A 56,723-nucleotide genomic window follows, 5' to 3' on the forward strand; every position below is an offset into this window, starting at 1 on the left:
TTATACCAAGCGATCCAGTGCGATCTACCGAGGGGTGCTCAACTTGATCGGCTACGCAGCCCAGGGACTCAGAGACTGGCGCAGCGCTCAGCGAATCGACCCGTCACGGCCACTGGACGACCACCACATCTTCCCGAAGGCTTATGTCGCTGCGGGGTCAGACTTGGACGTTGAGCGGGTCGAGGCCTTGCAAATGGTCGATTGCGTTGTCAACCGTACGCTGATCCCAAAGAACCTCAACCTCCGCGTAGGGAAGCGCCCGCCGCATGCATACCTTGGGGAACTGAAGAAGTCCAACTCCGAGCTGGAGGACTCGCTGATCGACCACTTGGTCCCGCCCGAACTGAGTTCGGACCCTGGCTGGGATCGGAAGTTTGGGGAATTTCTGGACTTCCGATCAAGGTCGATTTTCGCACTGGTCGAGCGGTTCGTTCTCGAACCTGCCGGTGAGATGGAGCAACGCCATCTCCTTACACACGGCTCTCGGGAAGCAGCGGGGACTCTGCAAGGTCAGCGACTTGACCAGGGGCTTCGTACACCCGAGGAGGCCTTCGTTCTCCCCATCCTGGAGGTCCTCATCGGGTTAGGGGGCCGGGCGCCGATGCACCGGGTGCTGGACGGTGTCGGCCAACAAATGAGGGATCGTTTCCAGGAGGTCGATCAGCAGAGTCTGATGTCAACGCCCGGACAACCTCGCTGGCGCAATACCGCACAGTGGGCCCGGAATACGATGGTGAAGAAGGGCCTGCTGAGCCGGTCGAGCCCCCGAGGAATCTGGGAGGTCACTGAGACAGGCCGGCGTCACTTCGAGGATCAGAGCGGTCACACTCGACGTTGAGCAACCGGGGTCACCCGGCAACCGGGGGGCCATGCTTATCAGCCTTCTCCCGAGACCATGCCAAAATCCCATTTTGAGTGACTGCCGCGGCCTCCGTTTTCGATGATGTTGTCATGGAGGATCTGCCGATCTCGTTTCCCCCTTCCCTGAGCGGTCGGCTCGGGGCGTCCTCTTTGGCAACCTGAGATCATACTCCCCTGCTCCCGCCTCAGCGCACCGAGGGGCGTACCCAGAGCGCACCGAGGGGCGCACCCGAAGCGCACCAAACAGCCACCAACGGGCGCACCGAACAGCGCACCAATCGGCGCACCCGAACAGCTCGTTGAGGGATAACCCCCCTTCGGTCAGCCGGATGGCGAGCCAACCGTTGAGGGAGGTTGGTCGTTCAAAGCCTTGTTGTTGCAAATGGTTACGTATTTCATTCCTCGCGTTGCGAAACGAACCCATCGCTCCCGAGTTTGCCCTTCGAAACGAACCCATGCCCCGAAGTTCAACACACGAAACGAACCCATTCCCACCAAACGCACCATGACGAAACGAACCCATTCCCCCCGAACGCGCCGTGACGAAACGAACCCGTTCCTCCCGAATCTCAACCCACCCAACCGTTCCCCATTTCGCCGTTCCCTCTCATCCGTGTTCCATCCGTGTTTCATCCGTGGCTCAAAACCTCCCCTCCCCTCCCTTCAAACCCGACGTAACCCCTTGGCAGCGGGCCGACTCAGCGTTGTGGACGCCAAGGATTTCGGGTACAATGGGCCTTCACTCTTGTTCACCACGCCAGGGCTCCAGATCGCTGGCCCCGGATCGCCCCGACGGGTTGAGGGATCGTACCAACCGTGAGCACCGCATCGCCGACCGAAGGGCACCTGCCGACCCCGCCGCTGAACATCGAGGACGAGCTCAAGGAGAGCTACCTCAACTACGCGATGTCGGTCATCGTCAGCCGGGCCTTGCCCGACGTCCGCGACGGCCTGAAGCCCTCGCAGCGCCGGATCCTGGTGGCGATGCGCGACCTCGGCCTCTCCCCCGGGGGCGGCACGAGCAAGTGCGCGGGCATCGTCGGCGAGACGATGAAGCGCTACCACCCGCACGGCGACAACTCGATCTACCCCACCCTGGCCCGCATGGCCCAGTGGTGGAACATGAGGCACCTGCTTGTCACCGGTCAGGGGAACTTCGGCTCGATCCACGGCCTGCCCCCGGCCGCCATGCGGTACACCGAGGCGAAGCTCAGCCCCGTCGCCGCCGAGATGCTCGAAGACATCCAGCTCGACACGGTCGACTTCCAGCCGAACTACGACGAGAAGTTCTCCGAGCCTCGCGTCCTCCCCTCGAAGTTCCCGAACCTCCTGGTCAACGGATCGGGCGGCATCGCCGTCGGCATGGCCACGAGCATCCCGCCCCACAACCTGGGCGAGGTCTGCGATGCCCTCGTGGCGATGATCGACGACCCCGAGATCGACCTCGCCGGCTTGATGGAGCACCTCCCTGGCCCCGACTTCCCGACCGGCGGCACCATCTGCGGCCGCTGGGGGATCATGGAGGCGTATCGGACCGGCCGAGGCCGCATCACCCTCCGGGCCAAGTACGAGATCGAGGAACTCCGCGACGGCCGCAGCCAGATCATTTTCACCGAGATCCCGTACCAGCTCACCAAGGAAATGCTCCTGAAGAAGCTGGCCGATCTGGTCAACAACGCCCGGATCACCGGCGTCTCCGGCGTCGACGACCACAGCGACCGCAAGCAGCCGGTCCGGGTGGTGGTGACGGTCAAGCGCGGGGAAGACCCGAACGTCGTCCTCAACCAGTTGTTCCGGTATTCGCCGCTTCAGGACACCTTCAGCGTCATCATGCTGGCGCTGGTCGATGGCCGGCCTCGGACCTTGCCCCTGAAGGAGATGCTCCGGCTGTTCCTCGAACACCGGGTCGTCGTCATCCGCCGCCGGACCCAGTATCAGCTCCGCCAGGCTCGGCAGCGGGCGCACGTGGTCGAAGGCTTGCTCATCGCCCTTCATTATATTGACGAGGTGATCCGGGTCATCCGCTCGTCGGCCAACCCGAGCGAGGCCCGCGCCCGCCTGATGGGCCTGGAAGTCTCCGACCAGATTCTCCGCCGCGCCCTCGACAACCCCGACGCCCAGGCCACCGGCCCCCTGACCCGCAACCAGGCCGACGCGATCCTCGCCATGAGGCTCCAGCAGCTCACCGGCCTGGAGGCCGACAAGCTGGCCGACGAGTACCGGAAGCTCCGCGAGGACATCAACCGCTACGAGGCCATTCTCGCCGACGAACGCCTGATCTACGACCTCATCCGCGCCGACCTCCGCGAGCTCAAGCAGAAGTACGCCAACGCTCGCCGCTCGGAACTCTCCAGCGAGGAACTCGGGGACTTCGACAAGGAAGCCCTGATCCGCGAAGAGTACATGGTCGTCACCATCACCAACGCCGGCTACATCAAGCGCCTGCCCCCCAGCACCTACCGGGCGCAAGGCCGAGGCGGCCGGGGGATCTCGGCCACGAGCACCCGCGAAGGCGACTTCCTCGAGCATATGTTCGTTGCCTTGACCCATGACTACATCCTCTTCTTCACCGACCAGGGGAAGGTCTACTGGTTGAAGGTCTACGACGTGCCCGAGGTCAGCCGGACCGCCGCCGGCCGCGCCGTGGTCAACCTCCTGCAGCTCGACGAGGGGGAACGCATCACCGGCTTCCTCCCCGTCCGAGAGTTCGCCGAAGACGAATATCTGATGATGTGCACCCGTCGCGGCACGGTGAAGAAGACCCCCCTGACCGCCTACAAGCGGCCGCTCGGGCGCGGGATCATCGCCCTGGGCCTCGACGACGGCGACGAGCTGATCGCCGTCGGCCGGGTGAAGGCGGGCGATCATGTCTTGATCTCCACGAAGGAGGGCATGGCGATTCGCTTCGACGAGTCCGACGCCCGGAGCATGGGCCGCACCGCTCACGGCGTCCGCGGCATCAAGCTCGAAGGGGACGACGAGGTCGTCAGCATGATCGTCGCCAACGGCCAGGACGACCCGGCCAGCCTGTTGACCGTCTGCAACAACGGCTACGGCAAGCGGACCGCGTTGACCGAGTACCGCTCTCAGAACCGTGGCGGCAAGGGGCTCATTGATATCAAGACCACCGAGCGCAACGGCCCGGTCGTCGCCATTGCCAAGGTCACCGACGAGGACGAGGTCATGATGACCACCGTCGGCGGCAACATCATCCGGACTCGCGTGGCCGACATCAGCATGATCGGCCGAAATACCCAGGGGGTCCGCCTGATCCGGATCGAGGAAGGAGACTCGGTCGGCTCGCTCGCCAAGCTGCCCGAGGAGGAACTGAACGGCTCGAACGGTGACGAGATCCTCGATGAGGCCGTGGGCGAGGCGATCGCCGAGGGCCCCCTTGATGGCGACGCCGACGCCGACGACGCCCGACCCACCCCTCGACCAGACCACCTCCTCAACGATGGGGTCGGCCCGGCCGAGGCGAGCGATCACATCGACGACCTTGACGCCGACGGCGAGCCCGACCGTGAGTAATGCCTCGGCTGTTGTTGGACGAATGGGGGGCGGGCCTGGCCGCCCCTCGACCTTCATGCCTTGTCCGGTTCGACCGAGACGATTACCCTTTGGCAACGGCTCGTCGGGAGCAGGGTGATTCGAAGGGAGTCGAGGGGAGAACCGGCCATGCGAGCGCTGATTTCCGGCATCACCGGCTTTGTCGGCGGCCATCTGGCCGAGCACTTGCTGGACCAAGGGGACGCGGTCGTCGGCCTGTCGGCCTCGGGACGATGGCCGGACTCGACCGCCCATCTGGCCGAGGCCGTCCGGCTCGAAACGTTCGACCTGCTGGCCGACTCGGTCGGCTCGCTCGCCCGGATGCTGACCCGGAAGCGTCCGGAGGCGATCTACCACCTGGCCGCGCAGGCCAATCCGCACGCCAGCTTCGACGACCCGAGGGCGACCTGGGACCTGAACCTCGGCGGCACCCTCACCTTGCTCGAAGCGATCCGGCAGGCCGAACTGGACGAGAAGCCCCGGGTCGTGCTGGTCGGGTCTGGCGTCTCCTACGGCAACCCGAGCCCCGAGGATCTGCCCGTCACCGAACGCTGCCCCTTGCGGCCGAACAACCCTTACGCGGCGAGCAAGGCGGCGGCCGACCTGCTCGGCATCCAGCACTGGCTGGCGCACGGCACGCCGGTGGTGATCGCTCGGCCGTTCAACCATGCCGGGCCGAGGCAGGAAGACCGCTACGTCCTGAGCAGCTTCGCCCGCCAGGTGGCCGAGGTCGAGCGCGGCGATCGCCCTCGGATCGAGGTCGGCAACCTTCAGGTCGTCCGTGACTTCACCGACGTCCGCGACATCGTCCGCGCCTATCGCCTGCTGGCCGAATCGGGCCGACCGGGCGAGGTGTACAACATCGGCACCGGCCGCAACGAGTCGCTCGCCCACTTGCTCGACATCCTTCGAGGGCTGGCCGATCGGCCGGTTGAGGTGGTGGTCGATCCCGCTCGCGTTCGGCCGGTTGATCAGCCCTTGCTCCTGGCAGACGCCTCGAAGCTCCACGCCGATACCGGCTGGGAACCGCGCTGGACCAGTGAGCAGACGCTGGCCGATATGCTCAACTTCTGGCGATCCCACCTTCCGGCCCCGGCCTGACGCCCCGAGCCATCAGGCGACATCTCCCCTCCCTCCGAACCGAAAAAAGGTTGCAAGAATCTCCCGGATCGAGCGAATAAGCATTCCTGGACATCAACGATCACACCGTCGCCAGGTGCGGACACGATCCCGAGGGAGGCCGATGGCAATGAAGGCTGACTTGTCGACCGATGATGATGTGATGGGTCAGAAGCCGGGGGCTCTGGGGGGCGGCAGCGGCCGGTCGTTCGCTCGGGGGCTGGCGCTGGGGCTCGCAATCGGGGGGCTTTGCACCTGGTTCGTCTTCCGACCCTCGAACGAGACGGCAACCGCGGTGATTGCTCCCGTCGAGCGTCCGAACTCGCCCGTGACTCGCGAGACCTACACAAAGATCAGGCCGGGGATGTCCTCCTGGGAGGTCCACGACATGCTCGGCTCGGGCGAGGTGATCGGCGAGCAGGGGATGATCGTTGACGAGAACGGTCAGTACCGGAAGTGGGAGAATCTCGGCCGGCGCGTGTCGAACTCCTCGGGAACCGTCTCCGACCACGACGGCCAGCCGCGCGAGGACGTGCGCAGGACCGTCCGGTGGTCGAACGGCAAGCGAATGATCACGGTGGTCTTCCATAACGACTCGGTCGTCGAGAAGATCGAGGAGAACCTTTACTGAGCCAGCCATTTCCCGGCGGCCGAGCCGTTGGAGCGGCGGTTGAGTTTGGGCCTTTGGGCCACTTCCGTGCTGGTGTGTTCTGGGGATCATTCCCCGGCCGAGTCTGCTCATGATCCTCAACCCATTCCGACGACAACCGCTTCGATCCCGCCGATCGGTCGGCCTGGTCGGCCTCTTTTACAGTGGCAAGACGGTCCTATTGACCTCTTTGATAGCGCACCTGCGCAATCATGATCCTGACCGTTTTCCCCTTGGGTCCGGACCCGATGCGCCCGAGATGACCCTGCTGGGCGAACTCCCCCCTGCCCTTTGCGTCGAGCGGTTCGACGTCGACGACCACTACAACCGCCTGATCGACTCCGACTGGCCCGCCAAGACCGACCGCCTGAACGAGTACCGGGCCGAGCTGGTCGTTGGGAAAGGGAGCTGGTGGACGACTGACCTGTCGCTCGTCGATCTGCCGGGCGAACGCCTGGCGGACATGGTGATCGCCTCGCACCCCACCTTCGACGCCTGGAGCGATGCCGTACTGGGTGTCTTGCGCAACGAGGCCGAGTTTGCCCGCATCGCCCGGCCATACCTTGAAACGGCCGAGCGGCCCGGCGCGACCGAGCCCGACATCCTGGCCGCCTACCGAACCGTGCTGGCCACCTTGCACACGCGGTTCATGCCGTTCATCTCGCCGTCAAGCTTCGTGCTCGACCCCGAAGGCGTCTCGCTCGACGCGAAGCTCGGCCCCGACCGCCCGGCGACCGAGGCCGATTGGATTGCCTTGAAGGCCGATCGCGGCATGTGCGGGCTGGCTCGGTCGGAGGAATTCGCCCCGCTGCCCCCGGCGGTTCGGGAGCGATCCCCCGCCCTGGCATCGACCTTTGCCGGGCGGTACGCCCGCTATCGCGAGGCAGTTGTCTTGCCGTTCGCCAACGCCTTGAGTCGGTGCGATGATCTGGTGGTGCTGGTTGATGTGACGGTCCTGCTCGAAGGCGGGCACGGGATGGTCAACGCCTATCGGGCGTTCCTGGAACAGGTGCTGGCCGCCGTCGATCCAGGGTTCACCCCCGCGCAGCAGGTCGTGGACTGGGGGCTGTGGACCCTGTCTCTGTTTCAAGCGAAGTATGCTCATGTGCGTCGAATTGTGTTCGTTGCCACCAAGGCCGATCGGGTGGTCCGGGACGACCGCGACCGGCTGCTCGACCTCCTGACGCAACTGACCCGGCCGATCATCCGGCCGCACCAGGCGAGAAAGCATCTGACGGTGGAGCACCTGATCGTTGCGGCCGTCCACTCCACCTGGACCCAGCCGGGCGACCCGGCCGATACGCTCCGCTACAACTCGCCGAAGGGGGAGGTGCAGGCCACCGTCTCGCGGCTCCCGGACCAGTGGCCCGACCACTTCGAGCCGGGCCGCTTCCGGTTCCCTCGGCCTGAGCCTTCGTTGCCTCGTGCTCGGGTGCGGGTGCCTCCTCAGATCAATCTCGATCGGTTGACGCGGTTTTTGCTTGATCTGAAATAAGACATTCTGAATCGAATCAAAGGATGAGATTGTCTCCTCTCTTGAGAAGGAGCCCGCCATGAGTCATCCCTCGGGCTACGGCCCATCCTCCGGGATTCCCGGCGGCGAGGAGCAGGAGCGCGGACCCGGCCCTGCGCCCGAGACGCGGTCGGAGCCGACCTCCACACCGACCCCCGAGCTGGAACCCGCCAGGGAGCGGCGTTCGCGCCCGGTTGACTCGGGCATTCCGGTTCCCGTGCTCGATGAGTCGAGGGTCGGCCCGCCCCGGATGTTCCTCGAAGATCTGCCGCCAATCGACGACGATGAGCCGATCCTTGAGGAACGCGATCGCCCCTGGGTGGATCGCGGGACCGGGGCCTTGATCGTCGTGCTGGTGACGGCGGTGCTCCTGCTGGTCGTGGCCTCGCAGGCGGCGAGCTTCCTGGCGGCGCTGGCGGTCTGGCCGCCGGTGGTGCAGGCGATTGGCTACGGGGTGGCGGCGGTTTTGGTGGGAATGTTTGCCATCGCGGCAGTCGGCCTGATCTGGAAGTACTTCACGCTGCCGATCTCGCCGGGGGTGCGGGTCGATCGGGCCGATTCGCTGAGTCATCGCCGGTCGGTCCAGGCTCAGGCCCGCCGCAATCGGGCAATCGCCAAGCGTCAGTTGCTCACATTTCTGGAAGGCTATCCGACCGACCCTCGCCACACGCGCGTTCTGGTGTCGATTGCCGGACCCGAAGCGGCCCAACGATTGCTCATTCAGCGGACCCGCCTGCTCTCGCACGACGCGGCGACCGATGACGACTGGGTCCGCGAGTTCGAGGCCCGCTTCCTCGAACCGCTGGACGAGATGGCCCGAACGCTCGTGAAACGCCAGGCCGTGGCCGTCGGGGTGAAGACGGCGATTGTGCCGAGCGGATTCCTGGATGGGTTGATCGTGGTCGCCAACGCTTATCAACTAATCGGCAGTCTTTGCCGGCTCTACCACCTGCGGGCCGACAACTGGTCGACCATCAAGATCACCGCACACGTCTTCGGCAACACGTTTGTCGCCGCCCGCCTGGAGGAATTCACCGACCAGGCCGCCGACGCCTCGTTCGATCAGATGCACGACCTGATCCACAGCCAGGTTGCCCGAGGCGTGCTCTCTCGTCTCTCGTCCGGCGTGACCCAGGGGACGGTCAACGGCTTGCTCCTGCGCCGGTTTGGCCGCTACGCGATCCGGGCCTTGCGGCCGATCCGGGGGTGAGTGGTGCGGGGCGATTCTCCTGGATTTGCCCGTAATCGAGTCATTTCGATCCAATGAATCAACGGTCGAATTCGGTTTGTGCGACGAGGGTCGACAGATGGCACACTTGACGACGATCTCGGGGACCTATCGCGATGGTGTGATCGAGCTATCGGAACGTCCGGCCGGAGTCTCGGCAGGGGCTCGGGTGCTGGTGACGTTCCTGGACGAGGCCTCAATCGCTCCCGAGGAACGCGAAGCCCTGCGTCAGGAAGCCTTTGCCGACATGAGGCGGGGGATTGATCTGGGGGGGGCTCCCTACCCGACCCGGGAGGAACTGAATGAGCGGAACCGATGACCCTGCACCGGTGATGGTTGATACCAATGTGGTTGTTTACGCGTATGATCCAAGTGACCTCGCGAAGCACAACCAGGCCATTGAACTTCTCGCGGCACTTTCGGAGCAAGGACGACTGATGATGAGTGCCCAGGTGTTCAACGAGTTCAGTAATGTCTTGATGAGCCGACGCCGGGAGCAGCCGCTGGCCCCGCCTGAAGTTCCAACGATCCTGAGGCGGTTGCTGATGATTGGAAAGGTCGTGCCCTTGACCGCCTCGATGACGCTCCGTGCCCCCGACGCCATCCCCCGGCATGGCTTCTCGTTCTGGGATGCCCTGGTCTGGGCTGCCGCCAAGGAGCACGGCGCAACGGTTCTCTCCACCGAGGACTTCCAGCATGGCCGGCAGATCGAAGGGGTTCGCATCGTCCACCCGTTCGAGGTGTTCCCGGCCTGAGGTCGGGGCTTGCCGGGTCAGGGGTTCGGCTCGGGCGTGTCTTCGTCCTCGGTATCCTCTCGGTCTTCGTCCTCGGTATCCTCTCGGTCTTCGTCCTCGGTATCTGGGTCCTCGGCGTCGTCGTTCCCGGGATCATCCGGGAGGAAGGTGATGGACCGGAGCTTGTAGGGGTCGAGAATCAACGGGCCGAGGTTCGTGGTCATCTTCAAGGGGGCGAACAGGTGGAGCGGTCCGGCAAGTTCCTCGCCCGATTTGGCGACGACCGCGCCGGGGACCGTCATGGTCCAGACGCCGCTCACCACCATCACGTTCATGTTCATGGAAGGATTCCCCTCCGGGATGTCGAAGCGGAGGGCGCGGAGCTTCTCCGGGGGGATCTCGTAGCGGCCGAAGTCGCTGTCGATGGCAATGGGGCCGAGTCGAAGCGGGCCGGACACGCGCTTGCCGGTTGACGATTCGACCTCGACCATCCGTTCCGAAAGTTCCGGGGGCTCCTGGCCCTGCATCATGCCGCCGCCCAACGGCCCGAGGCCCCCGCCGCCGAACTGGGCCGAGGCGATCCCGGGCAGGAAGGCCAGGGTCATGACTGCGCACAAGGGCCGCAAGTTCGATGGAATCATCGGAGCATCCTCGACAGAACGGGAGGATTGAACAATCGACGTGAACGGCTCGATGCCGAAGCGTCACTGTACCGAGGGCGGTAACCCTGCATCAATTCATTTCTCTCCGATGACGTGATCTGGGAATCAAGATGGAGCGCCGCAGATGGGCTTGGCTCGGAAGAATCCGCGCAATCCGAAGAATCATTCAATTCGGACGAGGGAGCGGGCCGAAGATCCGAGATGAGCCGGACCCCTTGCCGGGCGTCTGCCTTCGGAGATCGAAGCCGAAGGGGAACACCCAAATCGGCGCGGCGGGTGAGGGGTCGGGAAGGGCTTGGGGCACGGACAGGCCGGAAGCGGGGTGCTTCGGATGACTGCGATCGGATGGAAGCGAGGCGGGGCGGTCGTCGGGCGTCCGGGCAAGGCGGCTCGCAGGAAGACGGCGCTGGTCGGAGCGATCGAATCGCTGGAGCCTCGGGTCGTGATGGCGACGTTCATGGTGACGAGCGCCGCCGATACCGGGCCGGGGACGCTCCGGGATGCGATTGAGCAGGCGAACCGGGTGCCTCGTGAGGCGCACATCATTAACATTGCGCCGGAAGTTCCGGGGCCGATTGTCCTCAACAGCGCCTTGCCGAGCTTGATCGGTGAGGTCGAGCTGGCCGGTCCCGAGGGGTCGCAGGTGGCGATTGTCCGAAGCAGCGTACCGGAGACGCCGGAATTCCGGCTCCTGACCGTCGGCGAGACGGCCACGGTGACGGTCAAGCACCTGGCGTTCTCGGGCGGTCAGGCGCAGTTCGGCGGCGGCATCCTGAACGATGGGGAACTGAACCTGCTGTTCAGCGACGTTTCGGGGAACGTGGCCGGAGCGAAGGGAGGGGGAATCTACAACACGGGGGTTCTCTCGATCGGCTCGTCGTCCATCCGGGACAATGTGGCCGCGGGGGAGCGGACGATCGGCCTCGGCCCGGCTGGGATCGGCCGAGGAGGAGCGATCTTCAACGCGAACAGCCTGACGCTTTCGACCAGCTCGGTGACCGGAAATTCCACGAACCGAGAAGGGGGAGCGATCTGGAACTCGGGCTGGACGAGCATCAACACGAGCCTCCTGGCCGAGAACTCGGCCGAGGCCTTCGTGCTGGCTCCCGGCCGGGTGCCGATCGGCCGCGGTGGGGCAGTGTATAACACCTCCATCCTTCACATCAACGGCAGCACCCTGACCGACAACCTCGCCAATCAGCAAGGGGGAGCCGTCTACAGCAACGTCACGCGCCCCCGGATCGAGCCGTCGTCGATCACCTCGTCGATCGTCGCCGACAATGTCGTGGATGACGTGTTTGTGCGGTTCGGGCCGTTCGAGTTCAAGGGGCCGAATCTGGTCGGCAAGGTTTCGGGGAAGACGACCGGCGCGGTTTCGATGCCGGGTGTCGATCCGATGCTGGGGCCGCTCGGGCTGTACGGCGGTTCGCTGCTGGTCCGCCCTCCCTTGCCGGGGAGCCCGGCCATTGGGGCGGGACTCTACAACGCGGCCTTCCAGACCGACCTGCGAGGGACCGCCCGCTCGGCCGAGTCGACCGACCTGGGAGCCGTCGAGTCGATCCCCTTTTCCCTGCTCGTCGAGTCGGGAAGCGGCCAGGAGGCGATGCCGGGCCAACCCTTCACCGCGCCGCTCGTCGTGCGACTCGCTTCCGACGTTGGGGGATCGCTCGAAGGGGGCCAGGTTGTCTTCCGGGCACCCGCGGAAGGGGCTTCGGCGGTGCTGGTCGGGAACCCGGCGCGGGTCAATACCGAGGGGGTTGCCCAGGTGCAGGCCATCGCCAACGGCATCCCGGGGACGTATGAGGTGATCGTCGAATCGGCCGGGGCCAAGGAACCGGTGATTGTCACGCTCACCAATGGGGGGACGGAGCCGGATCTCGGTGAGAGGATCGCGGCGGTGGTGGACCCTGAGCCGATCGTAGCCGCCGCTCGACAGGCGGTAGACGACCTGAGAACGGCCCTGCCGAGACCGTCTCGGGTGGCTCCGGCCGTGCAGGATCGGGCGGCGGCCCTGGGACGAGCGCTCCGGCAGTCGGTCGAATCATCGAGCGAGTCGGGGCGATCGTTGCATCCGGCGATCGCTCGGGTGCTTGATCAGATCCGGGAGCGGAACGGATCGAGCAGCAGGCCGGGCACGCCGATCTCGACGACCTGAACGGCCCCGGTCCAATCGGAAGCGCCCGGCGCGTCGAAGCCGCGTTTGCGGGCCACGAAGCTGGTGGTGCAACGGGCTCGGATGGCCACCCCGAGCGGCCGGCCGGTGTCGCAGTCGAGGCCCGAGGGCAGGTCGAGCGCGAGCACCGGTTTGCCCGAGGCGTTGACGGCCTCGATCACATCGCGGAGCGACCCTTCGACGGCTCGGGTCAGGCCGGTGCCGAGCAGGCCATCGACGACCCAATCGGCCCAGGAGAGCTGGGGGTCGAGGTCGTTTGCGTCGGTCAGTGAGCGTTGATCAAACCCGGCCCGGTCGAGGATGGCGTGCTGGGTGGCGGGGTCGCCGCGAAGCTGATCGGCCAAGACGGTCCAGCGAACCCGGACCGGCCATCCCCAGGCGTCGAGATGCCGGGCGACGACCGCGCCATCGCCGCCGTTGTTGCCCGAGCCGCAAAGGATCAGCACGCGCTTCGGCTCGGGGCCGGCGGCGACTCGAAGGCATTCGGCGGCCCCTCGGCCGGCGTTTTCCATCAAGACGAGGGTGGGGAGGCCCAGCTCATCGGCGGCCCGCGCGTCGATGCTTCGGACCTCGTCGCGAGCGAGGGGGCGAAGGGGAGTCATCTGGCGTCGTCTCCTCGACCGAGGCGAAGGGAAGCCGCCGGGGAGAGCCTTTGCGTTGACGGCCCGGCAACGTCGGCCCCTATAATACCGGCATGCCCACCGATCCGACGACCGACCCCCTGCTCGGATTGATCGGGCCGATCCCGCCAGCAACGCGGAACCTCACTTAACGATCCGGCCGGAGCGTTTGACGACCATGCCTCTGTACGAATATCACTGCGATGCCTGCGATCGAGACTTCGAGGCGCTTGTCCGCTCGGCGTCCGACACGCCGAAATGCCCGTCGTGCGGCGCCTCGGAATTGACGAAGCAGTTCAGCGTTCCGGCCTCGGCCCGGTCGAGCGGCTCGGCCTCCTCCTCGCTTCCCGTCTGCGACGCGCCGATGCCCGCGGGTGGTTGCGGAGCGATGGGCTGCGGCGGGGGTTTCTGCGCGATGGACAATTAAGCCCGAAGGGATGCCGGATCACGAACATCCGCTACGTTGGAAAATCGCCAAAAAAAACAGAAGACCGATGGCCGGGCGCGCCGTACGGTGAATTCCAGTCACCGTGACGCGATGCGGCGTTGCCCGGTTCGATGCTGAAGACACCCTCCTCCCGCGATCGAGGCGGAAGGGGCCGGGATCGCCGTCCGTCTGCTCGGCTCGCGCGAAGCCGCAAGAGCTACGAAGGAGGGAGATCCGATGGCCCTTTGGTTTGCATGGCTCCTGGACGTCCGGTTGCATTTGAGCCTGTTCGTGGTGTTTCTGTTGACGATCATCCTGGGAGATCGGTCGGAGACCAAACCGCAACCGGTCTGGAGAGTGGAACGCCTGGTCCAGCGCCAGCAGGAATATGAGCGGGCGAGGGCGCTGGCGCTGGCCGCTTCCGGAGACTCGCACAAGGAAACGCTCAGGATGGCCCCTGGCCCGGCCGAACGGCCGTGAGGGCGCCCGGATCGCGCCAGCCGGACCGCGCCGGAGGCCTTGCCGTAAGTCGGCGCGAGCGCTCGACTTCCTATTCGCGCCAGGTGGCGCCAGCGCCCCTCGAAGCCGATTGACTTCGAGGGGATCCGGGCGCATATCCCCCTAGGTTCGTCGTGCCGTCCTGAAGATCGGGCGTGCCGATGGCGATCATTGGTTGGTGATCGTCACGCGTCGGCCGATCGGTCGTTCCAGGAAGTTCCGGCGCGTGATGCTCTCGCGGATGAAGGGGGAGAGGTCGATCATGGTCGATCGGCGGTTCGAGCATGAGCCGGCCCTGCGGGCGGCGGTGGCCGAGCGAGTCGGCGAGTCTCGCTTTGGGCTCTGGTTCGGCGACGAGGTCCGGCTCGGCGTCGAGGGCGACTGCCTGACCGTCGGCGTTCCGAATCGGTTTTTCCGGGATTGGATCCGAGGGAAGTACGCCCGCGAGCTGTCGGCCGTGGGAGAACAGATCGCCGGCCGTCGGCTGGATCTGGCCTTCGAGGTGGCCGATGAGCTGGAGCCGAGCGTGGACGAGGTCGCCCCTGGGCCTCCCGATCGCTCGAAGCCGGACGATCGGAGGCGAGGGCCGTCGGTGCCGCTACCGACCTCGTCTCCCGCGGCCCCCGTGGATCAACCCGCGCCGAGGCCGCCGGTCGATCATCCCCGCTCGCGACGGGCGAGAGCCCCTCGACGGCTCGATCAGTTCGTGCCCGGTCCCGGCAGCCGCCTGGCTCTGGCCGCGTGTATCGAGATGGCCGAGTCGCCCGGTTCGGCGTTCAATCCGCTGGTGATTCACGGCGGCATCGGCCTGGGGAAGACGCACCTGCTGGAAGGCCTGGCCGAGACGATCGCACGGCGACACCCTGGCATGAGGGTCATTCATCAGACGGCCGAGGCGTTTACCAACAGCTTCCTCGAAGCGATGCGAGCCGGGACGCTCAACGGGTTTCGCTCACGATACCGGAGCGCAGAGCTGTTGATTCTCGATGATGTGCACTTCCTGACCTCAAAGCGGGCGACGCAAGACGAGTTTCAACACACCTTCGACGCCCTGATCGCCGCCGGGGCGGCCGTGGTGCTGGCCAGCGATCAGCACCCGAGGCTTATTCCGAAGCTCTCCGACGAGCTGGCCACCCGGTTGCTCGGTGGCATGGTCGTGAAGCTCGACGCTCCTGATCCGACCACCCGGCGTGCGATTCTCAAGGCGAAGGCCGCGGCTCGCGGGGTCGAATTGCCCGAGGCGGTGGCCTCGTATATCGCCGAACACCTGCGCACGAGCGTCCGAGAGCTGGAAGGGGCCTTGCACAGCGTTCTCGCCCACGCCACCCTGACCGGCAAGCGGCTCGACCTGAACCTGGCGAAATCGGCCCTGCGCGACACGATCCGACACACGGCGCAGGCGGTGGCGCTGCGCGACATCGAGCGGGCCGTGGCCTCCTTGTTCGACCTGCCGCCCGATGCCCTGAAGTCCGACGGCCGCTCCCGAGCCGTGACCCACCCCCGAATGATGGCCATGTACCTGGCCCGCAAGCATACCGGAGCGGCCTACAGCGAGATCGGTCGCTACTTTGGCGGCCGGAATCACTCGACGGTCATCTCGGCCGAGAAGAAGGTCCGCGCCTGGCTGCAGGACGAGCAACGCCAGTCGCTCCTGGCCGGGTTCGAGACGATGGGCGAGATCCTCTCGGCCGTCGAACGGGCGCTGGGGACCTGAAACGGATCCTGGCCACCGAAGCGAATCGAGGTCACGTCGAGAACGTGCGATGCGTTTCGAGGCGATCCAGTTGTTTCATGGAGAGATGTGAGAATCCTTTCGCTCGCCATGGTGACGCCAGAGAACGCCGGGGCAACGCCAGCGACGTTGCGATTGGCGTTGCCCCTGTCTGGGACTCGAAGTATAGTCCGCCGCTGCCTCTCTCGATTGGGCCGGTGTGTTCTGTCATGAGACACTGCCGGCAGGATCGAGCGCGATTTGCTCACGGAGGAGCCGGATCATGGGAGCGTTGGCAGCGGCGAAGATCGGCCGTGAACAGCCTATTCGTGTGCATCGTCCCGAGGCCACTCTCGTTTCGGGCTTTCCTCTCCGACCGGCGATCGCAGCCAACACCGCCGAGGCAACCGCCCTCTGGGACGAGTTCTTCGGCTCATTTTTTGACCGGCAGGCCGCCGTGCGGCTGGTCCATGAAACCAATCCGCGCGTTCACAATCGTTGGAGGCCGAAGCTCGCGCTGGTCCTCCCGCCGGACTTCTCGGTCGATCGCCCGTCGCACCGGGCCGATCTGACCGCCGCGCTCGAAGTGCTGGCAGCGACCGTTGAGCAGTACAAGATTGAATGCATTAGCAACAGTCCTGATGCGTCTCGCCTCTTTGCCGAGGTTCGTCCGTATTCGGCCGAAGCCGTGGCCGGGTGCGTCGGCGCACTGGTGCTCGGCTCAAGGGCCCTGAACGACGAGGTCGCGGCGATTCGGCCGAGCCGTCGGGTGACGGCCGACCCGTGCGCCTTCCGAACCGAGGGACACCGGATCGTCTTTGAGCAAGGTCGGCTCGACTGGCCCTTCGCGCCGGCCGAGGATTCCGAGGTGATCGGGTCGTGTTCGCAAGGCCTGATTTCAGCCTTCGTGGATGAGAACGACGACACGCCTGCCTTTCTCGATGCCCTCATGCGGTTCGCCTCGGGAGGCTCAGGTCTGCGGGTCACGCTTTCGTCCCGATCGGACGAGGTCTTTGCCGAATCCGTCAGGACAGCCCTGGCCGACGTTCCTCAGATCGAGGTGGAGCCGGCCCCGGCAGAAACGACCTCGGAGGCCAAGGCCGGGGTTGGGCCTGCCGGGTTTGTCCTCGGCAATGAACCGATCGCGCTGCTTACCCGTCGCGACCCGAGCCGACCGGCCTTTCTCTTTCACGAGGGGCGGTTCTTTCGGTGTGACTGTGAGGGGCTTTCCCGGACCTCGCTCTACCTGTATCGTGGCGAGGAGCAGCTCTCGAGCGTCTTGCTCGGCCACTGGCTGAGGTCGCTCAGTGATCGTCCCAGGACCGGCTCCGGTGCGACGGTGCCGAACGAGATGACCGAACCGCTGGTCAGCATCGTGGTTCCGGTCTATGACCGAACGACCGAGCTGATCCGCCTGGCGTCGTCGATTTTCAACCAGTCGTATCCGTGGATCGAGGTGGTCTTCGTCAGCAACGGCAGCCCTCCCGAGACGCTCGAAGCGTTACGGCTGGCCGAAGGCCACCTGATGAAGCACCGCTTCCGGGTGAAAACCATCGAGATTCCCCGGCCTTGCGGCTCGGCCACGATCCCGAGGGACGTCGGCATCCGCTCGGCCTCGGGGGATCTGATCTGCGTGCTCGACTCGGACGACTGGCTGGAGCCGGATTTCTTCCACTTCTTGACGAGCCAGGGAACTGCCTGGCGAGACGACACGATCTACTACCCGAAGAAGGTCTTCCAGGACTTCGGCCGGACGATGCGAGAAGGGTTCCCCTGGAACACTCCGCTGGCCGGACCGGGAACGGTCGAATCAGAGAACCTTCCGGGGACGCTCCGGAAACTCGGGAATTTCTTCTGCAATTCCGGGGTCTGCTTCTCGAAATCGCTGTTTCAACGGGCCGGGGGGATCGATCATCGCCTGCACTACGGCGAGGACCTGTACCTCTGGTGGCGGATGGCCCTGGTCGGGGCTCGGGCCGAAGGGCATGACGGTCTGGTGAATATCGCCCTCCATCCAGGTAACAACGAGCTGGCTGTGGGAGAGGATGGCCGGCTTGAGGAAGCCGTCGAGCTGGCATGCGATCGGGGGCAAAGCCAATGGCTGTGAGACGAATCGGCATCGCTTTGCCGCTGCTCGGAATCTCCGGCGGCATCAATATCGTGCTCAACTGGGGGGTGATCCTGGCCAAGGCCGGGTACGGGATTGACCTGATCTTGCCTCCGACGGAAGCCCAGGGGACGATTCCGTTCCTGAGCGAGCAGGATGGTCGGCATTTCCGGATCGTCTCGCTGCCCGAGGCCAGGCAAGTGCATTATCACACGGTGATGGCCACCTGGTGGGCCTGCATTCCCTGGATGGCCGATCTGGACGCAGACCACTACGCCTGGTTCATGCAGGCCGTCGAGGGGCAGTTTGCCGAGCCGAACTCGGAGGCGCAGCAGAAGTTCGATGAGGTGGTCTCCAGCCAGATGAACGTCATTACGACGGCCCACTGGCTGCGCCGGCACATTGAGCGGCACTACACGATCGAGCCGAAGCAGACATTCTGTGTGTTGAGCGGCCTGGACAAGACCCTCTGGCGAGAGATGCCCCGCGTGCCCCCGGGTCGAGGCCGCCAGCCGGTCCGGTTCCTGGTCGAAGGGCCACCGCTCGATCCTCGGAAAAACGTGGCCCAGACAATCCGGCTGCTCGAAGGTTTGAAGGTGCCTTACCGCTGGGTTGGGGCGACCGTCGATCACGCGATCATCGGCCCGCATTGCCAGGGGGTTGAGGTCCAGGTGCCTTACCACCGGATGCCCTCGATCTACGCCGACAGCGACGTGCTGGTCAAGGCGTCGAACGCCGAAGGCATGTTCGGCCCTCCGCTGGAGATGTTCGCCACCGGCGGCACGGCCGTCTGCTGGGACGTGCAAGGGGCCGAGGAGTACATGGCCGATCGGTATAACTGCCGGTTGACGCCCATGAACTCGTGGAGCCGTCTGGCCGAGGCCATCCGCGAATTCGCCGACAACCCGGAGCAGGTCCGAACCCTTCAGGAAAACGCCCTGGCCACCGCCGAGGCCTGGCCAACCTGGGACGACCAGGCCGACCAGATTCTGGCGACCATCGAGGCGCTCGCCCCATTCAATCGCTCGTCATTGATTCGCCAGGTTTCTCGGGTCGAATTCCGGGACAACAGTCATCGGAGCAACCTGTCGGATCACCTCCAGGAACGGCAGCGATACATCCTCTGGCTCGAATCCGAGGTGGCCAGGCGCGATCGTCGGATCGGCAACCTCTGGGCCGAGGTCGACGCCCGGGAACAGACCCTCAGAGCCCTGCGCGCCGAGATGTCGGCAGGATCGTTCCAGCGGGCCGTTCGAAAGGTTGGCCGCATTGGCCGGGCGATGGCGTGCCTCTCTCGACGGTTGGTTGGCCGGCAGGCTCGGGCCCTGGTTGGCTCGACGCTTCGCCGATCGTTCCAGACCGATCCACCCGTCTGGAACGCTCCGACCAATCCCCCGCCTGCAACGACGACAACCGAGGCGCGGAGCGATTCGTCCGTCGTCGCGTCTGCGGCCTCGGCGACCGAGACCACCCGGCGAGACGCCGCCTGAGCGATCGGGACGTTCGTCGGCCGTGGTGTCTTCTTCGCTCGTCGGACCTTGGCGACGCTCCGCGTCAGTCTCGGACAGGAGGGTCGATTCGGGGTTCGAATCCGGGGCAGGAGAGGACCGGTTGCATCGGATACTTCGGAAAGCTCGGATCGGTCCGCGAACGTTCGCAGAGCAGAAACCGCGAGCCTTTGCCCGTCACCACGTCTCGCTTCGAGACGCACGACCGGCAGAGGCTCGCGGCCATTTCCGGAGAGCGTTCGTTCATGGGGTTGTGAGCTGGCTTCGAGAGGCGTTTCGCATGAGGCACAGAAGGCAGTGAGGGGGCGGTGACTCCGTGGATTGTACCGAGCTTTGCGAGGGCGTGCGCGTGTCTCCCCTGGGCGGAACGGGTTGTGGTTGGCTATTCTGGAACATCTCTCCCCTGGCGGGAGCCGGGTCGATCCGGACCGTCGGAACGGCTTCGACCCGCTGGCCCTTTGCGGTCAACCGGCCCGTGACCGACGGGTTGTTCGCGAGTCGTTTTGACTTGCTCTTGCCCCTTTTTGCAGCAGCCGACGGCTTCGCTCAGCATCGCCTTGCCCCGAAGGACGGCCCATCATGGACAGCGACGGACAACCCAGCCCTCTGGCCTCGATTCGCAATATCGGCATCGTCGCCCACATCGACGCCGGCAAGACGACCACCACCGAACGCATCCTCTACTACACCGGTGAGATCCACCGGATGGGAGATGTGGACAAGGGAAGCACCACCACCGACTACCTGCAGGAAGAACGCGAGCGCGGCATCACGATCGTCGCCGCCGCCATCTCCTGCAAGTGGAAGGACGCGCAGGGCGAGCCGATCACGATCAACATCATCGACACGCCGGGCCACGTCGACTTCACGGCCGAGGTCGAGCGGTCGCTCCGCGTGCTCGACGGCGCCGTGGTCGTCTTCTCGGCGGTTGAGGGGGTTGAGGCCCAGAGCGAGACCGTCTGGCGGCAGGCCGACAAGTACCACGTCCCCCGCCTCTGCTTCATCAACAAGATGGACCGCATCGGGGCCGAGTTCGAGCGGGTTTACGACGAGATCCGCGACCGTCTGGCCGGGCACCCGATCCCGGTGATGATCCCGATCGGCTCGGGCCCCGAGGGGAACCCCGACCAGTTTCAGGGGCTCATCGACCTGATCGAGCAGAAGGCCCTTTACTACCAGACCGAAGACCTCGGCTCGACGATCACCGAGAAACCGATTCCCGACGAGCTGCGCGATACGTTCGACCACTGGCGAGAAACGATGCTCGACCAGCTCAGCGAGTTCGACGAGACTTTCGCCGAGCACTACATGATGGCGCTCGAAGGCGAGCCCTTGACCCCCGAGATGATCCGGGCCGGCCTCCGTCGCGCCACCCTGACGGGCAAGGCGCAGCCGGTCCTCTGCGGGTCGAGCTTCAAGTACGTCGGCGTGCAGCGCTTGCTCGATGCGGTGGTCTCCTATCTGCCGAGCCCCCTGGAAGTCCCCCCGGTCAAGGGGGAACACCCCAAGAGCGGCGACGAGCTGGAGCGTCCTCCCGACCCGAAGGCCCCCTTCTCCGGCCTCGTCTTCAAGATCACGCACGATGCGCACGGCGACCTGTCGTTCGTCCGCGTCTACTCGGGCATCCTCAAGTCGAACACTCGGCCGCTCAACCCCGGCCGGAACAAGAAGGAGAACTGTTCGAGGCTCTACCACATCCGCGCCGATGACCGCGAGCAGATCGATCAGGCCCTGGCCGGCGATATTGTCGGCGTGGTCGGCCTGAAGGAGTCGGTCACGGGAGACACGCTCTGCGACCAGGCGCACCCGATCTTGCTGGAGCGGATCGAGTTCCCCGAGACGGTCATCAGCATGGCGATCGAGCCAGTTAGCTCGGCCGACAAGAACAAGCTGGCCGAGGCGCTTGTCTCTCTGGCCCGCGAGGACCCGACCTTCACCTACAAGTTCGACGAGGAAACGGGCGAGACCTTGATCTCCGGCATGGGCGAATTGCACCTGGAGATCATCAAGAACAAGATGCTCCGCGACCTGAAGCTGAAGGTCCGCATCGGCAAGCCCCGCGTCAGCTACCGCGAGACGATCCAGCACGCCGTCAAGGGAATCCACGGCCAGTGCATTCGCCAGACGGGCGGCTCGGGCCTGTATGCGAAGGTCACGATCGACCTGGAGCCGGAAACCCAGGCCAAGGGGGCGCCGGTCGTCCGGTTCGTCAACAAGGCCAAGCCGAACGACGTGCCCACCGAGTTCGTCCGCGCCGTCGAGGCCGCCATCCGCGAGGACGCCAAGTCGGGCGGGATCACCGGCTACCCGCTCGTCGACCTGAAAGTCACCCTGACCGACGGCGACACGCACGAGGTCGATAGCAACGAGCTGGCCTTCGGCTTCGCCGCGACCGACGCCCTGAACAAGGCGCTTGAAAAGGCCGGGGCCGTGCTGCTCGAACCGATCATGAAGGTCGAGGTCGTCACCCCCGAGGACTTCCTCGGCAACGTGACCGGCGACCTCTCCAGCCGCCGCGCGTTGATCGACAAGACGTATCAGCGCGGCAAGCTCTGGGTCGTCGAGGCCCGTGCCCCGCTCGAACAGATGTTCGGCTACTCGACCGACGTCCGCAGCCTCAGCCAGGGACGCGCCAGCTACAGCATGGAACCCTTCGACTACGCCCCCGCCCCCGAGGCGATGCTCCGGAAGCTCTCCGGCATGGACGATGAGGACTGATCGCCGCCCGACCTTTGACGGTGTCTCCCCTGCCCGCCCGCCTTTCGAGGAGGACGATCGACGATGGCCACCGCGACCCGCCCCGACGCCGCAACGGTTGATCCCGAAGTTCTTCGCCCGGAACACCTCGCCACCGAAGCCGACGATCCGATCGTCCCTCCTCCGGGCGAGGACGTATTCTACGAAGTCGTGGACGGTGAGGTGATCGAGATTCCGCCTATGGGAACCTTTGAAGCCGATATTGCAAACCTGCTGGCCGAACTGATCAACGATTACGCTCGTCCGAGGAAGCTCGGCCGGGCCTTCGTCGAGGTCCTCTACCGGATCAACCCCGAGCGAAAGATCCGCCGGCAGCCGGACGTGGCCTTCGTCTCGGCCGACCGATGGCCCGTCGGAAAACGGGCCCCGAAGGCGAGTTCCTGGCAAGTCGTGCCCGACCTGGCCGTCGAGGTCGTTAGCCCCTCCGACCTGGCCGCGCACCTGAACCGCAAGATCAGCGATTTCTTTCAGGCCGGGACGGTCGCCGTCTGGGTCATCTACCAGGAAACCCGGCAAGTCTACGTTTACTCCTCCCCCACTGCCGTCGAGATCCTCACTCCCCCGGCCGAACTGGACGGCGGCGCGATTCTCCCTGGCTTCCGACTCCCCGTCGCCCGGCTCTTCGACGACGACCCGGACACCGCGCCTGGCCCTGCTTCGGAGTCCTGAGCGGTCGAGATCCGATTGTCCTCAAACGAGGAGCACCACTGATGGCCACCGCGACCCGCCCCGACGCGACGACGATCCCCGAAGAGTCGATCGGTACGCCGCTGTCTCCTCCTCCAGTTGTCGAGGCCGACGTCCCAGCCGACGACTTTGTGCCGCCGTCGTCGAGTGAGATCCTGTTCGAGGTGATTGATGGTGTCGTCGTGGAGTGCCCGCCGATGGGGAGTCTAGAACTCGACATCGCCAATTACCTGGCCCAGGAGCTCAATGTGGTGGCCCTGTCGCAAGGACTCGGCCAGGCATTGGTCGAACAACTGTTTCGACTCAGGGCGCAGAGCACCAACCGCCGAAGGCCCGATATCGCCTTCGTGTCGACGGCAAAATGGCCCCGAGGCAGGCGAGTGCCCCGCGCCAATGCCTGGGAGATGGCCCCCGATCTGGCGGTCGAGGTCGTTAGCCCCTCCGACCTGGCCGCCGAACTGGACCGCAAGCTCGTCGAATACTTCGAGGCCGGGGTCTCGCTCGTCTGGGTCGTTTATCCCGAGACGCGCCGGGTGTTCGTCTTCTCGTCGGCGACGGAGGTCCGCATCCTCTCCGCCTCGGACGAGCTGGACGGCTGCGCGGTCGTTCCCGGGTTCCGACTCGCCTTGACGCGGCTCTTTGACGGCGACCCGGAACCTCAGCCGGCCCCGCAATCCTGAATCCCATCCCCCTTTCCCGAGGCTCCAGCAATGACGCCAATTGCCCCGCTTGCCCTGCTCGCCTTGCTGGCCCCGAGCGACGATCCGATGCCCGATCTTTCAAACGTCCCCGGCGTGGTGATTGACCATAGCCCGGCCTCGTCCCGGCAATACATCGGCTCGCCGAGCCTCGCCGTCCTCCCCGATGGCACCTACGTTGCCTCGCACGACTTTTTCGGGCCGGGAAGCTCGAAGGACGTGACGGTGGTCTTCGCGTCGAAGGACCGAGGGGAATCGTGGGATCAGATCGCCACGATCAAGGGGCAGTGGTGGTCGACCCTGTTTGTCCATCGCGATGCGCTCTACCTGATGGGGACCAGTCGGGAATACGGCGAAGGGGTCATCCGCCGGTCGACCGACGGCGGCACCACCTGGACCGAGCCGGTCGATTCCTCCTCGGGCTTGCTGTTGCCGGGGAAGAAGTACCATTGCGCCCCGGTTCCCGTCGTTGAGCACGACGGGCGCCTCTGGCGGGCGATGGAAGACGCCGAAGGCCCCGGCGGCTGGGGCGTCCATTTCCGAGCCTTCATGATGTCGGCCCCGGTCGATGCCGACCTCCTGAACGCCGCAAGCTGGACCTCCAGCAACCGGCTCGGCTCGGATCTCTCCTGGCTCGCGCCGGTCACGTTCGGCGGCTGGCTCGAAGGCAACGCGGTGGTGACTCCCGAGGGGGAGATCGTCGACATTCTCCGCGTCGACTCGAAGCCCGATCCCGGCTTTGCCGCCGTCGTCCGGATCAGCAAGGACGGCCAGACCGCCTCCTTCGACCCCGAGTCCAGCTTCATCCGCTTCCCCGGCGGCGCCAAGAAGTTCACGATCCGATACGACCCGAAGACCGAGGCGTACTGGTCCCTGACCAACTGGGTCCCCCCGCGTAACGACCTCGGCCAACCCGGCCGGACCCGCAACACCTTGGCATTGATCGCCTCGACCAATCTGAAGGACTGGGAGATCCGCGCCGTCGTCCTCCATCACCCCGACGTGACGAAGCACGCCTTCCAGTACGTCGACTGGCTCTTTGACGGTGACGACCTGATCGTCGCCTCCCGGACCGCCTTCGATGACGGCCTCGGCGGTGCCCACAACGCACATGACGCCAATTTCATGACCTTCCACCGGATCGAAGGCTTCCGGACCCTCGACGGTATTCCCGACGACCTCGGCGACGATTGATCGCTCGGCCTCCCGATCGCTCCTGGCCGTGGTCGCCAGGCTCATCGGCGGGGCTTCACAAGGACGGGTTTCGGTCGGATCGGCTTGCAGGTCGCCTCGCCCTCTCATGGCCTCGGCAAGCCATCTGGCCAGACATTTCGGTCATCAGACGTCGACACGCGGAGGTTTCGAGCTTTTCCAAAGGGCTCCCCGCCCCTGCATGCCGATGTTCTTCCCGGTACGAGTCGAATCACCTCTCCATGTCGATTCCCCGTGATCCCATCGTCCCGAGAGAGACGCCATGGAGCCTTCCGAACTGCCCGATGGCGGCCCGACCCTGATCCAACCCTCGGAACTCGTCGAGGAATTTCTCGTCATCGAGCGGAAATTCTCGGAGTTCGATCACTTTCTCTCGATCGGGCTGGCCAACATCGCCGCCGTGGTGCCCGGCATCGAGACGAACAAGGACAAGATCGCCCGAGCCTGCGCCATCTTCAAGGAACGGGGAGTCAACGTCGCCATCTTCCCCGAGTTCTCTCTCTCCGGCTATGTCTGGGACGACGAGCAAACTTGCCGACCTTACATCGAACAGTCATGCATGGAAAACCACGTTGACTGGGTCGAACAGGTCATTCGGCCTCTCTTCGATGAGACGTTCATGGCCGTGGTCCTCAATGGCTTTCGTCACGGCTCCAAAGGCGGTCTGCTGAACTCGACGTTTGTCATCGATCGAGCGAGCGACTGGTTCGGCGGCAGCAATCGCTATGACAAGGTGTTTCTGCCCCCGATCGAACGTCGGTACACCCGGACCGGCGAGCAAGACCGGCTCGACCTGCAAACCCCCTGGGGATTGTTCGGCTTCACGACCTGTTACGACATCATGTTCTCGCAGTTGACCCAGGAGTACGCCGTCCTCGATCAGGTCGACGCGATCATCGAGGTCGCCTCCTGGCGCTCGTACGCCCGACGCGACTACCCCTTAATGAACGTCGGCACCGATACCTACTACGGCGACCTCTGGGACATGGTCCTGGCCGCCAAGGCCGGGATTCACCAGGTCTGGATGATCGCCTGCAACGCCGTGGGCGTCCACGGCATCAGCAAGGCGAAATTCTGGGGAGGCTCGGGGCTTTGGGCCCCCTCGGGCCTGCGGCTCATCCAGTCGTCACGGTTCAACGAGGAACTGCTCATCGTCCACAACATCGACATCAAGGGCCAGCGCCAGCTTGAGATCGACGACTTCAACTACGCGATGGACTTCAACGCCATCTACCAACCGATCCACGGCAAACGAGCCTTCACCCGAATTCGGACGGGCGAGTGAGCGGCTCAATCGCTCCTCGACACAAGCCCAAGGCCCCGCCGATTCCTGATCAGACAGCCAATCCCGCCCGCAGGATCGCGGAAATCCGGCGTTGATCCGTAAAATTCGGCGCAACCTGATTGACGAGCCGTGTTGAGGACGATACCATCTGACTTTCCCCGTGGTTGAGTTGCACAAACAGATCCGATCAGCCGGACGAGCGAGCGTCGGCGATTCGTAGCGCGTGAAGGATAACGACCCGTGGCGGGCATGAGCAACGAACGTATCCGGATCCGGATGGAAGCGTACGATCACACCATCTTGGATCAATCGGCCAAGGACATCGTCGAAACCGCCAAGCGGACCGAGGCGATCGTCCACGGACCGATCCCGCTGCCGACGCGTATCGAACGATACACCGTCTTGCGCAGTCCGCACATCGACAAGAAGTCGCGAGAGCAGTTCGAGATTCGCACGCACAAGCGGCTGATCGACATTGTGCAACCGACCAACAAAACGATCGACGCCCTGAACAAGCTCAGCTTGCCCGCGGGTGTTGATATCAAGATCAAGGCCGGGCCCTCCGGGGCCTGAGCCGGGTCGCATTCGCGGCAATGTTTCGACAGGCATTGAAGGTGAGCCTCCCTGGTTCTCCCCTGGCGCCGTCTGGTCGAAACCGCCGGCACCACGGGGCACGGGTTGCCCGAAGGCAACTCGTGCCCGTTCGCGTGTTGACCGGGCCGTAGGCCGAGGGGGGCCTGTCGGTGCCGCGAGTGGGCTCTTTTGATCCACTGAATTTCGAGATGGAGCAAGACCAGAGATGAATGTCGGGTTGCTGGGTCGCAAGGTCGGAATGACCCAGATTTTTGAAGACGACGGCACGGTTGTGCCCGTGACTGTCCTCGAATGCGGCCCTTGCACCGTGTTGCAAGTTCGCACCGCCGAACGTGACGGCTACCACGCCCTTCAGCTTGGTTTTGCCGACAAGAAGCGCAAGAACGCCTCGCAGGCCGAGCGTGGCCATGCCCGCAAGGTCGAAGCTGAGCCCAAGCGGTTCATCCGCGAGATTCGGCAAGAGGCTCCGGTCGACGTGACCGAAGGAACCACCTTGAACGTCGATCTGTTCACCGAGATTCCCAGCGTTGACGTCATCGGGACGAGCAAGGGGCGTGGTTATTCGGGTGTCATGAAGCGGCACGGCTTCCGCGGCCTTCGGGCCACGCACGGTGTGCAGCGGATGCACCGGCACCCCGGCTCCTCCGGTCCCTCGGCCGACCCGTCCCGCGTCTTCAAGGGGGTCAAGAAGCCCGGCCAGTACGGCAACACCCGCGTCACCGTGCGAAATCTGAAGGTCGTGCGGGTTGACGCCGAGAACAACCTCTTGCTGGTCCGAGGCGCGGTCCCCGGCCACAACGGCGGTTTTGTGATCGTTCGCCAGACGAACGCAGTCTGATCTGCCCGCCGGCCTTGCTCTACGGTCAAGGTTCTCGAGAGCGTGGATCACCGATGGCCCGCCACCCTTGACCCGTAGAACCGACCGCCTCGGTCCCCGCCTGTCCCGGATCGGCAAGTGGCTCACCGGGCCTTCGCGACACTCCGACCCCGGCATGCTTCCGGCTCCTTTCGCAATCAGATCGAAGCCTTGCATCCCCCGGTCATCCGTTTCATTGGTTTTGACTTCCCGTTTCGTTTTCGGATCGAACTTCGAGGCCCGGGGCCTTCCCGCTCGGATTCGACTCGCTCCGACCGCCGGATCGTCGTTCTCCGGTCGAGTCAACCGCGGGTCGGCCGGCGAACTGGACCGCCTTGCACTGGATCAACGACGATGCTGACCGTCCCCATCTACAACACGTCCGGCGAGCAGGTGGGCGAAGAGTCCATCGATCCGGCCGACTTCGGTGGCAAGATCAACAAGCAACTCTTGCACGATGTCGTCCTGATGCACCTGGCTAACCGCCGGGTCGGCACCGTCAACACCCGGGGCCGCTCCGACGTCGCCGGCTCGACCAAGAAAATGTACCGCCAGAAGGGCACCGGCAACGCCCGAATGGGCTCGAAGCGGACCAACAAGCGCGTGGGTGGCGGCTCGGCCTTCGCCCGTCGGAACCGCGACTACTCGTACCGATTGCCCAAGAAGGCCGTTCGCCTGGCGATCCGCATGGCCGTTCTGTCGAAATTCCAGGATGGCCAGGTTCTTGTCCTCTCGGGGCTCGACCTGGGCCAGACCCCGAAGACCAAGGAGGTCGCCCGCATCCTGCGGTCGATCCGACGCCCCGACCTCCCCGCCGAGGCCCAGCCGGTCGACGGCGAGTCGAAGCGCGACGCCCTGCGACGCACCCTCGACGGTCGCAAGATCCTCATCGGCACCGCCGAGTACGACCCCTTGCTCTACCGAGGGGCCCGGAACCTCCCCGGCGTCAAGGTCTCGCCGGTGGCCGAGTTCAACACCTACGACGTGCTCCGCCAACGCTACCTCGTCCTGACGCCCGAGGCCCTCGCCTCGCTCAAGGAACGGGCCAAGGAGAAAATCCGTCGTCGTCCCGAATCGGAACTCGTCACCGCCGCTGCGGCCGGCTGATGAGCATTGATCGCTCGCTTGAACATAACGTGAACTGAATCGCCGAACGCCCCGAGGTCTCGCAGGACAATGGTCACCCTCCGCCGCCCCCCCCAGTACGAGCGGCCCGGCCCGAAGCTGGAGCCCTATCAGGTTATCCTGCGGCCCTTGATCACCGAGAAGGCCACCCAGGTTGCCGAGCGTCACAACGCCTACACGTTCGAAGTGCACCAGATGGCCACCAAGACCGAGATCAAGGAGGCTGTCGAAACCCTCTTCAACGTCCAGGTCGAGGACGTCCGCACCCAGAACCGCAAGTCGGTGACCCGTCGGTATCGCCTGAAGATCGGTCGAACCAAGAACTGGAAGAAGGCCATCGTCAAGCTGAAGGACGATTACCGGATCGACTTCTTCTAATCCTTGACGTGTGATCTTCTCGGCAAGCGTTTCTCGGTCATCGCGCAGCATAACGGAATCGGTCTCCCCGCCGTCGGCGGCCTGAAGGGAAAGAAACGAGAGAGTCATGGGCATCCGCGTCTACAAGCCGACCAGCCCCGGGCGCCGCAACGCCTCGGTCAGCGACTTCTCCGAGCTGACCGACAAGAAGAAAAAGCCCGAGAAGCGCCTGACCGAACCGCTGAAGAAGACCGGCGGCCGGAACAACCAGGGCAAGATCACCGTCCGGCACCGCGGCGGCGGACACAAGCGTCTTTACCGGATCATCGACTGGAAGCGCAACGACCGCGACGGTCAGCCGGCTCAGGTCACTCATATCGAGTACGACCCGAACCGCTCCGCCCGCATCGCCTTGATCCAGTTCGAGGACGGCACGAAGCGCTACATTATCGCCCCCGAGGGCTTGACCGCCGGCATGACCGTTGTCACCGGCCCGGACGCCGAGCCGAAGGTCGGCAACTGCCTGCCCCTGGCCAAGATCCCGACCGGCATGGTCATCCACAACATCGAGATGCAGCCCGGAGGCGGGGCCAAGATGTGCCGGTCGGCCGGCACCAGCGCCACCCTGACCGCCCGAGAAGCGACCTGGGCCCAGTTGACCCTCCCCTCCGGAGAGGTCCGCCGCGTGCCGGTCATGTGCCGGGCGACCATCGGTCCGGTCGGCAATTCCGACCACATGAACGTGGTCCTGGGCAAGGCCGGCCGCAAGCGATGGCTCGGCCGTCGTCCTCATGTTCGGGGCACGGCCATGAACCCGATCGACCACCCGATGGGTGGTGGCGAAGGACGCACCTCAGGCGGCCGTCACCCGTGCTCGCCGACCGGCCTGCCGGCCAAGGGCGGCAAGACCCGCAAGCGCCGCAAGCCGTCGAACTCGGCCATCATTCGCCGCCGCAAGAGTGTTCGTTACGGTCAGTTGAAGATCTAGTTGGCAGTCGGCAGGAGGCGCTCGGCAGCCCGGAACCGGACTGCGGCCTCCTGTCTTGTTCCGGTTTCTTTCCTGCCTGCTGCCTACCGCCTCCTGCTTACTGACGAGAGAAAAAGGTCATGGGACGTTCGCTCAAAAAAGGCCCCTACGTCGACGAGCGGCTGCTGGAGAAGGTCGAAAAGGCCGAAACCAGCGGCGCCCGAGCACCGATCCGGACCTGGTCGCGTGCCTGCACCATCGTGCCGGAGTTCATCGGCAAGAACTTCGAGGTGCACAACGGCAAGGTCTTCACCAAAGTTTACATCACCGAGGACATGGTCGGGCACAAGCTCGGCGAGTTCTCCCCGACCCGCACCTTCCGGGGCCACGGCGGCAAATCGAAGGGCAAGCGTTAAGTTTCGTTCCTCCACCACGTGAGATTGCGAGCGACCGCACCGAGGCACGGAGCGTAGGGCCGGAACTCCCGGCCGCCACTCACAACAGCTGATGGCCGGCCCCCCGGCCCTACGGGAATCGATCGACGATGAAGACCCAGAGCCCCTACCCCTACAAGGCCTCCCACCGGTTCGCCCGGATGTCGGTCCTGAAGATCCGCAAGGTCCTCGACCTGATCCGTGGCAAATACGCCGACGAGGCGCTGCAGATCCTCAAGTACCTGCCTCACCGAGGTGCCCGGTACACCGAGAAGGTGCTCAAGAGCGCCATGGCCAACGCCGAGGACCAGGGGGTCCGCAACCCCGGCGACCTGATCGTCGCCGACGCTCGAGGCGACGGCGCCGCGATGTTCAAGCGTCTCATGCCCCGAGCCCGAGGCATGGCCCACTTGATCCGCCGCCGGAGCTGCCACATCACCATCGGCCTGGCCGACCTCGAAACCGCCCTTGCCGGTCCCGAGGCCGCCCGCCAGCCGGCCGAAGACGCCGCCGAGTGACCCCGGACCCCTCCCCTTTTGGCCATCTTCTCGTAGGACCGGACCTTTCCCATGGGACAGAAGATTCATCCGACCGGCTTCCGCATCGGCGTCATGGAAGACTGGCGCAGTCGCTGGTACGCCGGTAAAGCCGAGTTCAAGGACCTCCTCGTCGAGGATTTCAAGGTCCGGAAATACATCAAGAAGAAGTACAGCTACGCCGGCATCCCCAAGATCGAGATCGAGCGCACCCGAGACGCCGTCGTCGTCTTGCTGCACACCGCCCGCCCGGGCGTGATCATCGGTCGCAAGGGGGCCGAGGTCGAGAAGCTCCAGGAGGAGCTGCAAAACCTCACCGGCCGCCGCATTGAAATCAAGATCGTCGAGGTCAACCGCCCCGAGATCGACGCCCAGCTCGTCGCCGAAGATATCGCCGAGCAACTGGGCAAGCGGGCCAGCTTTCGCCGCACCATGAAGCGGGCGCTGGACAACACGATGGACGCCGGCGCCAAGGGGGTCAAGGTCCGTCTTTCGGGCCGCCTCGGCGGGGCCGAAATGTCCCGGACCGAGAAGGCCGCCGCCGGCTCGATCCCGCTGTCGACCTTGCGGGCCAAAGTCGATTACGGATTCGCCGAAGCCCGCACGCCCCAGGGGCACATCGGCGTCAAGGTATGGGTCCACCAGGGCGACTATCTGAAGATGGAGGCTGGCACCGATGGCCATGATGCCCAAGCGGGTCAAGTATCGAAAAAGCCAAAAAGGTCGCGTAAAAGGTAATGCGACCCGAGGCAACTACGTTGCCTTCGGCGAGTACGGCCTGCAAACCCTCGAACCCGGTCGCGTCAGCGCCGAGGTGCTCGAAGCCAGCCGAATGGTCCTCTCCCGGGCCGTCCGAGGCAGCGGCGGGAAACTCTACATCCGGGTCTTCCCGCACAAGAGCATTACCTCGATTCCGGCCGAAACCCGCATGGGTAAAGGCAAGGGTGAGGTCGACTACTGGGCCGCGATCGTCAAGCCCGGCACCGTTCTGTTCGAGGTCGCCGGCATTTCCGAATCTCGGGCCCGCGCCGCCTTCGCTCGCGTCGCCTACAAACTGCCCGTGAACTGCCGGTTCGTCTCCCGCCGGCCGACGCTCTGAGCCAACGCCATCAGGACCTACGAACCATGCCCAAGACCAAATCCGCCGACCTGCACGAAAAAGACGACGAGCAATTGACCTTGATGCTCAAGGAAACGCAGGAGCAAATCTTTCGGCTCCGCGTTCAGAGCTCGACCGAACGGCTCGAAGCCCCGAGTGAGCTGCTCAAGGCCAAGCGCGACATCGCCCGGATCAAGACCATCCTCCGCCTCCGAGAGCTGAAGGCCGAATCCCAGGCCGCGTCCTCCTGAGCGGATGCCTCTCCGTTTTTTCGTTCGCATACTGCCCCCGACTTCGTCCCCCCGGAAATGAAATTCAGACGATGAGCGAGCCGACGACGACTTCCCCGGCCAAGACTCCGCCTTCCCCGCGGCCCCGCGGTCGGCGCAAGGTCGAGATCGGGACGGTCACCTCCGACAAGATGGACAAGACCCGACGAGTCGAGGTCTCTCGCCTCGTCCCGCACCCGAAGTACGGCAAGTACCAGAAACACCGGACCATCTGCTACGTCCACGACGAGCAGAACGAGACCCGCGTGGGCGACCTCGTCGAAATCGTCGAAACCCGGCCGCTCTCGAAGTCCAAGCGCTGGCGCCTGCTCCGCATCGTTCGCAAGGCTCCCGCCCACGAAGAGGCCGATGCCCGCAAGGCCGCCCTCGACGCCCAGGCGAATGCCGAACCGGCTCCCGATCAGGCTGACGCCTGATTTTCAGCCGACCGTTCCAACCGGGCCGAGGGCCAGATGGCCCGCTCGGCCCCGTTTCTGCTTCTCTCGTGTTGTTTTCTTGCGTGACCGTTCCCGCTGACCCGATCGTTCGGAGACTCGTGGGCCGCCGGCGTTCGCTGGGGACCGCGGCCGCGACCGTGACTGGGGTTCTCGACCGATGATCCAGATGCAAACCCGGCTCGACGTGGCCGACAACTCCGGTGCCAAGGAAGTCATGTGCTTCAAGGTGCTCGGCGGCTCCGCGTCGCGCTACAAACGACGCACCGCCGGCCTGGCCGATGTCTTCATCGGCAGCGTCAAGAAAGCGACCCCCGGCGGTGATGTCAAGGCCGGCGACGTCGTCCGCTGCGTCGTTGTCCGCACCCGATTCAAGACCCGACGGCCCGACGGCTCCTACGTCCGATTCGACCGCAACGCCTGCGTCCTGATCAACAAGGACAACGAGCCTCGCGGTACCCGAATCTTCGGCGCCATCGCCCGCGAACTGCGCGATAAGCAGTTCATGAAGATCGTTAGCCTGGCCTCCGAGGTCGTCTGACCTTCGGCGCTCCGGTTCGGGTCGTTTGTCCCTCGTTTTGAATTGTAATCCCGCTTGACCATCACCTCCCGGTCATTGATCAGTTCCGAGACACGGCCCAGACGGGCCGGAGAAGCGAGTCATGAAGGTCCGTAGAGATGACGAAGTCGTGGTCATGACCGGCGACGACAAGGGTACCCGCGCCAAGGTGCTCCGTGTCCTTCCCGACAAGGGAAAGATCATCGTCGAAGGGGTCAACCTCGTCTACAAGCACGTCAAGCCCAGCCAGCGCAACCCCCAGGGGGGCCGGCTCTCCAAGGAGATGCCGATCGACGCTTCGAACGTCCTGCCCTACTGCCCCTCCTGCAACGGTGCCAGCCGCCTCGGCTACCGGATTCTCGACAACGGCCAGAAAGAGCGCTACTGCAAGCGATGCTCGGGCGGTCTCGGAACTCTTGGCCCCCCGAAGCCTTCCCGGGCCAAGACCAAGGCCTGATTGCTGACCACGTGACCGTCTCCGTTCTCCTTCCGTCGGTCCTGGAACCTCGCCGCATGGCTCGTCCGTGCTGACCTGTTCCGAGCCGACCCCGGCGATCGTGGATCGACGGTTCGTTCCGTTTCACGTATTCGAATTCTTGTACCTTCCCTTCATCCCCCGCCGGCATACGGGAATCGACCGACCCGATCCCGCGCCGACGGTCAGAGGATCGCCCCGATGGCTCGCCTGTTCGACGAATACCAGAACACCATCGCCTCGGCGATGGCCGAGAAGTTCGGCATCACCAATGTCATGGCGATCCCGAAAATCGAGAAGATCGTGCTGAACATGGGTGTCGGCCGCGCGACCCAGGATAAAGCCATCCTGGACGTGGCTGTCGACACCATGGGCCGAATCGCCGGTCAGAAGCCGGTCGTCACCAAGGCCAAGCAGTCGATCGCCGGCTTCCGCCTTCGAGAAGGCAACGAAATTGGCTGCAAGGTCACGCTTCGCGGGCCGCGGATGTACGAGTTCCTCGATCGCCTGATCAACCTCGTCCTCCCTCGCATCCGTGACTTTCGTGGCGTCAACCCGAACAGCTTCGACGGCAACGGCAACTACACCCTTGGCCTGACCGAACAGGTGGTCTTCCCTGAGATCGAGGCCGACAAGATCTCCCACACGCTCGGCATGGACATCACCCTCGTCACCACGACCCGCAACGACGATCAGGCCCGCGAACTGCTTCGCGCCTTCGGCATGCCCTTCCGCAAGCCCGGCCAGCAACGGGCCGGCTGATCGGACAACTCCGCGATTGTTTCCCGTTCCGATTTGATAGCGTTTTCACTGGACCCCCGCCTCGCCGACTCGCCGGACCTCTTGCCTCAATCGCCAATTCGCAGGATCGGCCGAGTTACCCGAGGCGGTTTCGAGGATCGCCCCCGCCATGATGACCGACCCGATCGCCGACATGCTCACCCGGATCCGCAACGCCGTGCGGATCGAGCGCTCCCACGTCGACATGCCTCACTCCAACGAGAAGCGCGGCATCGCCGCCGCTCTGAAGGATGAAGGCTACATCTGGGACTACGAAGAGATCGACACCGTTCCGGCCCGCACGCTCCGCCTGAACCTCAAGTACGGCCCGAACGGCGAGAAGGTCATCACCAAGATCGACCGCGTCAGCAAGCCCGGCCGTCGGGTCTACTGCGGCTACCGCGACTTGAAGCCGGTCCAGGGCGGCCTGGGTGTCCACATCGTCAGCACGCCCAAGGGAATTCTGAGCGACCGCCGCGCCCGGGCCGAAAAGGTCGGCGGCGAGGTGCTGGCCCTGGTCTATTGATTCGATCAGCCCGCGCCGAGCCCTCACCACCCCCTGCGATCACCGTCCCGGAGCCCCAGTCATGTCCCGAATCGGCCGCCAACCGGTCCCCGTCCCCGACAACGTCAAGATCAACCTCGCCGGCTCGACCATCGAGGTCGAAGGCCCCAAGGGGAAACTCTCGTTCACCTTCCGCGAGGAAATGAGCGTCCGCTACGATGCCGACGCCAAGCAGGTTCTGGTCGAACGCCCCAACGACGAACGCCCCGTCAAGGCCCTGCATGGCCTGACCCGCACCCTGATCGCCAACATGATCAAGGGGGTTACCGACGGCTACACCAAGCGCCTCGAGGTCGTCGGCGTCGGCTATCAGGCCCAGCTCAAGGGCCCGAACACGGTTAACCTGGTCGTCGGTTACGCCAACCAGATCCAGATGACGGCTCCTGAAGGCGTGACCGTCACCGTCCCCGACGCGACTCACATTCAGATCACCGGCGCCGACAAGCAAGCCGTGGGCGAGTTCGCCGCCCGCGTCCGACGGGTCCGGCCCCCCGAGCCCTACAAGGGCAAGGGAATTCGCTACGAAGGCGAACAGGTCCGCCGCAAGGCCGGTAAGGCGTTCGGTAAGTAATCTCTTTCGCAGAGGAGGTCGGCGACCGGCCCCAGTTCACGGACCTGGCAGATTCGACCCCCTTGGATCGGTTTCCCGCCGCTCCCTCGTGGCCGGCTCTCCTGGTGCCTTGCGGGTTCGCCTGCCTCGCTCTGCTCTCGTCTCACAACTCACAAGGGTCGGGTGGCCGGTCGTCATCGGCCGCCCCGAGGGCCCAGGAGGATGATCGACCGTGAAGGGTAAGAACCACCGACTGCATGTTCAGGGCCAACGGCTCCGTCGCCAACGGCACGTCCGGAAAAAACTGTTCGGCTCAACCGAACGGCCCCGGCTGGCGATTTTCCGAAGCTCCAAGCACATTTACGCGCAAATCATCAACGACGACGAAGGCAAGACCCTTGTCTCGGCCGGCACCCTCGAATCAGCGATTCGGCAAGAGGTTAGCTACGGCGGAAACAAGGCCGCCGCGGCCGTCGTCGGGCGCACGGTGGCCGAACGGGCCAAGGCCGCCGGTATTGACAAGGTTTGCTTCGACCGCCGAAGCTACAAGTATCACGGGCGCGTTCAGGCTCTGGCCGACGCTGCCCGAGAGGCCGGCCTGCAGTTCTGAATCACTCGGGGAGCAAGCGTAGGCAGTCAGCAATCGGCAGTCGGCAGAACCGGGGCGTCCCTCGCAACGACTCCCCCTCCTGATCCGGTCAATTGCTCGTTGCTTCGACGGAACCGCCGATCCGAATTCCCTGGTCCGATCCGTCCGTCTCCTGCTGCCTACCGCCAACCGCCTACTGCCTACTTTCTTCCGGAGGATCATCCGTGTCCAGCGACAGTCGAGATCGCGGTGAGTGGAGCGAAAGCGTCGTGTCCATCCGCCGCTGCGCCGCCGTGGTCAAGGGGGGACGCCGTTTCAGCTTCAACGCCCTGGTCGTCGTCGGCAATGGCCGAGGCCAGGTGTCCTGGGGCTACGGCAAGGCCAACGAAGTGCCCCCGGCCGTCGAAAAAGGGGTCAAGGACGCCCACAAACGCATGACCCGCGTTCAGATGCGTCGCGGCACCATCCCCCACCCGGTCATCGGCCGCTTCGGCGCCGCGAAGGTGATCATGCTGCCGGCCAGCCCCGGTACCGGCGTGATCGCCGGTGGAGCCGTCCGGGCCGTCGTGCAGGCCGCCGGCATCACCGACATTTTGACCAAGAGCATCGGTTCTCCCAACAAACTGAACCTGGTCAAGGCCGCCATCGACGGGCTGCAGCAGCTCCGCACGAAGGACGAAGTGGCCCGACTCCGGGGCGTGGAGCTGTGAGGTAAGCCATTATGCAAATTCACGACGTTCACGAAGGTATTCAGAAGCTCAAAAAGCGCAAGCGCGTCGGTCGAGGTCCCGGCTCGGGGCACGGCAAGACCAGCTCCAAGGGGCACAAGGGACACTCCTCCCGCCAGGGCTTCAAGATTCGCCCCCTCTCCGAGGGTGGCCAGATGCCGCTGGTCCGTCGCGTGCCGATTCGAGGCTTCGCCAATGGCCGGTTCAAGAAGGATTTCGCCATCCTGAACCTGGAGCTGATCGAGGCCTTCTTCGAGTCCGGCGCGGTCGTCGATGAGGCAATTCTCCGGGCCAAGGGGCTCGTCAAGGGTCGCCACGACGACGGCCTGAAAATCCTCGGCGACGGCACCCTGACCAAGGCCCTGACCGTCAAGGCCCAGAAGTTCAGCAAGACCGCCGTCGAGAAGATCACCGCCGCCGGCGGCTCGGTCGAAGTGATCGATTAATCTTCCGACCCGACCTTCCCCGACCGGGCCGCGACGAGATCCGGCCCGGTCGGTGTCCGTTAGCCCCCGATGGCTTTTTCGCCATCGCAATCCTCGTGACCGGACGCCGGACTTCGAGTGACCGTTACGCCTCTGGGCTGCCTTCGTTTGCCAACCACCTTGCGTGTTTTGATTTCCCGACCGACCGCCCGACCCAACTTCGTCTTCGTCTCGCAGGCTTCGGCCTGCCGATCCGTCCGAGTTGGCCCCGGACGGCAGGCTCAGGCCTGCCCGACCCAGCACACGTCGCCCTGGGGAACCGCCGAGACCCCGCCCCCTCCTCGACGTGCATAGGAGCCGTCCTGCCGTGCAGAAGCTGATCACGATCTTCTTCAAGGTCCCCGAGCTGCAGCGCAAGATCCTCATGACGGCCATGTTCCTGGCCATCTATCGGATCGGCTTCTACATCCCCCTGCCGATCGTCGATCAGTCGGCCCTGGCCGACTGGCAAGAGCAGATCAGCCAGCAGGCCTTCGGCAAGGTCCTCGGCATGGCCGCCATGTTCGGCGGCACCCAGATCGGCATGAGCACGATCTTCGGCCTCGGCATCATGCCCTACATCTCCGCCTCGATTATCTTCCAGTTGCTCGGCTCGGTCGTTCCTCAGCTCGAAGCCCTCATGAAGGAAGGGGAGAGCGGCCGCAAGAAGATCAACGAATACACCCGCTACGCCACCGTCGCCATCTGTCTCGTCCAGAGCGCGATGTGGATCCGGTTTGTTCAAACACTTGATTACATTCCTGGGCAATATAAAGACTTTTTCCCTTACGGATTTATCTGCGTCCTCATCATGACGACCGGAACGGTCTTCCTGATGTGGATTGGCGAGCAGATTGACGAGTACGGCATCGGCAACGGCATTAGCTTGCTCATCATGGCCGGCATTCTCGCCAGCGCCGATGACGCCATCTTCCTCCTCGCGTCCGGCTTCACCCCCCGCCTGACCGGCGACGCCGAGAAGCCCTACTCGTTGATCGTCACCGGCTTGTTGTTAGCCCTGTTCATTGCTGTGATCGTTGGCGTGATCGCTATCACCGAAAGCCAGCGACGCATCCCGACCCAGTCGGCCAAGCACGTTCGCGGCCGTCGGGTCTACGGAGGCACCCGGCAGTACCTCCCCTTGAAGGTCAATCAGGCCGGCGTCATGCCGATCATCTTCGCCTCCAGCCTTCTGATGTTCCCCTTCTTCATCTTCAAGGGGCTCGCATCCAGCACGGCGAGCTGGCTCGTGGCCGATCCCGGTGAGGTTTCCGGTTTCCAGGTCGCCATCGCCCGCTTCTTCGAGACCGGGCTCGATGCCTTCCAGAGCCAGGCCTACATCTACACCATTTTCTACATCGGCCTGATCTACTTCTTCTGCTACTTCTGGACCGCCATCACCTTCAACCCGAAGGACATGGCCGATAACCTCAAGGACTACGGCAGCTTCATCCCTGGCTACCGACCGGGTCGACGCACGGCCGAGTACCTCGAGAAGGTCATGCTGCGGATCACCTTCGTCGGGGCCGCCTTCCTCAGCCTCGTCGCGGTGATTCCGTCGATCGTCCAGGGGGCCCTGGCCCAGACCGGCACCAGCGTCGAGCCGGTGATCACCTCCTTCCTCGGTGGAACCGGCCTGCTCATCGTCGTCTCGGTCTGCCTTGACCTCGTCCAGAAAATTGATAGCCACCTGATCATGCGGAACTATACCGGCCTGATGAACCGCCGCTGATCTCCTCGCCGATCGCTACGCCAACAGGTCCGCGCTCCCGGAGGGCTCTCCCCCATGCTCCGCCCCAGCCGATCGACCATCAAGCTCAAGAGCCCCCGAGAGATCGGCCTGATGCGAGAGGCCGGCAAGGTCGTCGCCGAGGCCCTGGCCCGTGTCCGAGAACTGGCCGTGCCCGGCGGCACCACCGCCGAGATGAACGAGGCCGTCGCCGCCATCTTCCAGCGGCACAACGCCACCCCCCTGTTCCTCAACTACCCGAGCCCCACCAAGGGGGTCCGCCCCTTCCCCGCCGTCATCTGCGCCAGCGTCAACGACGCTGTCGTCCACGGCATCCCCACCCGTCGCCCCCTCGAAGACGGTGACATCATCTCCATCGACACCGGCTGCCGGATCAACGGCTGGTGCGGCGACTCGGCCATCACCCTGGCCATCGGTCAGATTTCCGAGGAAAACCAGCGCCTGCTCGATGTCACCCGGGAAACCCTCGACCTGAGCATCCGCGCCATGGAGCGCTGCGAGACCTGGGCCGATGTTGCCAGCCTGATGGAACGCTACGTCAAGTCGCAGCACATGCATGTCATCGAGAAGTTCGTCGGCCACGGCATCGGCCGCGACATGCACGAGGAACCCCAGGTCCCGAACTTCGTCAGCAAGGCCCTCCGCCGCAACGACTTCAAGCTCGAACCCGGCATCGTCCTCGCCATCGAGCCGATGGTCGCCCTCGGCACCAAGCACGTCAAGGCCCTCTCCGACGGCTGGACCATCGTCACCAAGGACGGCCTCTCCGCCGCCCACTTCGAACACACCGTCGCCATGACCCCCGACGGCCCGAAGATCCTCACCCTGCCCGAGGGCCTCGACTGACGTTTCGTTAACCCTCCCTGAGCAATCACCGCTCACTCACTCGACACCCTCGAAGGCCTCAGCGTGATGCTCCCCAACCATCCGTTGTGTCTTGAGGTCGAGCAGGAAGAGGACGGTCGTTGGATCGCTGAGATTGGCGAACTTCACGGCGCCTTGGCCTACGGATCGACGCGATCCGAGGCGATCGCTCGTGTGGAGGCCTTGGCATTGCGAGTGCTTGCCGACCGCCTTGAACATGGTGAACCCGCTCCGAAGCTTGACCTCCTTTTCGCCCCTTCCCGATGAGTCGGTGGCCTTCGACGAACGCGAAGCGAGTCCTGGCCGCATTGCGTCGCATCGGTTGGTCCGTAACGTGTCAGGTCGGAGGTTCCCACCGAGTCCTTGCACGCGACGGCTGGCCCGATTCTATGTTCTCTTTGTCATGACAGCGAAGAGATCGGGCCTCACATGCTGGGCAGTATCGCCAAGCAAGTGGGGCTTACCCCGCACGATCTTTGAACCGATTCCTCATGCCTTGGGGCACGGCCCCCCGACAAGCCCCAGGCCAGTCGCCCGATGACCTCCAACCGATCCGAATTCCGATTGTTTTGGTCGCAACGGACTTGCAAGAGAACAATCGTCTCGATACAGTAGTCGAATTCCCCCCGGTCTGCGGCGCGCGCCGGTCGGCCGGCATACCCTCGCGCCAACATGCCCTTTGGGGCATGCTTGCGAAGCGATTGTTCTGAAGAAAGACGGGACTGGAGCGATGAAGGTCCGATCAAGCGTCAGACGTATTTGCGAAAGCTGCATCATCGTGCGGCGCCGGGGCAAAGTGTACGTCATTTGCAAGAGCAACCCCAAGCACAAGCAGCGGCAAGGCTGAGCCGGCTCTCTCCATTGGAATCGTGTGATCACGATCGAATGAAGCCGAGCCCCGGCCCTCCCGGAGGAACAGGACGGATGCCTCGTATCCTGGGCGTCGATATTCCCAACGACAAGAAGATCCGGATCTCGCTGCGATACCTCTACGGCATCGGCCCGTTCCTGGCCGATCAGCTCTGCGAGCGCACTGAGATCGACCCTGAGAAGCGGGCCCGCGACCTGTCCGACGACGAGCTGGCGAAGCTCATCGCTCTGCTGGACAGCGAGTACACGGTCGAAGGCCAGTTGCAGCGGGTCGTGCAGCAAAACATCGCTCGACTGCGAGACATCAACTGCTACCGGGGTTTCCGGCACCGCCGTGGCCTTCCGGTCCGCGGCCAGCGAACCCAGACCAATGCCCGCACCCGCAAAGGTCCTCGGAAGACCGTTGCCGGGAAGAAGGGCGTCAAGGATATGCGTTAAGCCGAGTCGCACCGCGCCGGCAAGCCGCATCCCTGCCCTTCGTTCGGATCGGCTCGCCGCGGCCCTGACTCGTGCTCCTTTGGGTTCCGCGGGCCCTCGCCTCGGAGCCTTTCGCCCGGCACCGGCCGGGCGCGTTCGTTCCATCGGAACGGATCTCGCCAGCCATCTTTGCGATCGGTCGGAATCGATCAGCAGTTTTCAAGGACCTTCAAGAGCGGAGCAGCCCAGCGGTGGCCAAGGCCAAGAAGCGGAAGACGCGCCGCAACGTCAGTCGCGCGGTCGTGCATATCAAGGCGACGTTCAACAACACACTGGTGACGGTCACCGACCCCAACGGCGATACCCTCTGCTGGGCTTCCAGCGGCACCGTCGGCTTCAAGGGGAGCCGCAAGAGCACCCCCTTCGCCGCCCAGCGTGCCGCCGAGGTTTCGGCCTCGGCCGCCACGAAGTTCGGCGTCAAAGAGGTCGAAGTTCGCGTCAAGGGTCCCGGCTCGGGCCGCGAAAGTGCGATTACCGCACTGCAGGCCGCCGGCCTCTCGATCAAGGCGATCGAAGACGTCACCCCCTTGCCTCACAACGGCTGCCGACCGCCCAAGAAACGACGGGTCTGATCGGTCGGTCAAGTCACTCGCCTCGCCTCGTTCGGATCGGTCTCGGCTGCCCTTGGTGACGGCCCCTCCGATCCGGCCCGAATCATCATCGGACGACTCAGGTACGCATCAGCTCGGCTCGTACATTTATATTGGTTTGAGAATCGAGGATCATGGGACGCCACATCGGACCCGTCTGCCGGCTCTGCCGCCGCGAGGGGATCAAGCTGTTCCTCAAGGGCACCCGCTGCGACTCGCCCAAGTGCGCCGTGGAGCGCCGCGATGGCCCACCCGGCCAGCAGCAGTACCGCCGCGGTAAGCCGAGCGAGTACTCCATCCGCCTGCGAGAGAAGCAGAAGGTCAAGCGCTACTACGGCGTCTTCGAGCGCCAGTTCCGCCGCTATTACGACATGGCCAGCCGTCGGCCCGGCAACACCGGCGACGTCTTGATGGCCCTGCTCGAACGGCGGCTCGACAATGTCGTCACCTTGCTGGGCTTCGCGGTCAGCCGCCCCTCGGCCCGCCAGCTCGTTCGCCACGGCCACATCCTGGTCAACGGCCGCAAGACCGACATCCCGAGCTACCTGGTCAAGCCTGGCGACATCATCAAGGTCAAGGAACGCGAGGAATCCCAGAACCTCGTCACCGCGGCCCTGAACATGGAAGGCTTGCCCCCGGTGCCCGACTGGCTCGATCGCGCCGGCTCCGAAGCGGGCGAGGCCCGCGTCAACCGCTTGCCCTCGATCCAGGATGTCTCCTTGCCGGTCACGCCTCAGCTGATCGTCGAGCTTCTGAGCCGCTAAGGCATCGCCAGGCGCCTCGACCCGATCGTCCCGATTTTTTTCCTCGGGGTGATTCGGTCGGGGGCCTCGACCTTTTTTTGCTTGCTCGCTCGCTCTTGCTTGCACGTGCCATCGAAACCGAATTCGGGACGGGGATTCACCGCGGAGAACGCAGAGGACGCCGAGGCAGACCCCCGGGGATCTCCCCACGGCGGCGCCCCCCCGCCGCCGTTTTTTTGTCCCCGAGAACCCCGCTGCGTCCTCTGCGGTGAATTTGGGAGCCTGATTCAGCCATGCGCATCCGTTGGCGAGGCCTGGAACTGCCCAGCCGGGTCACCTGCAACCGCGAGACCCTCACGGACACCTTCGGCGAATTCCACGTCGAACCGTTCGAACGCGGTTTCGGCCATACTGTCGGCAACAGTCTCCGACGCATCCTGCTGTCGAGCCTCGAAGGCAGCGCCGTCACCACGATCAAAATCCAGGGCGTGCAGCACGAGTTCTCCACCATCCCCGGGATGGTCGAGGACATCACCGACCTGGTCCTGAACCTCAAAGGCCTGATCGTCAAGAACCATTCCGACCAGCCCCGGACCATCCGCATCGAACGCGATCGCCGAGGCGTCGTCACCGCTGCCGACATCCTGCACGATGAATCGGTCGTCGTCTTCAACCCCGACCACATCCTCTGCACCCTGACCGACGATGTTCCGCTGAACATCCAGATGACCGTCGAAAATGGTCGAGGCTATCGACCCGCCGCCGAAGGCCACACCGACGACCTCGAAGTCGGGGCCATCCCCATCGACGCCATCTTCAGCCCCGTGACCCGCGTCGAATATCGCGTGCACGATACCCGCGTCGGTCAGCGCACCAACTACGACCAGCTCTCGATGCGTATCTGGACGACCGGCACCCTGAAGCCCGAAATGGCTCTGGTCGAGGCCGCCAAGATCCTTCGCAAGCACCTCAATCCCTTCGTCCAGTACTACGAGCCTGGTCCCGGCCTGCCCTCCGACGGTACCGGCGGCTTCGAAAGTGGCAGCTACAGTGGCGGCGTCGACATGGAAACCGAGCGCAAGCTCAACATGTCGCTCGCCGAGCTCGAACTCTCGGTTCGGGCCACCAACTGCCTCGAAAGCGAAGGGATCACCACCGTTCGCGACCTCGTCAGCCGATCCGAAGATCAACTGCTCGGCGTCCGCAACTTCGGCGAGACGACCCTCAAGGAAGTCCGCATCAAGCTCCAGGAAATCGGCCTTGACCTCGGTATGGCCGACGCCCGTCGTTAATGTCTTTTTGGGAGTAGGCTGGAGGCGGTAGGCGGTAGGCATTCAGAGGATCGAATCAGAAGCAACCGATCCGCAACTCTGCTCGCCTTGCCTCTGCTCGGTGTTCCTTTCTGCCTACTGCCCGCTGCCTACTGCCTACTGGAACCCAAGCCATGCGTCACCGGAAAGCCGGACGAAAGTTCAAGCGAACCCCCGAGCATCGTCGGATGCTCCTGCGCAACCTGGCCACCTCGCTGTTCGAGCACGAGCGGATTGAGACGACGCAGGCCAAGGCCAAGGACCTTCAGCCATACGCCGAGAAGCTCATCACCCTGGCCGTCCGCGGCCTGCGACGCCAGAAGGCCCTCGGTGGTGACGACGCCGACAAGATGCCCCTGGCCGAGTTCCGCCGCAGCCTCGCCGTCCTGACCCGCAAGGACATCGCCTACAAGCTCTTCCAGGAAATCGCCCCGCGCTACCTGGAACGCCCCGGCGGCTACTCCCGCATTTACAAGCTCGCGCACCGTCGCCAGGGGGATTGCTCCCCCATGGCCCTCATCGAGCTGATTCCCGCCGATGAGCCGGTTCGCTCCAAGAGCGTCCAGCCCGAGGTTGTCGGCACCACCGCCTGACCTTGAGCGTGCCGGTCCCTTCGGTCATGAACATGATCGCAGAACCTTGAGAGAGTTGAGGGCAGACTCCCGCGTCTTGCCCTCGACTCTTTCTTCGTTTGATTCGAACGCTGGTCCATTTCCCTCCGTCACCTTTCTCTCCACGATGCCCGGCCGTTCGAGGAGTCTCGCACCCATGTCCTACGACCCTCAGAACATCTTCGCCAAAATCCTCCGCGGCGAGATTCCGGCCGCGAAGGTCCTCGAAACCGATCACGCTCTGGCCTTCCTCGACATCGGGCCGGTCAACAAGGGGCACGTCCTGATCATCCCCAAGACCGAGGCCGCCTCCCTCTCCGACCTCTCCGACGACCTTGCCGCGCACGTCGGCTCCCTCCTCCCCCGCCTCTGTCGCGCCGTCAAGCAGGCCACCGGGGCCGACGCCCTGAACATCGTCGTCAATCACGGCGAGGCCGCCGGCCAGACCGTCCACCACGTCCACTGGCACATCATCCCCCGCTTCTCCGGCGACGCCGTCCACTGGCCCTGGCCGCACCAGGCGTACTCGGGAGACGAGATGGAGCAGATGCGCTCCCGCATCGCCCAGTCCCTCGACGACGCCAACACCACCGGCTCCTGATTATCATCCTCGCGGCCCCGTTTTTCGGGCCGTTCGATCCCGATCCGACGGCCCTCCACCGGTGGCCTCGACCGCGATCGCCGCGTGATGTTCGCCGGTTCCGATCGACCTGGACGGACTTTTGATCGCCGCGATGCGCCACGGTAATGCTCGCCTCCCTGTAAGCCCTCGCGATGTTCGGGTCTTTATCTTCTGTGGATGCGATCGAGAGCCTTCCACAGGTTCGCAACGTCGCAGAGGCCTGCGCGCCACGAATCCCCAAGACCCAGAGGGAGAAATCGTATGGCGAAGACGAAAAATCCATGGCAAGCCAGGGGCTCGGACGCAACGCAATCGAACCTATATGCCGCCCCCGTTGAAACCCCGACGTCCTCGACTCCAGCCACTGACCTTGCCGTCGGTGAGCCGAGGAACGTAACCATCCGCTTCGGCCACCTGAGCGGCGCGTTCAAGGTGGCCTCGCGACAGCAAAGAACCTGGATTCTGATCCTCCTGGTCCTGGTCGTTCTGGGAGCCGTCGCCAATCTGATCCTGGCCTTCGGACTGGGGGGCCTCTCGGGGGCGATCGGAATTCCCGCCGGCGCAGTGGATGCCTCGGCGGCTTCCTTCAACGCGGCCGACCTGCTGATCCAGGGCGTCACCTTCCTGTCCGCTACGGTGGTTTCCGCCTTTTTCCTCGGCGGCCTGTTCCGCACTGCCTGCAAGCAGGTCCGCGGCAAACCGATCGCGGTCGGTGACCTGTTCGGGGCGATCGACGTCTTCGGGCAGGTCTTCCTCGTGACGCTCTTGATCGAAGTCCTCACGTCGATCGCGGTCAGCGTGGTGGTCATTCCCTTCGGAATCGCCTTTGCTATGCTCCCGCCCCGCGATGCCCCGCTCGCCCTTCTGGGAGCTTTGGTCTTCGGAATGATCGCCTTTGCCCTCGTCACCAGCCGCTTGATGCTGGCGATCCCGTTGGTGGTCGACGGTCGGCAAACGGCCGTGGCCGCGATTCGCAAGAGCTGGGTCGCCCTGCGCGGTCAGACCCTCGCGGCGATTGTCTTCAACGTCCTCGCGGCAATCCTCTCGGGCCTGGGGGCGATTCTCCTGGGCGTCGGGCTCCTCCTCACGTTCCCGATCTATTACGTCGCGATCGCCCTGGTCTATCGCGATCTGTTCCTGGGGAAGTTCGGCGAGACGGCCTGAGCCCACAGTTTCGGAGTTCGACATAACCCACGCGTCAGGTCCCGCGACTCGCGGACGGGGCCTGATGAGTCCGCATCCTGAGAGCGGAGGTCCCCATGCTCGATCGACTCGGCCTTGCGGCTTCCGTCCTCGCCGCCCTCCTGATCGCCCCGGCTTCGGCCGCCGACATCCCGCCGGTGCCCGCCGAGAACGGGGTCGGACAGTTCACGCATGATTATGCCAAGGTGCTCGACGAGCCGGCCCAGGCCCGCATCGCCGAGGCTCAGCGCGCCGCCTTCGAGCAGCACGACACGCCGATCATCGTCGTCACCATCACCGCGATGGCCGCCTACAACCACCAGGGGCCGATCGAGCCGCTCGCCCGAGAATGGTTCGACGCCTGGCAGATCGGCACGCTCAACCGTCCCGGAGGGGCCAACAAGGGGATCCTCGTACTTGTCAGCCTCGGCGACCGCAAGGCCCGCATCGAGCTGGGGGCCGACTGGGGACACCGCTGGGACGAGTTCTCCCAGGGGGTGATGGACACCGACATGATCCCTCGCTTCAAGCAAGGCGACTACAGCGGGGGCATTGCCGCAGGCGTTTCCTCGCTCGCCGAACTGGCCGCGATCGGTCCCAACGGATCGCCGCCGAAGCCGGACCTCGGGCAACGCATCAAGGGAGAGGTCCGCCACCTTTCGCAGGCCAACGGCCTTCCTCTGGTCCTTATCGGAGCCTTCTTCGGCCTGGGAATCCTCGTTCTCGTGCTTGGTATCTTTGCTCCCCAGCTCGGATTCCCGGAAAACAATCGGAAATGGCTCATTTTTGGGGGGATTGGCCTGATGGCCGCCGCCTTCTTCGGCTGGCTCGTCCTGATCGCCACGGCCGTACTCCTGAGCATGCGATACGGCCCCTCGGGCGGCGGTTTTCACCCCCGGGGCGGCGGAGGCGGAGGCTTCAGCGGCGGTGGAGGCGGCGGCTACAGCGGCGGAGGCTTCAGCGGGGGGTCTTCCGGCGGAGGCGGGGCCAGCGGGGGCTGGTGAAGCCCGGCCGGCCGATCACGAGGGGGCCGACCAGCCGCCTCCCCAGCCGTCGTAAAGGTGCTGAAGCAGTGTTTCCCACTGCTCTCGGGTCCGGAACTTCGGGAACGGCTCGGGGCGGATCGGCTCTCCCGAGCTGTTGACGAGATGGAACCGTCCTTGCTCGTCGAGCCGGGCAATCCTCGACGTCTTCCAGAGGTGCTGGGAGACCGGATCAACCTTCACCCGGTCTCCGGGGGCCTCCAGTTCAATCGACCCCAGCGCCGATCGCACGGCCGATACGTCGGTCTGCCCGGCCTCCTCGACCGCCCTGGCCCAGATCAGGACCCCGACGTAGGCCGCTTCGATCGGATCGCTTGTCACCCGCTGCGGCCCGTAACGGTCGCGGAACCGCTCGATGAACGCGCGGTTCTCGGGCCGATCGACGCTCATGAAGTAGGTCCAGGCCGCGTAGTCGCCGGCCATCTCGTCCAGGCCGAGTCGGCGGATCTCCGGTTCGGCAATGCTGAACGACAGCGTCGGAATCTCCTGCGACGCGATTCCGGCCTTTCTCAGGTCGCGGAAGAACGCGACGTTGCCGTCGCCGTTGATCGTGTTCAGGATCACATCCGGCCGCTCGGTCTTGATCCGATCGACGATCCCCACGAAATCCACGCTGGTCAACGGCTGGAACGCTTCGCCGACCAGCTCGCCGCCGATCGCCTCGATCTGGTCGTGGATCAATGCGCCGGCGGCCCTTGGAAAGATGTAATCGCTGCCGACATGGAAGAATCGTCGGCCCAGCTCCACAAACGCCCACTTCACCGCGGGCAGAATCTGCTGGTTCGGCGCCGAGCCGAGATAGACGATGTTCGGCGACTGCTCCAACCCTTCGTACTGAACCGGGTAGAACAGCAAGCCATCGAGCTGCTCAACCACCGGTTTGACCGCCTTCCGGGCCGCCGAGGTCCAGCAGCCAAAGATTACCTCAACCCCCTCCTCCTCGATCAACCGCCTGGCCTCGCCCGCGAAGACGTCCGGACTCGACCGACCATCGACCACCACCGGCTCGACGGGCCTGCCCAGCACTCCCCCGGCGGCGTTGAGCTCGTTGATGGCCAGCAAGGTCCCGTCGACCACCCCCGAGGCGCTCTCGGCCATCACCCCCGACAGCGAGTGCAAGACCCCGACCCGAATCGGCGGACCCGACGCCACCACCGGCGCGATTGCCTCCTCCGAGGCGGTCGAACCCTCTCCGATGGCCCGATCGCCCGGTCCCCTCGGCTCGCGATCCGCGCCGATCGTGCTCGACCAGAGTTGATGCAAGCCGTATCCGGCCGCCACCGCCAGGCCGACCCCCAACGCCCCTCGGCGTGTCCATTGGGCTCTGTTCGGTGATTCCCCCGTCGTCAGTCCCGGGCCCGAGCCCGACGCTGCCGGCACCGCCTCGATCGCCTCGATGCCTGGTTCGGTCGGGCTCGACGGGAGTCTGAACACCGCCTCGGCACTCAGGGTCGGCGGCAAGTCCGGAGCCGGTCGGGCCCCGGCGAGCAGGGTGAGCAGATCCTGCCGCATCGCCTCGGCATCGGCGTAGCGATCGCCCGGCTGCTTGGCCATTGCCCGGGCGATGATTGCCGAGCAGCCTTCGGGAAGGTCGGGCACGACCTCCCTCGGGTCCGGAGCTGGTTTGTAGCAGTGGGCGAACATCACTTTCGGGGCCGAGGTCGAATCGGCATACGGACCCTGGCCGGTCAGCAAGCCGTAGTAGGTCGCCCCGAGCGAGTAAAGATCGGTTCTCGCGTCGATCGGCTCCGACTGGCATTGCTCGGGGCTCATATAGGCCGGGGTCCCCACCACGCGGCCGGTTCGGGTCAGTTGGTGGGCTCCCAGCTCGTCGGAGAGCTTGGCCAGGCCGAAGTCGGTAATCTTGACCGCGCCGTCGCGGTTCAAGAGCAGGTTGGCGGGCTTGATGTCACGGTGGATCAAGCCCGCCCGATGCGCCGCCTCCAGGCCGAGGCATGCCTGGGCGACCAGCGCGGTGGCCTCTCGCCAGGGCATTGGCCCGGCCTCCATCGCCTCGGCGAGGCTCCGGCCGTTGACCTGCTCCATCACCAGAAACGGTTTGCCGTCGTGCCGGCCGACCTCGAAAATCGCCACCACGTTCGGATGATGCAACCGCGCGGCCGATCGCGCCTCTTGCAAGAACCGCTCGGCCGCGACCGGATCGGTCGCCAAACCTTCGGGCAAGAGCTTCAGCGCCGTCGGTCGGCCGAGCTGCGTGTCCTCGGCGTCGTAAACGACCCCCATCCCGCCGCGACCCAGCACGCCGACAATCCGGTGATTGCCCAGCATCGTCCCTGGAGGCAGATCCTGAGCCGTCCAGGCCGGCTCCTCGTGGCCGACCGTCTCGTCCAGCGACCCTGTCCAGGGCAGTCGGCGGGTCGGATCGTCCGGGTTCACGCTCTGAGAATCACTCACGGTCGGGCCTCGATCGGGGGCCGGCAACGCCTTCGACTCATCTGGACGGGGCCAATTGCTCCCGAACGAACTCTAGCTCCCACAATGCCCTGCAAGCAATCGCTTCACGACCCGATTGTCGTCTCGTTCCCTCCAGAGAGACTCCCCGCACGCGAAGCGCGAGGAGTCTCCCCTCTCTTGCGGATCGTCTTCGCTTACGCCTTCGGCTCGCTCATCGACCGGGCCGACGCCAGCGCCAGCAAGGCATACGAGGTCACGAGATTCGGGTCCCCTTCCATCCAGCGATCGGCCGGGTTGACCCACTCGCCCCGAACCCCTTGGCGCTTGGCCAGCGCTGCGACCAGATCGGCTCGCCAGTCGTGCTCCTGGCCTTCGGCATCGGTCAGGGTCGGATTGCCGAGCGCCGCCAGGGCCTTGGCGAAGGTCTGGTAGTAGTAATACAACCCCTGCTGGCCCAGCCCCGGATTCTCGTCCAGCGAGTAATTCTGACGGATGAACTCATACGCTGCCTTCACCCGAGGATCATCCATCGACAACCCGGCATAAACCATGCTCTTGAGCCCGGCATACGTCATGCTCGCATACGACCGCAGGCCGCCGCCGGGAGCCTCGCCGGCCTGGCTCTCGCCGCCGTTGGCCGGGGTGTAGATAAACCCGCCGTCGTTCACCTTGCCGGCGAACGGCTGATCGTTGAACTCGCTGTCGAGGTTCTGCGCCCGAGAGACGAACAGCAACGCCTTCTGCAAGGCCGGGTCGTCCTCGGGCAGGCCGGTTTCCCGAAGCGCCTCGATCATGAACGACGTGTTCGACATGTCCGGCCGGCTCTTGCTGCCGTATCCGGCCCCGCCGTAGAACGGATCGGCCGGGGTCTTCCCCTCCCCCTCGTCCCACTGCAACCCGATCAACGCCGACTGCCCCCCGGCGATCGTCGCGTCGTACCGATTGCCGGCCCCTTTGGTCTTCGCCTCGTTCAGCGCCATGATGCCGATGGCCGTCAGGTAGTTCGCGTGCGGCCCGTCGGCCTGCGATCCGTCCGGGCCGATCGTCTGCTCAATCAGCGCCAGCCCTTTTTCCACGGCCGGATCGAACGGCGTGACCCCCGAGCGCAAGAGGCTCGTCACCACCAGCCCCGTAATCCCCGGGCTGATGGCCGTCGACCAGCCGCCTTCGGCCTCCTGCCGGCTCTTGAGAAACGCCACGGCCTTGGCCGTCAGCGCGTCGCTGCTCGCCCCTTGCGTCTCCTGCCCGATCGCCGCCGAGCGGCCCCCGATTGCCCAGAACCCGATGACCCCCGCTCCCGCCCCTTGAAGAAATCGCCGACGGTCGTGGCTTCGGTGCAACACAATCTGCCTCCTTCGATTCAAGACCGTTCCGGTTCCGCTTCCATCATTCACGGGCCGAGCGGGACCCTCTCGACACTCGCCAACGCGTTCTCATTATAGCGACAGTTTCAGCCCAATGTCCGAATTAAATCGTTCGGAGCAGGCGAGCGGTCGAACCCAGAAGCTGTCGGAACGCCGTGAGCGAATCCTGAGGCAACGGTGTCGCCCCCAGAAGGTGCGTCGTCCTCATCAGGTGTCGTAACTGCGCGTAAGCCTCGAATCGGTTCCCCTCGGCGATGGCGGTATTGAGGGTCTGCACCTCCGTCAGCAGCGACGAGGCGACCGGGACCGGGAATCCGGCGAAGGCGAGCACCTGAAGCTCACTCTCGAACCCGGTTCCGGGCAGGAATCCGCCCCCCTGCGGAGGATCGGCCGTGGGAGAGGCAATCAAGGGCGGTTGCAGTTGATCGAGCGGCAGGCCCGATCCGAGCGTCGGCGCCACCACGGTCTGATAGTACCGGGTGATGCCGTTGTGCGAGGGAACCACCGGCGTCAGGTCGTAGTAGGCCACCTCGCTCACGGCCGAACCGCTGGGAATCGTGATCGGAACCTCTCCCCAGCTCTGCACAAACCGCTCGTCTCCCGCCACCAGCGGGCTCGGATCCGCCACGGTGGCGGCCTGGTGGAAGACTTCCAACTGGTCGACGCCCGGGGCCAGCACCACCGCCTGATCGTTGGCGGCTTCCTGGAAGGTCAGGAAATTCAGCAAGGAAAGCTGCCCGATCGGCCCCGCCGAGGCACTGTAATACGGCACCTCGGTCGTGTTTCGCGCCGGGTGAGGATCGAGCATCGTCAGCTTGACCAGTCCCCCGGCAAACGGTCCCTGGCCATTCGGCAAGGCGGCCGAGGCCAGGTTGATCACCCCCCCGCCCCGGCTATGGCCGATCAGATGAAGATCGATGACATCCTGATGCTGGAATCCATGCGCCACCAGCCGATGACTCATCGCCGTCACCTGATGAGCCAACCGCCGGGCGACCAGCTCGGGGATTCCGGGGCGCGGCAGGTTGCTCAGCCGAGCCCAGTTGAACGGCAAGACGGCGTCATACCCCTGCTGCCGGAGCGTCGCGGCCGTTTCATGGACCCAGGAGGGCATCCGGCCGTTCGGTTCAAAACCGTGGGTCACCGCGCCGACGGTCCACTTCCGGAACGACGCGACGTTGTCGGCCTCGTTCGCGTCGCCGCTGGCGACGACCAGCACGTAGGGCTCCTCCGGCAGAATCCCGAGCGGTTCGTTCAGCGCGATCTGGGCCGATTGGTTCCACCCCGGCGCCACGGTCAGCACGGTCGAGACCAGTGCCCGATCTCCCGCATCCACCACCGGATCGGCCGATCGGTAGATCGTCAGCGCGATCTCGGCCGAAGGCGCCTCGGCCGGATCGCCCTGATGAAAGCGGATCTCGATCGTCTGCGGATCCACCGCCGTGGCTCCCAGCATCGTGAACTGAGCCGTCGTGCTCAGCACCGTCCTCGCTTCAAGAGCCTCCAGCGTGAGCGCCCGCCGATGCCGCTTCCGCAAGCGGACCGCCTTCGAGGATCGAGGACCCACGACCGACGCTGCGACGAATCGATGATTTCGAAACATGGGCATAGACCTCTGACCTCAAAGGATGGCAAAAACCCGACCGTTAGACGCGATCGACACGGAGCATGACATGGCCGCAAGGTCATCGTTTCCGTCCCACTTTACCCCATCCCTCGCCGCTCTCAAGAGCGTGCTGAACCGCGCCGGCACGACCGACGAACGCCCCGAACCCAGGCGCTGAGAAACCGCTTTCGATTCCTCGAACCCCTTGCGCCAAAGGCCGCACCACCGGCCTCGGTAGCCAGGTGCCCCACGCCCACGAGTCCCGGAGTACCACTTCCAATGAAAAATGCTGGGTTTCTCCCGGGTGGCCCCGGTTGCTCGTCAACCGGGGTCGCGGAGCGACGAGAGTTTCGGTGCGGCCTCCCGACGCCTCTCGCGGCTGCGCCGCCCCGGTTGGCGAGCCACCGGGGCCACCCAAGGCAAAGAGACAACGCATCATGATTCGAGTGGGGGCGTCGAGTTCTCGAAAACGCACCGATCCACCTTGTAAACTCCAGAGACACTCCAGGAAGCCGGGGGCCAGGCCGCCCTTGATCCAGCCGGCTCATTCGACCGCGGGACGACATCGCCGGGGGGGCGACCGCAATGCTGCTGATGGCCGTCGAGCAGGACGACCGGATCATCTGGGTCGTCGTCGAACAGCACCGCCCGAAGGGACGTATCCGCAGCCGGATCGTGCTCCATCTCGGCCAGTATCGAGATCGAGACGAGGCCGAGGCCGCCTTCCTCGATCGCTTGCAAACCAACCCCACGCTCCGCGCCGTCGCCGAGCGCTGGGCGGCCAACGCCGAGGACGTGCTCACCGACCGCAAGGCGCGGGCCCGGTTCCTCCTTCACGGCGTCAGCACCGGCGGGATCGCCCCCTTCGCCGACGACCTTCTGCTCAAGCGCGAGGAGCAGGAACGGCAGGCGAGGGAGCGGGCCCGCGCCGCCTCGTGGCCCTCCGGAATCCCCTCCGTCGCCTTCGCAACCCTCGGCCTCTCCACCGCCGCCTCGCTCGCCGAGATCAAGGCCGCCTACCGCCGTCGCGCCTTCCTCCTCCACCCCGACCGCGGCGGCGACCACGCCGCGATGGCCGCCCTGAACGCCGCCTACGAAGACGCCGCCTGGTACGCCGAGTGGAGGGGCTGATCGCGGGATCACAGACCGGCGAACACCCGCCGCCACCGGCCACGGTGTCCAGGGCCCCACGCCCAAGAAACGCCGGCCTCCGCCCCGCGTCACGAGCACATGGACTGTTCTCCTCGTTCGCCTTGCAGGGTTGAATTTGAGTCTATGTGGATCAGTTTTGGGTGGGCTGGGCTTGCGATTTGCCGGCAATCTGTTGCGATGTCCCACCGTGACCTAACCTTGTGGCAACCGGGGTCAAGATGACCCTCATGCGCACAGGAGATGCTCAACAATGGTCGTCCAGGAGAGCAAGGGACTCAGTGAACGCGGCAGGCAGCGATCCGTCGTCTCGAATTTTTTCCAGCGGACGCTCGATTCGCTCCTCTCGCACGTGGCCATCCTTCGGCCCGACGGCACCATCGTCGCCGTCAACGCCGCCTGGAATGCCTACGCCACCCGAAACGGCCTGGTCGAGAGCCTCTGCGGCCCCGGCGTGAACTACCTCGAGGTCTGCGAGGCCGCCTCCGGCTCCTGCACCGAGCAGGCCCGACTGATCGCCCGAGGCATTCGAGACGTGGGCGAGGGCCTCATCCCGGACTTCCAGCTCGAATACCCGTGCCACTCTCCCACCGCCCACCAATGGTTTACCATCCGCGTGACCCGATTTACCGTCGGCAAGCAAACTCGAATCGTGGTCACGCACGACGACATCACGCGGCTCAAACGGGTCGAACTGGAACTCCAGGAGGCCAATCGCTTGCTGGCAGCCCAGGCAACCACCGACGGACTGACCGGCCTGGCCAATCGCCGCCACTTCGACGAGGTCCTGGCCCGGGAATGGAAGCGGCACGCCCGGTCGGCGACCCCGCTGTCGCTGCTGCTCCTCGATCTCGACCACTTCAAGTTGTACAACGATTTCCGAGGGCACCTGGCAGGCGATGACTGCCTCCGCGCGGCCGCCGAGTTGATCCAGGCCTCGGTCTGCCGGCCCGGAGACCTCGTCGCTCGCTACGGCGGAGAGGAGTTCGCCGCCGTCCTCCCCGAAACCGACCGGGACGGAGCCCTGGCGATGGCCAAGCGCGTGAGCGATCAACTTCGCCTCAAGGCCCTGCCCCACCAGGCCCCGGGAGCCGGCCCGTTCGTCACCCTCAGCATCGGCTCTGCCTCGGTCGTCCCCTCTGCCAACGTCCCCCCCGAATCGCTCATCGAGCAGGCCGACCACGCCCTCTACGCCGCCAAGGCTGCCGGCCGCGACCAGATGAAGCATGCCGACTCCTCCGGAGCGTCCATGCCTGCACCTCACGCTGAATCGCTCGAGTCGCCCTGACACCGGCACCGCTGTCCCATCACCGCCGGTATCCGAGGCATTGAGAGCCGCCCCACATTACGATCACTCGGGCTGTTCCCCCTTCATGCCTCTTGCGATCAGGCATCTGATCGTTTCTCATGCGCACTCGCGTGCATGTCGCGAATCGTGGGGAGAATCTCCTCAGGACGTGACGAATTGACGCCACAACTCCCGCCTTCGATTCGAGGACGTGCTCCCGATGGCCGTGAGGATCCTGCACTGCGGTAAGTCGCTGCTCAACTATAACCTCTGCCTCTCCGAGAAGGTTTTCGGCTTCACGAGGCGGGGCCAGCAGCTTGGGGACACGGTCTATCTCGTCGTCAAGCACGACGGCGCGACCGTTTGCGGGATGAGGGCGAAACTGGCCGATGTGACCGACGCGAGGCCCTGGCCCGACGCGGAGCATTACGTCGTCGGCTACACCCTGGAGGATGTCTCGTATTCGGAACCCTTCGAGATCCAGTTCCTGGCGGCGATCGGCGGTGAACACTGGGCGTTGAGATACCTTCAAGGGGCACGGCCTATTCAGGAGGCCGAGGCGGCCGATCAGTTGGCAAAGGCGTTTGAGGCCCATCGCTCCGCTGGCCCGATCCGTCTTGGTGTCGACGAGCCCAGCACGCCGCAGGATGCCTATGACGAATCCGACAAGGCCTCGCCAATCGAAAATGTTTCATCCGATGATCCGGAGGGGGAAGGCGCGGTATCGGACACGAAGATCAAGGTTCTTGGAACCTTTCAGACGATCCGCTTTCGCAATGAGAAGGATCTCTTGCAGGGCCTCGAACCCCTGGTCACTGAGCATTTCTACTCGCTGCTCCCCGCTTACCGCGAGGAGCACTCACTCCTGATCCCCGACAATCGCCTCTTCCAATCCGCAGGCGTCGAGGCGCGGGGAGACTCGTTCATCAAGGGAATCCGATCGATCCCCGATGCCCTGCTCATCGTCTACAACAAGCAACTGAAGAATCCCATCCAGATCAATCTCATCGAATATGAATGTTTCGGAGAGGGCAAGGTCAGCTCTCAAGAAAAATCAAATTACTTGAACAGCCATGTCATCCCCCAGCTGATGCGGTTTGCCTCGACCTTCAGCATCGTCACCGACAAGCAAATCCGGGATCAGACGATCAGGGACTGGACCGACAAGGTCATCGCGTTCATCTTCTCAGACCCGGATCGCATGCGCAAGCTCAGTTCCTGGATCAAGGAAATCGACCCCGGCATCGCCGAGCAACTCATCGGCAGGCAGATCGACAAGCACATCACCAATGCGTTCCAGAAGACGATCAAGGTCATGCTCGTCGTTGATGAGTTGAGCACCGATCAGCGCGACACCATCAGCAATGTGATCAGCGCATTCAAACTCGAAAACGGCGAGAGCATCCGATTTCTCTCTTACATCGTCCGCCTGCATCAAC

At 64.7% G+C, this 56,723-nt stretch carries 58 protein-coding genes (1 of these 58 running past the window's edge); 52 read left to right on the forward strand and 6 right to left on the reverse strand.

Annotated elements, in window-relative coordinates; all coding sequences use genetic code 11:
- The 8 genes from GA615_RS17710 to GA615_RS17745 all read left to right on the forward strand — a co-directional run.
- Positions 1–838: winged helix-turn-helix domain-containing protein (locus tag GA615_RS17710; protein WP_201750225.1), on the forward strand; the 838-nt coding region annotated here is incomplete at its 5' end.
- An 839-nt stretch (positions 839–1,677) separates the two neighbouring features.
- Positions 1,678–4,392 (forward strand): DNA gyrase subunit A, encoded by a 2,715-nt coding sequence (gene gyrA, locus GA615_RS17715; protein WP_235905527.1) that lies wholly within the window; start codon positions 1,678–1,680, stop codon positions 4,390–4,392.
- 147 nt (positions 4,393–4,539) lie between these two features.
- Positions 4,540–5,511, forward strand: coding sequence for a GDP-mannose 4,6-dehydratase (locus tag GA615_RS17720; protein WP_152052657.1), 972 nt, complete (start codon positions 4,540–4,542; stop codon positions 5,509–5,511).
- 148 nt (positions 5,512–5,659) lie between these two features.
- Positions 5,660–6,160, forward strand: coding sequence for a hypothetical protein (locus tag GA615_RS17725; RefSeq protein ID WP_152052658.1), 501 nt, complete (start codon positions 5,660–5,662; stop codon positions 6,158–6,160).
- Positions 6,161–6,269: 109 nt separating this feature from the next.
- On the forward strand, positions 6,270–7,673 hold the full coding sequence (locus tag GA615_RS17730; RefSeq protein WP_152052659.1) for a YcjX family protein: 1,404 nt from the start codon (positions 6,270–6,272) through the stop codon (positions 7,671–7,673).
- A gap of 58 nt (positions 7,674–7,731) precedes the next feature.
- Entirely contained in the window at positions 7,732–8,901 is a 1,170-nt protein-coding gene (locus tag GA615_RS17735) for a YcjF family protein (protein ID WP_152052660.1), read from the forward strand.
- A 97-nt stretch (positions 8,902–8,998) separates the two neighbouring features.
- Positions 8,999–9,238 carry a hypothetical protein gene (locus tag GA615_RS17740; protein WP_152052661.1) on the forward strand — a complete coding sequence of 80 codons (240 nt, stop codon included), beginning with the start codon at positions 8,999–9,001 and terminating at the stop codon, positions 9,236–9,238.
- Positions 9,222–9,674, forward strand: coding sequence for a PIN domain-containing protein (locus GA615_RS17745; protein ID WP_152052662.1), 453 nt, complete (start codon positions 9,222–9,224; stop codon positions 9,672–9,674). Before GA615_RS17740 ends, GA615_RS17745 begins: the two co-directional genes overlap by 17 nt.
- A 17-nt stretch (positions 9,675–9,691) precedes the next feature.
- On the opposite strand, the gene GA615_RS17750 is transcribed toward GA615_RS17745, so the two are convergent.
- Positions 9,692–10,294 carry a hypothetical protein gene (locus GA615_RS17750; RefSeq protein ID WP_152052663.1) on the reverse strand — a complete coding sequence of 201 codons (603 nt, stop codon included), beginning with the start codon at positions 10,292–10,294 and terminating at the stop codon, positions 9,692–9,694.
- Positions 10,295–10,646: 352 nt separating this feature from the next.
- On the opposite strand from GA615_RS17750, the gene GA615_RS17755 reads away from it, so the two are divergent.
- Positions 10,647–12,470 carry a choice-of-anchor Q domain-containing protein gene (locus GA615_RS17755; protein WP_152052664.1) on the forward strand — a complete coding sequence of 608 codons (1,824 nt, stop codon included), beginning with the start codon at positions 10,647–10,649 and terminating at the stop codon, positions 12,468–12,470.
- Here GA615_RS17755 and GA615_RS17760 read toward each other — a convergent pair.
- Positions 12,410–13,090 carry an NAD(P)H-hydrate epimerase gene (locus GA615_RS17760; protein WP_152052665.1) on the reverse strand — a complete coding sequence of 227 codons (681 nt, stop codon included), beginning with the start codon at positions 13,088–13,090 and terminating at the stop codon, positions 12,410–12,412. The two genes, GA615_RS17755 and GA615_RS17760, sit on opposite strands and share 61 nt — an antisense overlap.
- 196 nt (positions 13,091–13,286) lie before the next feature.
- Between GA615_RS17760 and GA615_RS17765 the strand changes: the two genes are divergently transcribed.
- The 5 genes from GA615_RS17765 (at position 13,287) to GA615_RS17785 (ending at position 19,341) form a co-directional block, all read left to right on the forward strand.
- Positions 13,287–13,535 (forward strand): FmdB family zinc ribbon protein, encoded by a 249-nt coding sequence (locus GA615_RS17765; RefSeq protein ID WP_152052666.1) that lies wholly within the window; start codon positions 13,287–13,289, stop codon positions 13,533–13,535.
- Between the two features lie 237 nt (positions 13,536–13,772).
- The gene (locus tag GA615_RS17770) at positions 13,773–14,015 is read left to right on the forward strand and encodes a hypothetical protein (RefSeq protein WP_152052667.1); all 243 of its coding nucleotides are present in this window, start codon (positions 13,773–13,775) and stop codon (positions 14,013–14,015) included.
- A 280-nt stretch (positions 14,016–14,295) separates the two neighbouring features.
- Positions 14,296–15,747, forward strand: coding sequence for a chromosomal replication initiator protein DnaA (gene dnaA / locus GA615_RS17775; protein ID WP_152052668.1), 1,452 nt, complete (start codon positions 14,296–14,298; stop codon positions 15,745–15,747).
- A 280-nt stretch (positions 15,748–16,027) separates the two neighbouring features.
- A complete protein-coding gene (locus tag GA615_RS17780; RefSeq protein ID WP_152052669.1) occupies positions 16,028–17,851 on the forward strand; it encodes a glycosyltransferase family 2 protein in 1,824 nt (607 codons plus the stop codon).
- Complete coding sequence (locus GA615_RS17785; protein ID WP_161602407.1) at positions 17,842–19,341, forward strand: glycosyltransferase family 4 protein; 1,500 nt, start codon at positions 17,842–17,844, stop codon at positions 19,339–19,341. The genes GA615_RS17780 and GA615_RS17785 overlap by 10 nt, the downstream gene beginning before the upstream one ends.
- 64 nt (positions 19,342–19,405) lie before the next feature.
- Here the strand turns inward: GA615_RS17785 and GA615_RS17790 are convergent, their stop codons facing one another.
- Positions 19,406–19,606, reverse strand: coding sequence for a hypothetical protein (locus GA615_RS17790; protein WP_235905528.1), 201 nt, complete (start codon positions 19,604–19,606; stop codon positions 19,406–19,408).
- 332 nt (positions 19,607–19,938) lie between these two features.
- Between GA615_RS17790 and fusA the strand changes: the two genes are divergently transcribed.
- The 35 genes from fusA to GA615_RS17975 all read left to right on the forward strand — a co-directional run bounded on the left by fusA (position 19,939) and on the right by GA615_RS17975 (position 47,423).
- Positions 19,939–22,077, forward strand: coding sequence for an elongation factor G (gene fusA, locus GA615_RS17795; RefSeq protein WP_152052671.1), 2,139 nt, complete (start codon positions 19,939–19,941; stop codon positions 22,075–22,077).
- A gap of 63 nt (positions 22,078–22,140) precedes the next feature.
- Complete coding sequence (locus GA615_RS17800) at positions 22,141–22,785, forward strand: Uma2 family endonuclease (RefSeq protein ID WP_152052672.1); 645 nt, start codon at positions 22,141–22,143, stop codon at positions 22,783–22,785.
- A 41-nt stretch (positions 22,786–22,826) separates the two neighbouring features.
- Positions 22,827–23,483 carry a Uma2 family endonuclease gene (locus tag GA615_RS17805; protein ID WP_152052673.1) on the forward strand — a complete coding sequence of 219 codons (657 nt, stop codon included), beginning with the start codon at positions 22,827–22,829 and terminating at the stop codon, positions 23,481–23,483.
- 30 nt (positions 23,484–23,513) lie between these two features.
- Positions 23,514–24,695: a sialidase family protein gene (locus GA615_RS17810; RefSeq protein ID WP_201750226.1), complete on the forward strand. Its 1,182-nt coding sequence runs from the start codon at positions 23,514–23,516 to the stop codon at positions 24,693–24,695.
- 280 nt (positions 24,696–24,975) lie between these two features.
- Entirely contained in the window at positions 24,976–25,998 is a 1,023-nt protein-coding gene (locus GA615_RS17815; RefSeq protein WP_152052674.1) for a carbon-nitrogen hydrolase family protein, read from the forward strand.
- A gap of 249 nt (positions 25,999–26,247) precedes the next feature.
- Positions 26,248–26,571 (forward strand): 30S ribosomal protein S10, encoded by a 324-nt coding sequence (gene rpsJ / locus GA615_RS17820; RefSeq protein ID WP_169978052.1) that lies wholly within the window; start codon positions 26,248–26,250, stop codon positions 26,569–26,571.
- 226 nt (positions 26,572–26,797) lie between these two features.
- On the forward strand, positions 26,798–27,430 hold the full coding sequence (gene rplC / locus GA615_RS17825; protein WP_152052676.1) for a 50S ribosomal protein L3: 633 nt from the start codon (positions 26,798–26,800) through the stop codon (positions 27,428–27,430).
- 372 nt (positions 27,431–27,802) lie between these two features.
- A complete protein-coding gene (gene rplD / locus GA615_RS17830) occupies positions 27,803–28,555 on the forward strand; it encodes a 50S ribosomal protein L4 (RefSeq protein ID WP_152052677.1) in 753 nt (250 codons plus the stop codon).
- 69 nt (positions 28,556–28,624) lie between these two features.
- A complete protein-coding gene (gene rplW, locus GA615_RS17835) occupies positions 28,625–28,951 on the forward strand; it encodes a 50S ribosomal protein L23 (RefSeq protein WP_152052678.1) in 327 nt (108 codons plus the stop codon).
- 106 nt (positions 28,952–29,057) lie between these two features.
- Positions 29,058–29,918 carry a 50S ribosomal protein L2 gene (rplB, locus tag GA615_RS17840; protein ID WP_152052679.1) on the forward strand — a complete coding sequence of 287 codons (861 nt, stop codon included), beginning with the start codon at positions 29,058–29,060 and terminating at the stop codon, positions 29,916–29,918.
- A 119-nt stretch (positions 29,919–30,037) separates the two neighbouring features.
- On the forward strand, positions 30,038–30,313 hold the full coding sequence (rpsS, locus tag GA615_RS17845) for a 30S ribosomal protein S19 (protein ID WP_152052680.1): 276 nt from the start codon (positions 30,038–30,040) through the stop codon (positions 30,311–30,313).
- Between the two features lie 128 nt (positions 30,314–30,441).
- On the forward strand, positions 30,442–30,849 hold the full coding sequence (gene rplV / locus GA615_RS17850; RefSeq protein ID WP_152052681.1) for a 50S ribosomal protein L22: 408 nt from the start codon (positions 30,442–30,444) through the stop codon (positions 30,847–30,849).
- 51 nt (positions 30,850–30,900) lie between these two features.
- Complete coding sequence (gene rpsC, locus GA615_RS17855) at positions 30,901–31,605, forward strand: 30S ribosomal protein S3 (RefSeq protein ID WP_152052682.1); 705 nt, start codon at positions 30,901–30,903, stop codon at positions 31,603–31,605.
- The gene (rplP, locus tag GA615_RS17860) at positions 31,544–31,966 is read left to right on the forward strand and encodes a 50S ribosomal protein L16 (protein WP_152052683.1); all 423 of its coding nucleotides are present in this window, start codon (positions 31,544–31,546) and stop codon (positions 31,964–31,966) included. Before rpsC ends, rplP begins: the two co-directional genes overlap by 62 nt.
- Positions 31,967–31,992: 26 nt before the next feature.
- A complete protein-coding gene (gene rpmC, locus GA615_RS17865) occupies positions 31,993–32,217 on the forward strand; it encodes a 50S ribosomal protein L29 (RefSeq protein WP_152052684.1) in 225 nt (74 codons plus the stop codon).
- A gap of 71 nt (positions 32,218–32,288) precedes the next feature.
- Positions 32,289–32,672, forward strand: coding sequence for a 30S ribosomal protein S17 (rpsQ, locus tag GA615_RS28210; RefSeq protein ID WP_152052685.1), 384 nt, complete (start codon positions 32,289–32,291; stop codon positions 32,670–32,672).
- Positions 32,673–32,850: 178 nt separating this feature from the next.
- Complete coding sequence (rplN, locus tag GA615_RS17875) at positions 32,851–33,231, forward strand: 50S ribosomal protein L14 (RefSeq protein WP_152052686.1); 381 nt, start codon at positions 32,851–32,853, stop codon at positions 33,229–33,231.
- Positions 33,232–33,352: 121 nt separating this feature from the next.
- A complete protein-coding gene (gene rplX / locus GA615_RS17880; protein ID WP_152052687.1) occupies positions 33,353–33,706 on the forward strand; it encodes a 50S ribosomal protein L24 in 354 nt (117 codons plus the stop codon).
- Positions 33,707–33,925: 219 nt separating this feature from the next.
- Complete coding sequence (gene rplE / locus GA615_RS17885) at positions 33,926–34,486, forward strand: 50S ribosomal protein L5 (protein WP_152052688.1); 561 nt, start codon at positions 33,926–33,928, stop codon at positions 34,484–34,486.
- A 148-nt stretch (positions 34,487–34,634) separates the two neighbouring features.
- Positions 34,635–35,030: a 30S ribosomal protein S8 gene (gene rpsH / locus GA615_RS17890; RefSeq protein WP_152052689.1), complete on the forward strand. Its 396-nt coding sequence runs from the start codon at positions 34,635–34,637 to the stop codon at positions 35,028–35,030.
- Positions 35,031–35,091: 61 nt separating this feature from the next.
- Positions 35,092–35,640 carry a 50S ribosomal protein L6 gene (rplF, locus tag GA615_RS17895; RefSeq protein WP_152052690.1) on the forward strand — a complete coding sequence of 183 codons (549 nt, stop codon included), beginning with the start codon at positions 35,092–35,094 and terminating at the stop codon, positions 35,638–35,640.
- Positions 35,641–35,851: 211 nt separating this feature from the next.
- Positions 35,852–36,229, forward strand: coding sequence for a 50S ribosomal protein L18 (rplR, locus tag GA615_RS17900; protein WP_315851680.1), 378 nt, complete (start codon positions 35,852–35,854; stop codon positions 36,227–36,229).
- Between the two features lie 203 nt (positions 36,230–36,432).
- Entirely contained in the window at positions 36,433–36,918 is a 486-nt protein-coding gene (gene rpsE / locus GA615_RS17905) for a 30S ribosomal protein S5 (RefSeq protein ID WP_152052691.1), read from the forward strand.
- An 11-nt stretch (positions 36,919–36,929) separates the two neighbouring features.
- Positions 36,930–37,382 (forward strand): 50S ribosomal protein L15, encoded by a 453-nt coding sequence (gene rplO, locus GA615_RS17910; RefSeq protein ID WP_152052692.1) that lies wholly within the window; start codon positions 36,930–36,932, stop codon positions 37,380–37,382.
- Between the two features lie 346 nt (positions 37,383–37,728).
- Complete coding sequence (gene secY, locus GA615_RS17915) at positions 37,729–39,132, forward strand: preprotein translocase subunit SecY (protein ID WP_152052693.1); 1,404 nt, start codon at positions 37,729–37,731, stop codon at positions 39,130–39,132.
- Between the two features lie 54 nt (positions 39,133–39,186).
- On the forward strand, positions 39,187–39,996 hold the full coding sequence (gene map / locus GA615_RS17920) for a type I methionyl aminopeptidase (protein WP_152052694.1): 810 nt from the start codon (positions 39,187–39,189) through the stop codon (positions 39,994–39,996).
- A gap of 748 nt (positions 39,997–40,744) precedes the next feature.
- Complete coding sequence (rpmJ, locus tag GA615_RS17935; RefSeq protein ID WP_152052695.1) at positions 40,745–40,861, forward strand: 50S ribosomal protein L36; 117 nt, start codon at positions 40,745–40,747, stop codon at positions 40,859–40,861.
- 77 nt (positions 40,862–40,938) lie between these two features.
- On the forward strand, positions 40,939–41,322 hold the full coding sequence (gene rpsM / locus GA615_RS17940; protein ID WP_152052696.1) for a 30S ribosomal protein S13: 384 nt from the start codon (positions 40,939–40,941) through the stop codon (positions 41,320–41,322).
- A gap of 230 nt (positions 41,323–41,552) precedes the next feature.
- Complete coding sequence (gene rpsK, locus GA615_RS17945; RefSeq protein WP_152052697.1) at positions 41,553–41,933, forward strand: 30S ribosomal protein S11; 381 nt, start codon at positions 41,553–41,555, stop codon at positions 41,931–41,933.
- A 152-nt stretch (positions 41,934–42,085) separates the two neighbouring features.
- Positions 42,086–42,715, forward strand: a complete 630-nt coding sequence (rpsD, locus tag GA615_RS17950; RefSeq protein WP_152052698.1) for a 30S ribosomal protein S4 — start codon at positions 42,086–42,088, stop codon at positions 42,713–42,715.
- A 272-nt stretch (positions 42,716–42,987) separates the two neighbouring features.
- Positions 42,988–43,986: a DNA-directed RNA polymerase subunit alpha gene (locus GA615_RS17955; protein ID WP_152052699.1), complete on the forward strand. Its 999-nt coding sequence runs from the start codon at positions 42,988–42,990 to the stop codon at positions 43,984–43,986.
- Between the two features lie 152 nt (positions 43,987–44,138).
- Complete coding sequence (rplQ, locus tag GA615_RS17960) at positions 44,139–44,597, forward strand: 50S ribosomal protein L17 (RefSeq protein ID WP_152052700.1); 459 nt, start codon at positions 44,139–44,141, stop codon at positions 44,595–44,597.
- A gap of 175 nt (positions 44,598–44,772) precedes the next feature.
- Positions 44,773–45,216 carry an HIT family protein gene (locus GA615_RS17965; protein WP_235905529.1) on the forward strand — a complete coding sequence of 148 codons (444 nt, stop codon included), beginning with the start codon at positions 44,773–44,775 and terminating at the stop codon, positions 45,214–45,216.
- 282 nt (positions 45,217–45,498) lie between these two features.
- The gene (locus GA615_RS17970; protein WP_152052702.1) at positions 45,499–46,401 is read left to right on the forward strand and encodes a hypothetical protein; all 903 of its coding nucleotides are present in this window, start codon (positions 45,499–45,501) and stop codon (positions 46,399–46,401) included.
- Between the two features lie 95 nt (positions 46,402–46,496).
- On the forward strand, positions 46,497–47,423 hold the full coding sequence (locus GA615_RS17975; RefSeq protein ID WP_152052703.1) for a TPM domain-containing protein: 927 nt from the start codon (positions 46,497–46,499) through the stop codon (positions 47,421–47,423).
- A gap of 15 nt (positions 47,424–47,438) precedes the next feature.
- Here GA615_RS17975 and GA615_RS17980 read toward each other — a convergent pair whose 3' ends face one another.
- From GA615_RS17980 to GA615_RS17990, 3 genes are all read right to left on the reverse strand, one after another.
- On the reverse strand, positions 47,439–49,877 hold the full coding sequence (locus GA615_RS17980; protein ID WP_152052704.1) for a transporter substrate-binding protein: 2,439 nt from the start codon (positions 49,875–49,877) through the stop codon (positions 47,439–47,441).
- A gap of 194 nt (positions 49,878–50,071) precedes the next feature.
- Positions 50,072–51,220, reverse strand: a complete 1,149-nt coding sequence (locus tag GA615_RS17985) for a prenyltransferase/squalene oxidase repeat-containing protein (protein ID WP_201750227.1) — start codon at positions 51,218–51,220, stop codon at positions 50,072–50,074.
- A 124-nt stretch (positions 51,221–51,344) separates the two neighbouring features.
- On the reverse strand, positions 51,345–52,844 hold the full coding sequence (locus tag GA615_RS17990) for a hypothetical protein (protein WP_152052705.1): 1,500 nt from the start codon (positions 52,842–52,844) through the stop codon (positions 51,345–51,347).
- A 588-nt stretch (positions 52,845–53,432) separates the two neighbouring features.
- On the opposite strand from GA615_RS17990, the gene GA615_RS27880 reads away from it, so the two are divergent.
- The 3 genes from GA615_RS27880 to GA615_RS18005 form a co-directional block, all read left to right on the forward strand.
- Positions 53,433–53,978, forward strand: coding sequence for a J domain-containing protein (locus tag GA615_RS27880; protein ID WP_201750228.1), 546 nt, complete (start codon positions 53,433–53,435; stop codon positions 53,976–53,978).
- Positions 53,979–54,249: 271 nt separating this feature from the next.
- Complete coding sequence (locus GA615_RS18000; RefSeq protein WP_152052706.1) at positions 54,250–55,284, forward strand: diguanylate cyclase domain-containing protein; 1,035 nt, start codon at positions 54,250–54,252, stop codon at positions 55,282–55,284.
- Positions 55,285–55,504: 220 nt separating this feature from the next.
- Positions 55,505–56,723, forward strand: the 5' portion of a protein-coding gene (locus GA615_RS18005) for a hypothetical protein (protein ID WP_152052707.1). 50 nt of this gene lie beyond the right edge of the window; only the first 1,219 of its 1,269 coding nucleotides appear in the window; the start codon lies at positions 55,505–55,507; the stop codon falls past the right edge of the window.

The sequence above is a fragment of the Tautonia marina genome (assembly GCF_009177065.1).
GTDB classification, from domain to species: domain Bacteria; phylum Planctomycetota; class Planctomycetia; order Isosphaerales; family Isosphaeraceae; genus Tautonia; species Tautonia marina.

Excerpts from the sequence above, each read along its gene's own strand:
- rpsC (WP_152052682.1), top strand. The coding sequence starts at position 30,901 with ATGGGACAGAAGATTCATCCGACCGGCTTCCGCATCGGCGTCATGGAA.
- GA615_RS17815 (WP_152052674.1), top strand. The coding sequence starts at position 24,976 with ATGGAGCCTTCCGAACTGCCCGATGGCGGCCCGACCCTGATCCAACCC.
- GA615_RS17790 (WP_235905528.1), bottom strand. The coding sequence starts at position 19,606 with ATGAACGAACGCTCTCCGGAAATGGCCGCGAGCCTCTGCCGGTCGTGC.
- rplN (WP_152052686.1), top strand. The coding sequence starts at position 32,851 with ATGATCCAGATGCAAACCCGGCTCGACGTGGCCGACAACTCCGGTGCC.
- rplP (WP_152052683.1), top strand. The coding sequence starts at position 31,544 with ATGGCCATGATGCCCAAGCGGGTCAAGTATCGAAAAAGCCAAAAAGGT.
- GA615_RS17750 (WP_152052663.1), bottom strand. The coding sequence starts at position 10,294 with ATGATTCCATCGAACTTGCGGCCCTTGTGCGCAGTCATGACCCTGGCC.
- GA615_RS17770 (WP_152052667.1), top strand. The coding sequence starts at position 13,773 with ATGGCCCTTTGGTTTGCATGGCTCCTGGACGTCCGGTTGCATTTGAGC.
- rpsQ (WP_152052685.1), top strand. The coding sequence starts at position 32,289 with ATGAGCGAGCCGACGACGACTTCCCCGGCCAAGACTCCGCCTTCCCCG.
- GA615_RS18000 (WP_152052706.1), top strand. The coding sequence starts at position 54,250 with ATGGTCGTCCAGGAGAGCAAGGGACTCAGTGAACGCGGCAGGCAGCGA.
- rplO (WP_152052692.1), top strand. The coding sequence starts at position 36,930 with ATGCAAATTCACGACGTTCACGAAGGTATTCAGAAGCTCAAAAAGCGC.
- GA615_RS17760 (WP_152052665.1), bottom strand. The coding sequence starts at position 13,090 with ATGACTCCCCTTCGCCCCCTCGCTCGCGACGAGGTCCGAAGCATCGAC.
- GA615_RS17785 (WP_161602407.1), top strand. The coding sequence starts at position 17,842 with ATGGCTGTGAGACGAATCGGCATCGCTTTGCCGCTGCTCGGAATCTCC.
- rpsS (WP_152052680.1), top strand. The coding sequence starts at position 30,038 with ATGGGACGTTCGCTCAAAAAAGGCCCCTACGTCGACGAGCGGCTGCTG.
- GA615_RS17735 (WP_152052660.1), top strand. The coding sequence starts at position 7,732 with ATGAGTCATCCCTCGGGCTACGGCCCATCCTCCGGGATTCCCGGCGGC.
- rpmJ (WP_152052695.1), top strand. The coding sequence starts at position 40,745 with ATGAAGGTCCGATCAAGCGTCAGACGTATTTGCGAAAGCTGCATCATC.
- GA615_RS17965 (WP_235905529.1), top strand. The coding sequence starts at position 44,773 with ATGTCCTACGACCCTCAGAACATCTTCGCCAAAATCCTCCGCGGCGAG.
- GA615_RS17740 (WP_152052661.1), top strand. The coding sequence starts at position 8,999 with ATGGCACACTTGACGACGATCTCGGGGACCTATCGCGATGGTGTGATC.
- rplV (WP_152052681.1), top strand. The coding sequence starts at position 30,442 with ATGAAGACCCAGAGCCCCTACCCCTACAAGGCCTCCCACCGGTTCGCC.
- GA615_RS17955 (WP_152052699.1), top strand. The coding sequence starts at position 42,988 with ATGCGCATCCGTTGGCGAGGCCTGGAACTGCCCAGCCGGGTCACCTGC.
- rplB (WP_152052679.1), top strand. The coding sequence starts at position 29,058 with ATGGGCATCCGCGTCTACAAGCCGACCAGCCCCGGGCGCCGCAACGCC.
- rpmC (WP_152052684.1), top strand. The coding sequence starts at position 31,993 with ATGCCCAAGACCAAATCCGCCGACCTGCACGAAAAAGACGACGAGCAA.
- GA615_RS17725 (WP_152052658.1), top strand. The coding sequence starts at position 5,660 with ATGAAGGCTGACTTGTCGACCGATGATGATGTGATGGGTCAGAAGCCG.
- GA615_RS17970 (WP_152052702.1), top strand. The coding sequence starts at position 45,499 with ATGGCGAAGACGAAAAATCCATGGCAAGCCAGGGGCTCGGACGCAACG.
- rplW (WP_152052678.1), top strand. The coding sequence starts at position 28,625 with ATGGTCACCCTCCGCCGCCCCCCCCAGTACGAGCGGCCCGGCCCGAAG.
- rplE (WP_152052688.1), top strand. The coding sequence starts at position 33,926 with ATGGCTCGCCTGTTCGACGAATACCAGAACACCATCGCCTCGGCGATG.
- GA615_RS27880 (WP_201750228.1), top strand. The coding sequence starts at position 53,433 with ATGCTGCTGATGGCCGTCGAGCAGGACGACCGGATCATCTGGGTCGTC.
- map (WP_152052694.1), top strand. The coding sequence starts at position 39,187 with ATGCTCCGCCCCAGCCGATCGACCATCAAGCTCAAGAGCCCCCGAGAG.
- rpsM (WP_152052696.1), top strand. The coding sequence starts at position 40,939 with ATGCCTCGTATCCTGGGCGTCGATATTCCCAACGACAAGAAGATCCGG.
- GA615_RS17780 (WP_152052669.1), top strand. The coding sequence starts at position 16,028 with ATGGGAGCGTTGGCAGCGGCGAAGATCGGCCGTGAACAGCCTATTCGT.
- rpsH (WP_152052689.1), top strand. The coding sequence starts at position 34,635 with ATGATGACCGACCCGATCGCCGACATGCTCACCCGGATCCGCAACGCC.
- rplF (WP_152052690.1), top strand. The coding sequence starts at position 35,092 with ATGTCCCGAATCGGCCGCCAACCGGTCCCCGTCCCCGACAACGTCAAG.
- GA615_RS17805 (WP_152052673.1), top strand. The coding sequence starts at position 22,827 with ATGGCCACCGCGACCCGCCCCGACGCGACGACGATCCCCGAAGAGTCG.
- rplX (WP_152052687.1), top strand. The coding sequence starts at position 33,353 with ATGAAGGTCCGTAGAGATGACGAAGTCGTGGTCATGACCGGCGACGAC.
- rplC (WP_152052676.1), top strand. The coding sequence starts at position 26,798 with ATGAATGTCGGGTTGCTGGGTCGCAAGGTCGGAATGACCCAGATTTTT.
- GA615_RS17810 (WP_201750226.1), top strand. The coding sequence starts at position 23,514 with ATGACGCCAATTGCCCCGCTTGCCCTGCTCGCCTTGCTGGCCCCGAGC.
- GA615_RS17755 (WP_152052664.1), top strand. The coding sequence starts at position 10,647 with ATGACTGCGATCGGATGGAAGCGAGGCGGGGCGGTCGTCGGGCGTCCG.
- GA615_RS17975 (WP_152052703.1), top strand. The coding sequence starts at position 46,497 with ATGCTCGATCGACTCGGCCTTGCGGCTTCCGTCCTCGCCGCCCTCCTG.
- GA615_RS17720 (WP_152052657.1), top strand. The coding sequence starts at position 4,540 with ATGCGAGCGCTGATTTCCGGCATCACCGGCTTTGTCGGCGGCCATCTG.
- fusA (WP_152052671.1), top strand. The coding sequence starts at position 19,939 with ATGGACAGCGACGGACAACCCAGCCCTCTGGCCTCGATTCGCAATATC.
- rpsJ (WP_169978052.1), top strand. The coding sequence starts at position 26,248 with ATGAGCAACGAACGTATCCGGATCCGGATGGAAGCGTACGATCACACC.
- GA615_RS17990 (WP_152052705.1), bottom strand. The coding sequence starts at position 52,844 with ATGTTTCGAAATCATCGATTCGTCGCAGCGTCGGTCGTGGGTCCTCGA.
- GA615_RS17800 (WP_152052672.1), top strand. The coding sequence starts at position 22,141 with ATGGCCACCGCGACCCGCCCCGACGCCGCAACGGTTGATCCCGAAGTT.
- dnaA (WP_152052668.1), top strand. The coding sequence starts at position 14,296 with ATGGTCGATCGGCGGTTCGAGCATGAGCCGGCCCTGCGGGCGGCGGTG.
- rplQ (WP_152052700.1), top strand. The coding sequence starts at position 44,139 with ATGCGTCACCGGAAAGCCGGACGAAAGTTCAAGCGAACCCCCGAGCAT.
- rpsD (WP_152052698.1), top strand. The coding sequence starts at position 42,086 with ATGGGACGCCACATCGGACCCGTCTGCCGGCTCTGCCGCCGCGAGGGG.
- GA615_RS17745 (WP_152052662.1), top strand. The coding sequence starts at position 9,222 with ATGAGCGGAACCGATGACCCTGCACCGGTGATGGTTGATACCAATGTG.
- GA615_RS17765 (WP_152052666.1), top strand. The coding sequence starts at position 13,287 with ATGCCTCTGTACGAATATCACTGCGATGCCTGCGATCGAGACTTCGAG.
- GA615_RS17730 (WP_152052659.1), top strand. The coding sequence starts at position 6,270 with ATGATCCTCAACCCATTCCGACGACAACCGCTTCGATCCCGCCGATCG.
- rplD (WP_152052677.1), top strand. The coding sequence starts at position 27,803 with ATGCTGACCGTCCCCATCTACAACACGTCCGGCGAGCAGGTGGGCGAA.